Here is a 56,798-nt window from a genome sequence, read left to right on the forward strand (position 1 = left end):
TATATTGAAGTAGGCTTAGGCTTATTAAAAATAAGTCCACTTTTAGTCAATACCGATATTACCTATCGTGCAAATATCTATGGCGGACATAATGACTTAGATTTAGGGACAATCCATAGCTTAAACTTTGTTTGGACTTTTCTCTAAGGTTTATTGGCTATGAAGTCTTAACATTTTAGCATTATAGAAACTAGCAAAATTATAGAATCTTGCATGAATTATAGAATCTAAACAAATAGAATCTAGTCAATTAAAAATATCACTTAAAAAATATTGCACTTAAAATAGTAATGATGTATAATTGCGGATAAAAAGAGTATAAACAATGACTTATAAAAGAACAAAGACGAAACATATATTTTTAAGCATATTGGGTATTATAGCCTATCTATTTTACATTATGATGAGTGATATTTATCCTATTTTGCCGCCGCTTATGGGTATGCTATTTCTCATCTTTCATAAGCATTATAATGATGAGAAGTTTTATATCTCAACGATTGTCCTTGTGTGTTTGTTTTTCTATGAGTTTGATAAAACCCTGCTTGTGGGAGTTATCCCTTGCGTGTTTTTTATCGTTAGATTCTTTGTAGCAGAGCAGTTAGAATCTATTGTGCTTATAAATGCACCTTTTGTGCTTGTTTATGTGTGTTCTTTATATTTGCTTTATTTTGCGGGTTTATTATTATGTAATGTTTTGTTTAAAACACCTATGTTATCCTTTTCAACAATCTATATGTATTATCTTATAGTGGATTGTATAATCGCATTAATATATTACTACCTTGCTATTAAAGAGTGATGATGAAAAATATACCGCAAAGCTTTCGGATTCTATATGCTATTTTTGGCGTTGTCTTTGCCATTATTATTATAAAGCTTTATATACTTGCTGTTGCAAGGCATGAATACTATGATAAACTATCAGTGGCAAACACGATTAAAACAGAAATCCTTGTGCCAACAAGAGGGCAAATACTTGATAGGAATAACGAGCCTTTAGCGATAAATGAGCTAGGCTTTACTCTGTCCTTGCGTAATCGCTTGAGTAATGAAGAGCTAGAAAAAAGCATTGACTTTATCGCTTCTCATATCATTGATATAGATAAAGAAGAGTTGCTAGAAACTTATAAGAAATTTAATAGCATTTATCGCCGCACACCAGTTACGCTTATAGACTTTGTATCTTACGCACAAATGCAGATTATATATCCAGCCATGATACAAGAAAATAATATTATTATAACCCCAACCACTAAGCGATACTATCCAAATAACGCATCAGCCGCACATGTTATAGGCTATATCGGGGCGAGTGATGTGCGTGATAGAGAAAATGATCGTGTTTCACGATACACAAAGATTATTGGTAAGCAAGGCATTGAAAAGCAATATAATGAATTTTTACAAGGGCAGCTTGGCGAAAAAGTCATACAGGTAAATAGCCTTAATCAGCAATTACGACTCATCGATGAAAAGCCCGCTACAAGCAATAATGATATGAAAATAAGCCTTGATATGCGTTTGCAAGAGCGGCTTGATTCTGTATTTAGTGAACATAATGGTGCGGGTATTATCATGGACGCACATAATGGCGAGATACTTGCCGCAGGAAGTTATCCGGAATATAATATCAATGACTTTGTTGGTGGAATCTCACATAAAAAATATAAGGACTTACTAGAAAATCCCTATAAACCACTTATTAATAAGCTTATTAGCGGTCAGTATCCACCGGGATCTGTTATCAAAATGGGTATGGCATTAGCATTTTTGGAATTTACCGATACCACAGAAAAGACAATCATTTCTACACCCCCATATATTGAAGTCAATAAACATAAATTTCGCGATTGGAAAGCAGGCGGACATGGCAGCTCTGATGTGTATAAGGCGATTAGAGAAAGTGTTGATGTGTATTTCTACAAACTCGCACAAATCGCAGGGATAAATAATCTAGCCATTGTGATGAATAAAATGGGATTTGGGCAAAAAACAGGAGTTGATTTGCCTTATGAAAACTCTGGAATCTTCCCCACACCAGAATGGAAAATGAGAAACTATGCACAGCAATGGTATGTAGGCGATACGATTGTTACTTCCATAGGGCAAGGCTCATTTCTATCTACACCTATGCAAGTGGCACGATATACCGCCCTTATTGCAAGTGGTAAGCTTGTAACACCGCATTTTGCTAAAGAATTAGGCGGTAAGCCAACAAATATGCCTATAAAAGATGTATTAACAAAGTTTGAGCACTCAAAGCTACCCGCCTTAAGACTTGGCATGTATCAAGTCTGTTCTGATCCATCTGGCACGGCATATCGTGTAACACAAGGCACACAAGTAAAACTTGCATGTAAAACAGGGACAGCGCAAGTCGTAGGTATCGCACAAGATGCAATAAAAAGAAAAAGGGAAGCTGATATGGAATATTGGCATAGATCGCAAAGCTGGATTACTGCCTTTTTACCTTATGAGAATCCAAAATATGTGATTACTATCTTAATAGAGCATGGTGGAAGTGGTGGTCGTGGCGGTCCATTACTTGTGCAGCTTGCAAACGCCCTGCGTGAATTTGGGTATGTGTGATTCTGTGCTGTGTTACCTAAGATCTAGTAAGCACATGGAACTCGTATCGACTCGATTCTAAGTTTTTTTCATTAAGTCGATTTTATTTTCTTGTTCTGCGTATAAAACGAGAGAATCTTTTAGGTAATTTTGATGAATCTCGTATTGCTTGTATAACCCTTCCATGCTTCACGCAATAGCTAAAAAAACCAGATGAGATTTGCGTATTTTCTGCAATAGCACTTTGAAATTCTCTGTATGCTTTGAGTAAAAAGCCATCACCGCGTCTTTTTGCTTGAATAGCCCCTTGTGAAACAATGCGATTTAAAAATGCAGCAATCTTTGTTGCATAAAATTCATGCGGATTAAAGTCATTAAGAAATATAGGCTCTCTTAACATAGATTCAAAAGCATAAGAATCATTATCAATTCTTTTTATTTCGTCTATTAAATCCTGAAAAGTTGGAAAATTGTGTGCGTTAATAAAGGCTTTTGGGTTGATTTCATAATCAATGAGTGAGTGAGAAATATTGGGGATTCTCATATCAAAGGCATCATTACTCCCCCCCCCCTGATTATTTATATTTTCACTATTTTTAGAATCTGCACATGTATTTTTATGGATTTTAAGGCTTGTATCTCCCCAATAGATTGGCACACAACCAGCTAAAAACGCATCAAATAGCTTTTCTGTGAGATAGCCCGGATAGCTTGAGTTCTCAAAGCAAAGATTAAATTTATAGGACTTTAACCACTCAATTTTATCATCGACATTTCCGCCCATATTGTTTTTCCATCTACCACCAGAATCTACTCTTTTATATTTACTTAATGCCTCAAAAAACATATCTCTCTTATCTGTTAAGGCATTATTGCTTACCATAAAACCACAAAATTTTTCCTTTTTATCTAGTAGGCTTATCCTATTATCCATCTCTTTTTGTCGCATTTCATCACAAAAAACCCAAAACATATGGGGTAGTCTTAAATGCCTATCCTCAAATTCAATATAATCAAAATCCATACTATAATCTGCTATATTATAATCTGGGCGGATATTTTCTCCAGTATGAAAAATACGCACACAATCATATTTTAAATGTTCATATCCAAAAGGTCCATAAAGAATGAAATCAGGCTTATCGCTATATACTACATCATATTTCTTTTGTAATATCTGAATGAAAAAATTATTGTAAAAATTTTCTTCGCAATCTTTATTCCACCAGTCAAGAACACGCATTTTTACTTGCTGTTTTTGCATGTATTTCCTTAAAATCTTAATGTATCAACGAAACTTTGGATTCTATCATATTTTACTAAAATGTTGCATACCAACTGATTTACCCATAGAGATTTGAGAATCTAGCTGCCATATTTTATCATCTTTAATGAGCGCACTAACTGCAGGATTTGCGATGAGAATCTCAAAATCAGCCACAAGTTTCTCTCCATTATCATAAAGTTTCTGCGTGATAATGCCCTGCAAACATGTCGCAAGATTTGCGCGTATATTGCAATCACTTTGCTTCATACCTATCATTCGCGTTATAGCGTCCATGCAGTTATTCGCATGAAAGCTTGCAAGCACTAAATGCCCGCTTAAAGCATGTGTGATAGCAAGAGTTAAGACTTCTGGGCTTAGAATCTCGCCTATTAGAATCACATCAGGATCTTCTCTTAGACTTGCAATAAGGCTAGATTCAAAGCTTTTAGAATGCAAACCTATCTCTCTTTGATTGACTAGAGATTTATTGCTTTTATGGATATATTCTATTGGGTCTTCTAATGTTAGGATATGCTTTTTTGTGGTTGTGTTGATATGATTTATCATAGCTGCAAGGGTCGTGCTTTTACCAGCCCCAGTTGTGCCGCATACAAGGATTAAGCCGCTTGTGTTTTCACAAAGCTTTGCTAGGGCTAGGGGTGCTTGTATAGAATCTAGTGTTGGCATTTGATTATTATATATACGGATAGCATAACTCGCACCATTTATAGTTGTAAATTTACTGATACGGCATCGCACTTCCCCAATATATATACTAACACTTTGCTCGTTTTCTAAGTCTTTGCAAAGGTTTTCTAATGAAGTTATGAAAGGCATGATACTAGAGGCTATGTTATAAAGCAATACCTGCTTTTTCACACGAAAATAGATTCCATTATGTGTTAGGTGAATATCACTTGCATTATGTTTTATTGCATCATTTATCACCTGTTCCAAAATATTCACAAACATCATATTCATACACTTCCTTCCTTTACTCTAAAATATAGCGTTTCGCATATCGCAATGGGTGTGTGCTTAATAGCGTTTGTGAGTATATCACAATATCTAGCACTTGCACTTTTTTATCAGTTTGAGATTTACCCTCTTTTATAGTTGCGTTGTGAAAAATGTATTCCCCATAAAAATGCGGGTCAAACTGGATAGAATCTTTTTTACAATCCTTGCCATCATATTGCCTGTAGCATTGCAGGGCTATATCATGCAAGGTCTTTGCGTATAGAAGCGATTGCTTTTGAAAATATAGCATAAGTGTTATATCCTGCTTTATAGTAAGTGTCCGCAAAGTATGCAAGGCGCTAAGGCTTATAGCAAATGTGATAAGCAGGGCATAAAGACTTATGAAGCTTTTCTTTGTATTAAGCATGATTATATGTTTATAGGCATTTTTGCCTTACTTTTTCAAGGATTATAGAATCTGCTATACATATATTGGTAGAGCAGATTCTATATGAGAGAATGTCATGTGAGTTTATCTCTTCTCTAACAAACTGCATACTTTTGACATTATGCAATAAAATGGCGTTGTTAAAATACAGATTATTATTTTGTAAGGTTAAATTAGCCTTTGTGGTATTTAAAGAAAAATCCATATATTCGCCTTTATCTGTATCAATAAAAAGCTTGTCATATTGCTCCCATGATATGTTATTTGGTGCTATTATAATGCTTTCTGGCTTTATACTGCTTAAATGTCTATTGATAAAAAGCTGTGTTTCAAAAAGACTTGCATTTGCTACAAGAAAATGTTGTATTTTGTAGTTTTGTGCTTTTAAGGCACTTATGCTTTTCATAAGGCTTACCCCTAAGATTCCAAGAACAAATATCGCAAGTAGCACTTCTAGTATGCTAAAGCCATATTTTGTATTCATGCTATATTTTATGCGTTGCAAGTGAAATCCATATTGTGTTAATTTTATGTGGTATTGTAGCAGATTTGATTTGAAAGTAGATTACTGCCCTTTATTATTCTTCAAAGTATCATAAATCTTTTGTGAGAGTTCATTGAAAAGCAATTCTATTTGTCCGCTTAGAGCAGGATTTGTTTGCTGGATAATCTCTTGCATTTTTTGCTGCTTTATAGCTTCTACTATGTCTTTATTTGTTGGGGCTTGTTTTGTTGTTTTAGAATCTTGTGTGTTGAGATTCTTTGTTTGAGGTGCTTTGTTGTATTTTAATTCATTTTGCTGCAATGTATGTATATCTTTTTGAAATATTTGGGCTTGTTTTGCATTGACATGGCTATAAAATTCATGAAGTTGAGAAAACATCTCATACACACTGCAAGGGATACGCAAATCACTGCCAATCACACAAATGGGAATATGTGCGAATTTTTCCTTTGCAAGAGTAAAATCTGTGATGATGAAATCTGCCTTATCAATCGCACTCAAATGCCCCTTTAAATAGAATCCAAGCGATAGAGATAAAAAGACATTTTTACATGCTAAGTGGATTTTGACATCATCTTCTGCGATATTTTGCTGTAATTGTTGCATAATCTTACCTTAAAATTAATATATAATGCGGTGCAGATATAACCCACAAGCTGGGGCTAACTCTCGCACACATAGGCTTTTTTCTAGCGTTATATCATTTTGTATTTGACGCACTAGATTTTGAAGTGTAATTCTACCCAAACTAAACTCAAAACAAGCTTTAAGCATGATTCTTACCTGCGAACGCAAAAAGCCATTTGCCCCAATATGTGCTACAAAACACGAAATATTATGAATCTTTGCGGGGAAAATATGTGCTTTTACAATCGTGCGTATAAAATCCTTTGTTTCACTGCCATTTTTTTTAAAAAGTGAAAAATCATGTGTGCCGATAAACTCATTAAGGGCAGTTTGTAAGAGTGAAATATCGCCATGTCTTACTTTTGCAATATAGTTGCTATAAAAGGGCAGCAATTCAGCTTGTGTGAAAACATAGCGATAAATCCGCAATCTAGCACTAAATCTCGCATGAAAGTTAGAATCTGCGATAAAGATTCTCTTAATTAAAACAAATGGATATAATCTATCATTGAGTAATTTTTTCATTTTCTCTAAAGGCATGTATAGCTTTGCGTGAAAATTTATCACTTGATTTGTCGCATGCACATCTTTATCTGTGCGACCACTGCCAATAATTTTTGCTTTTATGCCAATCTTTTGCAAAGTAAGCTCAAAAAAATTAGCCACACTTAACACACCTTTTGTATGCTTTTGATGACTGAAGCCACAAAACTTTGAGCCATCATAAGCGATAATGCAAACAATATTACAACTCATTAATAAAATCTTTTAATATATTTTTTATACAAATAATACCCCGCAAGAAGCCATACAAGTGGTAGCAATAGGCTTAAAGCAGGGAAATTCATAGATAATACATACATTGCTAAAAGATAAAAGCTCCCGCTGCCTAAGACATAAAAATACGCATAGTTTTTATGGAATCTAGGATTTTTAATCCCAAAAAAGAGTATCAAAAATATGCTTACGAGTGGAAATAAAGAAGTGCAAAATGATTGTGAGAATCTTTTTAGCTGCTTATAATCACCCTGAAACGCACTCGCCCAATATGTAAAGACATTATAATCGCTATCTTGCGTGCCATCAAGGAAATTTCTCACAATCATTTCTTTAAACTCTATTTTTTGTAAGAAATCCTTATCATTAAAATACGCATCACCATCATATAGCACAAGCTCTAATATGCCTTGCCTATTCTCAATTTTACCTGTTTTTGCGATGATAAAATTATCTTTTATCTGTTCTGTCGTGTTTGCATATAGCACAAGCCCATGGAAAACATTCTTATCTTTAGAATCAATATATACAAGCCAATCGCCAATCTTTTGTCCGAAATCACCGGGCTTTAAATCGATATTAATCTCATTTTTTTTAAGGCTTATGAAATCTTTATATGCCTGTTTAGAATTAGGTGTCATCACAAATGAAAACATACAAAGCACAAAGCTAACCAACACACACAAGGGCAGTAAAATGCGTATAATATCCTTAGGACTTACACCAAGTGAGAAGAAGACTAGCATTTCAGATTCATAAGAAAGCTTACTTAACCCCAAAATACACGCACTATAAAAAGTAAGGGCGATAACAAAAAAAGTATTTGCAGGAATACCATAAAGATAGAGTTGCATTAAGTCAATCATGCTTAATTTTACCCCATTTGTAAGCATGGCAATGTTTAATAAAAGAATGATAGAAGCGATGAAAAATAACACAAAAAAGAATGGAAAGAACATCTCGCCAATCGAGCGTAATACATATTTTTTAAGCAACATGATAAGCACTCACACATAAAAAGCTAAGTGAAAGAAAGGGGATAAATGGGATTTGTTTTATTGCTAAATTATTGGATTTAGATTCTGTGTTATTTTCTGTTTGATTATGTGCTGATGTGTTTTGTGTGAAATTTTTGGAATCTAGATTTTCAATCGCTTGAATAGCAGCAGGATTATTGGATTCTAGAATCTTGTCGTTTTGAGCCTTTGAAAAAGGCGAAATATCTTTTTTCAAATCTTTTATAGAATCTAAGCCCTGCCTAGATTCTATGCGAGATACTTCGTTTTGCTCAGTATGACAATTTTTAGATTCTAGATTCTCTACCAAATCTGGGTGGGTGCAGGGTTTAGGGTGCATTTTTTTAGATTCTAGGTTCTCAACCGCTTGAATGTATGCGGGGTTTTGAGATGGTTTTTGTGTAGAATCTAGATTCTTATCCAAATGGGCGGGTGCAGGGTGCAAGGGTGCAAACTTTATAGAATCTAGATTCTGTTTTGTGTTGTCTATATGGTTTTTAGAATCTAGAATCTTGTCATTTTTGCAAGTGTGGGCAAAATCCTTGCGGATTGTGCGAGCCGAAGGCGAAAAATCCCTTATGTTATTTAGTTTAGATATTTCATCACACTCAATAGAATCTACATTATCACATTTAACATTATAGCCACTAGACCGCACTCTCTTTAATCTCCATACATTAAAATAAGAATATACAATACCCATTAAAGAAGCCACACATAACATTTCAAAAATAAAGCTTATTTGATAGGCAAAAAAAGATTCTAAAATAATAGCAAGACTAGCGATAATCCACACATCACCTTCACCTAAATATTGCCGACTACCCACTAAATGCAACATAAAATACACCCCATACACAATACCTAAAACACCAAAAGCATACAAATCATACATTTCATGTGTTACATAATAAAGAATATTAGCACAAATAAAGAGAATAGCAAGCAATATATTTGGCACTTTTTGCGTATAAAAATCAAGCACACTTAATATATGTAAAAGCACAAAGCCCATAAGACAACAAAGGGCTACAAATATAGAATCTTGTGTATATAGCATATCTATATAGATAGCCCCATTTATACAATATAAACCCATAATATACGCAAACACTACATAAATACAAATTAGCATATAATGCAACATAGCATATCTCACTATCTTATAAGACACACCAAGCCCTGCTAAAAAAAATCCAAGCATAACACGCCACAACACAAAGCAAAGCAATATGCCTACACAAAGATATAAAATATTAGTAAGCATGCTTTTCCTTTATGTTTTTAGAGTAATAGCGTTTATGCACCTTACGCCCTACATTTGCTTAAATCAATAGTTTCATGTCTATTTATGGAATCTAAGCAAATCACACTCAATCTAAGATAGCCTAGCAAGTTCTTGCAATAACTCTTCTTTAGTAAGCCATTGTGTATTTGTGTTACTTGCATAAGTGAAATGTGGTGGGACGGGTTTGCCTTTTTCATTTAAAAGTGTAGTTGTATAATCAATTGGTGTTTGGAACATAATGCTAGGTGATATAATAAAAAAGTCATCAAACTCATAAGAGAGATGAGAATCATCTTCCCCTATCATTACTTCATGTAGCTTTTCCCCCGCTCTTTTGCCGATAATCTTAAAACTCGCATTTGGTGCGATAGCATGTGCTAGGTCCGTGATTTTAATGCTCTTAATCTTTGGGATAAAGATCTCACCACCTTGCATTCTAGCTAGATTCTTAATCACAAACTGCACGCCCATATCAAGCGAGATAAAAAACCTTGTCATATCTAAATCAGTGATTGGTAGCTCAGCTGCCCCCTCACTCACAAGTTTGCGGAAAAATGGTACGACACTGCCGCGACTACCGATAACATTACCATAACGCACAACGCTAAATTTCGCTGGATTATCGCCCTTAATATTATTCGCACTGATAAAGAGTTTATCACTACAAAGTTTTGTAGCACCATAGAGATTGATTGGGTTTGCGGCTTTATCTGTTGAGAGAGCGATGATATGCTTCACACCTGTTTTTAGACATGCTTCAATGACATTACTTGCACCATGAATGTTTGTTTTGATACATTCCATAGGATTGTATTCAGCGATTGGGACATGCTTTAGGGCGGCTGCGTGTATGCAGATATCCACATCTTTTAATGCAGATTCCAATCGTTGTAAATCCCGCACATCACCTAGAAAATATCGCATACATTTATCATTATAGATTTGAGCCATTTCATATTGCTTTAACTCATCGCGGCTATATACAATAAGCCTTTTTGGCTTGTATAGTTTCAATGCGATTTCTACAAACTTCTTGCCAAAACTACCTGTGCCACCTGTGATCAGTATGCTTTTATCATTTAACATTTATATCCCCTTACATTTGATTTTTACAGAATCTTGCTACATCATTACGACTTTGAAATAACGCTTTTTTATTCCATTCTAGTGTAAAAAGGATTTGTTGTTCCTTCTCATCTAGATTCTTAAAATCTTTACAAAACTTTTGCATGTTGTTGCTTAACGCATGATATTCATCAGTTGTGATTGTAAAAATGTCGTCTTTTTGCATGTCTTTCGTTTCTTTTATGTGTGTGTTTGTGCTTTCTTGTGCTTGTTTTCTTATTTGTTGTTGCATAAGTTTAAAGTTGTGATTTTGTATTTTTTCAAGTATTGTGAGTGCTTTATACAAGCTTTTCGCACAATCACACAGCGTAGCGTTTGTCTCATTGCATGGAATCTTTACATAAGACTCAATATCTTTTGCAAAGATTGTATAAGAAAATGTGCTACATAAAAGAAGTATGAAAAATCGTATATACATCAAATCTCTTTAGGATTATAAAAACTCATTATACGCATCACATGCTTCGGAATTCCCTAAATCACATGACTTGCTATATAATTCTTTTGCTTTTTTTAGATTAAGTTCTGCCCCAACGCCTGTGCGATAATATCCTGCAAGTTGATAGCAAGCCTGTGCGTTTTTGAAATCACATGAGCGAGTAAGTAGCCCAAATCCTTGCTTTGGATTTTTCTTAATGCCTTTACCACTTTCATAGAGATTCCATGCTTCAAAACATGCGGTAGCATTATCGCCATTACATGCGATTTGCCTTGCATTTAGGGCTTTTTGTCGTTGATTATGCAAAAGATAGATTTGTGCGTAAGCCCTGCAAACTTCGGTGCTATTGAGATTGCATTGCTTTGAGTTTTTATCCGCAAATGCTAGGGCTTGAGCACACATTGCTTTGTTGTTATTTACGCATTGTGTTAGCATTTCTCTAAATTTATCATCGATTTTATAGGTTTGCTGACGACTTTTGGAGGTAACTAACTGCTCATTTCTTGGTGGCGTATCTTGCACGCCCGTTAGCTCATCTACGCGAAGTTCATCTAGGGTATCAAAACTTTTTTCTTTTTTAGAATCTGTGGTCTTCATACCACCACTTGGCGTATCTGGTCCTATGCGTATGACTTCAACCGGGGGCAAGTTTTCTGTGTCTTGTGTATTTGCAATACAAAATCCAAAGCAACATAGAAACATACTACATAATAAAGTTTTCATACACACCTCACATCGCAAAATAGCAGGAATTATAACATAAAATAAAGGATATATAAAAATACCTTGTGGAATCTATTTTTTGTATGAAATATGGGTGGGCTATGGGTTAGGTGCAATCTCGGATATTTCCTACTATTCAATAAACAATTCATTGTGATAGGCTTTAAAATCTCAACTTTTCATATCTAAGGTATTAGAATCTTAGTCTTATCTCAATAGTTACTTTGTAAAATACAAGCCTTAATGTTGTAGTAAAAAGGATGGATTATGTTGTTAAAAAGTATGCTGTTGGGTTTCTTCTCATTTTATACTTTAGGCACAAATGTGCAGAAAGAATGCGAAAGTGAAAGAGATAAAATAAGTGGTTGTATAGAAAAAATATATACAAATGGTATTCTTACGGTAGAAATACCATATAAAAATGGTAGGGAGGGAACAAGTAAGGTATATTATGAGAATGGAAATCTTTGGCATACAATACCATATAAAAATAATGAAGCAGTGGGTATTGTCAAGTTGTATTATAAAAATGGGAACTTGCAAGCAGAAATACCAATGTTAAACGATGTCTTACATGGGGACTTAAAATTCTACACAGAAGATAAGAAGCCGCTTGCCCTACTTAAAACAATGGGTTATGGGATTATAAGTGGTAAATGCCATAATGGCAAAGCCCTAACAGAAAAAGACCTGATGAATATCAATAGAAGACACACGCTTAATATGGCTACTTTTTTGAATGAAATATGTTCGCTTAATCCTTAGTTCAATCTTTAACTTTTGTTTTTAGAAGCTGCTCTTACAATAAGACTATCTGGCAAACCTAAAGATTCTATAATAGTTTGTTCTAGTATCCGTTGTTCGCCATTATCACATTCATGATCAAAGCCCAATAAATGCAAAAATGCGTGGATAAAAAGTAATGAAAACTCTGCATAGGGATTATGCTTATATAATGTGGCTTTATCGCACACTTTATAAATATTTATGATAATGCTGCCTAAACATTGGGGCATATCGCTAGATTCTATATCCTGTATCTCTAAAGGAAAACTTAGCACATCTGTAGGATAATCTTTTGCCATGTATTGCTTGTTTAACTCTTGCATAGATTCACTATCTACAAAGATTAATTCTGTATAGAGATTTTGTTTATCTAAAGATTCTATATATTTATAGATACTCTCTTGTATCTTTAAGTCTTTTTTTATAGAATCTAATCGTATTGTGTGTATGATAAAATCAGCTAAAAACTCTATATAGCCATTTATCTCTATGCTAGAATCTTGTGTTAAATCTGTGTTTAAATCATTTTTAGAATCTTGCTTTAAATCTTGCCATGCTTTTAGAATCTCTGTGTAGGGGGGCTTATCCATTGCATTTTGATTAGAATCTAGATTCCATAGGTTATGCCCTAAGTCTTGTGCTTCACCCAGATTTGACATAGAATCTAGACTTTTAGATGTTTGCTTACGCTTAACATGACAACCTTTAGTATCTAAAACCCCCGCACAATTAAACTCACACATTTTCTCTTGCATATATGGGAAAATATGCGTTGTCTTAAAGTGATTCCATAGATTTTTACAAGGCTTTAGTATAAAAAAGCTCTCATCAACTTCTACTCGCATATTTGCACCTCACATTCAAGCCTTATGCTACTTATCTCATAGACTTTTTGTCTAGCTAGTTCTATAACTTCTATCGCGTCTTTAAACTCTGCTTTGCCCAGATTTACTAAAAAATTTGCATGTTTATCGCTAAAGCCTACATTATTGATATAAAAGCCCTTCATACCGGCAAGTTCTAGCAGTCTGCCTGCATAGTCATTTGGTGGATTTTTAAAGCAGCTCCCACAGCTTGGGTCATGCGGATGAGTGCTTCTCATTTGCGTAAAAAGCGGCAATAAATCATATCGAAAGCCCGGTATTTTATGGAATCTTGCCGCAAATATCACGCCATCACTCTCCCTTGTCCTATATAAAAGCCCTGCTTTTTCTACATCGATCCACTCGCCATTGATATTTAAACTTTGCAAAGTCTGTGCTACCTCATATTGCTTCATACCCGCATTCATATTACATAATGCACCGATATTTCCGGGCAGATTCTTAAGAAATTCAAGCCCACTTAAATCATGCTTTTTAAAGAATAAAAACGCTTGCAGACTTGATACACTAGCCCCCATCTCAACGCAGTCTTCATTCAATGCGATATACTTAAAGCTATCGCCTAATATTGCAAGATTCTTTGCATTTGGGGATACAAGCAGATTATTTGCCTTGCCAATGATATGCCATTGTTTAGAATCTAGCTCTAAAAATGTGCGTTTTGTATGAGTGAGAGGCGTGCTAAATTGCAGTGTTGTATTGTTAAGAAAAGTGATTTTTTTACTTGTTATTTTAGAATCTTTATTGCTAAAATACGCCCCAAAATCAGCTATATCAAAGACTTTTACAGGTAGCTTTGTGCCAATCCTTAGGCTTGAGTATTTTTGAAAGTCAATAAATATTTCTTGCATATTTAGGAGATAATAGTAGGTATCATATTAATCACCATTTTAGTGAAATCCATAAGCATATTTAGCATCCACGGCATAGTGAAAATAATCATAGCAACAACGGCTAGAATCTTTGGGACAAACGCAAGTGTCATTTCATTAATCTGCGTTGTAGCTTGAAAAATGCTAATCAAAAGACCCATGATGAGTGCGACAAGCAAGACAGGCAGGGATAAAAATAGCGTGATTTTATAGGTTTGTATGGCAAGCGACATGAGTTGTTGTTCCATTGATAGCCTTGTGTTGATATGAGAATGAGATTCTAGCATGTTTAAGAAAATATGGGAATGTTTGGTGGGTTGTTTTGGTTTATAACATGATATGAAATAAAGCAAAACAATGTAAAAGTGGCTTTTAGCCTTGACTTTGTTTTTTTGTAAATTACGCATAGGCTTTTGAATGCTTTGTATGTGATTTTAGGATATTGCATATTGGGATTTTATGTAGATTCTAAGGTTTAGGGCGGTAAAAAGCAAATATTTTACAAAAGGTTGCAGTATGAAAAAAGGTTTAATAGCGTTGGTGCTTAGTGCGTTTATCTCAAATGTATATGCTGTGAAAGTAGATAAGGAGGATGTGACAGAGCGGTATATACCACATTACAATAGTGCAGGCAAATGGATTGAAGAATACTATTATTGTTATAAGGATATTATGCCAGCGATTAGTGGTGATTGGAACGACGGATATTATCGCATAGTGCCAAGTGATGATAGTTTGCGTAAATTTTCTTTGCGTGATAGATTAAAAGAAGTAGAGAAGTTTGAGTATATGAAAAAGTCAGAGGCTTTAGCTAGTGCGATAAAAAAAGATTTTAAAGCATTATCAGAAAAGCTTTATGTTTTTCGGGCTAAACTTATAGAAGATGGTTGTGTAGTAGAAGAGGAGTGCAGCTATAATGCAAAAACATGTGAAATCAAAAAGCCACTTGATGAGATTCTAAATAACCTTGATAAATATTATACAAATATTAAATAGGTTATATTTAGCTTCTTTTGCGTAAAATTAAAGATAGATTCTAAAGATTGCTTTCTATCTTAAAGGCTATATAGGCATTCTATTTTAAAATAGATTTGTAGATTTAGTCATAAAAATTTATTAAAGCGATATGTATTTTACATAATTTATACAAAAATAAGAAAAAATGTAAAAATATATTGACTTTACAGAAAAAAAAAGATATGATTATGTCTTTATTTTTAGTCAGCTTTAAAAAGACCCGTTAGCTCAGCTGGTAGAGCAATTCCCTTTTAAGGAATGGGCCGTTGGTTCGAATCCAACACGGGTCACCATTTAGTCTAAGCTGTGGCCCCTTCATCTAACGGTTAGGATACCACCCTTTCACGGTGGCTACAGGGGTTCGAATCCCCTAGGGGTCACCAAGCTTTACGATATTTTCTACACTACATAATAATTTCTTTAGGTCGCTTAGCTCAGTTGGTAGAGCGCCACCCTTACAAGGTGGATGTCACAAGTTCGAGTCTTGTAGCGACCACCATCTTGGAGCGGTAGTTCAGTTGGTTAGAATACCTGCCTGTCACGCAGGGGGTCGCGGGTTCGAGCCCCGTCCGTTCCGCCACTTTTTCTACGCATGATATTTTCTTGTTATCTTTACATTAATGAGCTACTTTGAAGAACAGAATCTAACTTGTTTCCCACTTTTTAATACCAATAAAGAACACTTTGAAATATCTAATCCTTTTTGCCTTTTGTCTTGTTTTATTGCGCGTTGTTTTTGCAGCATATAGAGAGTTGGGCTACTTATACAAACAATACTCTGTGTCGATTTTAATCCAGCTTGTGTCTTTTTCCCCATTATTTTAGCATTTATGTCTATACAATCATTAATAGGGTGTTTTTTAATAAAATCTAAGATTGCTTTAGTGGATTAATCTGCGTAAAAAGCACAGGGTTGTCTTTAAAGTCTTTTATCGCTTCTTCATATACTTTTTCAATCTTTTCTATGCTTAAATCTAGGGCGTATTGCTTTGCGGATTCTTTGTATTTATCACGCATAGCTAGGCGTTCATCTTTATGTTCAATCCAGTATTCAATCTTAGCACACAAGTCATCAATATTATTTGTTTGAAATAGGCTTCTTTCATCAAGGGCAAATTGATTTGTAGCAGAGATTTTAGAATCAGCTATCACAGGCACAATCCCAAATGAAATTGCCTCAAGACAAGAGATCGCTTCACTCTCAACTTGAGCTGGGTGTATGTATAAATCCATTTTAGCGATATTTTCCATTAATAAACTATTTTCAATATATCCAAATTCATAAGGGGTTTTTAGTAGTTTCTCACAAAGCCCTTTAAGATAAGATTCTCTAGGTCCTAATCCATGCAAGTGCAATTTTATAGAATCTTTATACTTGCTTTTTGCAATCGCTTTAATGAGTATATCTTGCCGCTTTTCTTTTGATAGCCTACCAACAGATGCGATATGAAAATAAGAATCATTAAATTTTTCTTCTATTGCCGATGTTTGCTTAAATTTAAAGCCATTGCTGATTACATACTTTTTACCACCATAACCGACACGATTAAGCTCAGATTCCATAAGCTTACTTGGGCAATGAATGTGGTGTGAATAGCGATAAAATGCACGATAAAAACGCTTGTAGAGATAGTGATTAAACCATTCAAAATCCATATTCATATTATAACTTATATGCTGTGGTTGCACATGAAATGCGGTGATATATGGGATACGCATTTTTCTACAAAGATGCAATGATACAATCTCAAGGCGAAAAGGCATATATAAATGCACGATATCTGCACCGCTAAACGCTTCTTCTAATACCGCTGTATTTGCTACTCCAAATATCATGTGCTGTCGTTTAGACACTTCTGTAACAAGCGGGATATACCGCTCTTTTACCCCATATAGTCTCTCACCCTCTTCTCCTATTGCTCCCCTTGCCATCTCCCCTTTATCATCAGTGATATTGGTAGCTACTATGCGGACTTCATGTCCTTTTTTGATAAGCTCTCTTGCAAAGCGAAAGGCTGTCATAGAAGTGCCATTACTTCTATTTTTATAACTATCAACAACAAAGACGATAACCATCAATCAAACTTTAGCTTAAAGATTTTTTTATCAAACACGGCGATATAGAACATGCCATAAAAGATTTTAATATCAAGCAAAAAGCCCTCAACCTTTACTTCACATTTTTTTGTATCATCTTGCAGGGCTTCTGCTTTAAAGATAATTTCATGTCCCAATTCTATTGGTGCTAGAAATTTAATATCCGCACCGATAACAAGGCTATTTTTCTTATTTAAAGCAGTTAAAGCACAATGTGAAGCTGCACTGAAAATAAAGCCACTATGAATAAGCCTAGAATCTACACACATATCTTCAGTCGGTGCAAATCGCACTTGTGAGATATTATGCCCCAATCCCATAAGCTCACCAGACAATCTAAAGTTAATATCTTGGGCTATACTTCTGTCTTCTAAATGATTGCTTAAAGTGGTATGCACTTCTTTTTCTTTTGTCATACTTTCTCCTTTACAAGTTTTGGCTAAATATTTGCAACTGCAAATATTCTAAAAAATAGCTCAACATAAAATTATCGGCTTTAATACGCCTATATAAAATCCTAAAATAAAATAACGATCTATTTTGTTTTAATAGGCACTTCTCTATCCAGCAATGTTTGGTAATCATCGCATGATTTTTGATCCCCCTCCCTACATTGTTTGGCTAACATATCAAGCTTTTTTGCAGAATCTTCATCATGGCTTTTAGCAACATTTCGTATAGTAAAATACTGACTTGCAAAAATAAAAGCTATCGCTAAGACAAACACTATAAAACTTTTTGGTCGCAACTTGAATTTTAAGAATCTCATACAACCCCACTCATTCTGTAATAACAGCAAAGAAAGTATTTTAGCATATTTTTATTAAGAAGAAAGATTTTGCATGATGAATAAAGAATTTTAGAAACTGATTTGTAACTTTTGTTATGTTTAAGAGAATTGTGGAACTGAATAGACCCGATCAACAGCATGCTCTAAGATGTAGGAGAGTGAAATCTGGTTATATTTGCCTATATTGTCGCGATAAGAAAGATCTAGAATGTTTTTAGCATAGGGAATGTATTCAAAATCGTAGCCACACTAATGTGTTATTAATAGGTAAGAGTAAGGGGATATACTGCGTTATTTACGCTCCAAATATCCCTCTTGTGCTAATAGGTCGGCGATTTTTGCAAAAACTGGGGCGGCGGTTTGCCCTGCATAGTAGTCTTCATTTGCTTGTGAGCCATAAGTAACTACGCCGATGGTATATGTTTTTTTGCCATCGCTTGCATAGCCAAAAAATGAGCCATTATAGATGGTTTCACCATCTTTTCTTTCTCTTGCTGTCCCTGTTTTACCACCTACAATAAGCCCTGCGACATCAGCCCTTTTGCCTGTGCCTTCTTTAACTACGCGATGTAAAATCTTTTGCATGTATGCGGCACTCTCAGCACTAATGATTTGCCTAGGAGATTCTATACTTGGATAGAAAATCTTTGAATCTGGGGCTATGAAATGCTTTGTTACATGCGGTGTTACAAGAAAGCCGCCATTATTAAAAGGTGCATAACTACGCAATAGCTGGATAAAAGTCATACGCAATCCATAGCCATAACTTGCCGTTCCTTTTTCTACCTCTCTATTTAGAATGCTTGGCTTAGGCAATAGCCCTGTGGCTTCGTTTGCTATATCAATGCCTGTGCTTTCACCGATACCAAAGGCTTGAAACATATCTTGCATTTGCTTCCCACTTAGATTGCGTGTGAGTTTTGTCATACCGATATTGCTTGATTTGATGAGAATCTGCTCTGCTGTTGCACTTTTTAGCGGGGTAGAATCTCGTATGGTATAGGTGCGTAATTGATAGATTCCATCATGCAGGTCAAAGTTCTCTTGAAAGTTAATCCACTTTTTATTTGCTAGATAGGCAAATACAAGCGGCTTAATGGTGCTACCGGGTTCAAATGAGCGTTCGGCTGCTGCTACACGCATTTTGCTTGCTATGTCTTTGTCGCGTTTGCCTATATTTGGGTTAAAAGATGATGAAGAGGCAAGCGCTAGAATCTCGCCTGTAGTTGGGTCCATGATGCCTGCTACAATTTGTTCTGCTTTGTATTTTTTATGTGCGTCATTGAGTATATCTTGTATTTTTGACTGCAAAGTTAGTGGTATGGTAAGCTGCACTTGGAATCCATCTGTCCTTTCATGCGTCTTTGCATGACGATTTAATATGATATTTCCGCCTTTATCTGCCATACCCAAAATCTTGCCATCGCGTTTTGGCGATAAGATTCCATCTCGATATTTTTCAACGCCAGATTGGGCTACAAGCTTCATTTTATCATCATACATTTTGTCGTTTATTATCTTTTTGCCATAGTTTGTAAAGCCTAGTAATGGTTGCATAAGATTCTTAAAAGGATATGTCCTTTCTATCTTTTCAACAGCAATGTCAAGCCCCCTATCAATCCTTGTGCTTGCATTATTTTTCACATCAGAATTGTAGGTAAAAATAGGCGTATAACATTCTTTTGATAGGTCTATATCTTTATTTTTGTATTCTACCAATAGCACATTTAATTTTTCAAGGGTATTTTCTTCTGTTATGTCGCCATTTTCAAAGGATTGCATCGTTTGTAAGACTTCTATATCAAGTGGGGTTTGACTGCCTTTTTCATGTGTAACTTGAGCGCGTGCATAAAGTGTTTTGATCTCTCCATCTTGCAAACTTGTTTTATTGATATAGGTAAAAGTGCATTTCTTATACACGCCCAAACGCGCTAACTTTTGATTTAAAATGCGTAAATTTGCCGCATCAATGGAATTTACATTTGTAGCAATTAGGGCATTACCACCTTTTTCTATTGAATCCCGCAAAGATTTTATGTCAAAATCCGCATAAAGATGCAAGAGCTGAAATAGTAATTCCCTTTTTTCTTCGTATATGGAAGGGACATAAATGCTTACCCTGTATAGTTTTTTGCTTGTCGCAAGGATATAATTATCTAGACTTGATATTTGTCCTCGCATAGCAATATCCACATCTGCCTTCACAGACCAAGGATAGTCTCTTGACTTTTTATTGTAGGGATCCATATTTGGTGGTTTTGCAATGATTTTTGCATATACCGCGAGTATAAATACAACAAAACAAAGGGCAAATGTCCCAAGCACTAGGAAAAGTCGCCATGCTTTTTGCGTTTTTGCCTCTTCGCTTATATTTTCTTCATTTTCATCGACTTGTTCTATTTTTTGGGCTTTTTGCGGTATGACTTCATCTTGTTGAATTTTGCGTTTTTCACGCTCATTGTTTGAAAGAGTTGTGATTTTAAAAGAATTTTCATTTGGTGTATCATATAGGCGGAAACGATTTTCCGCAATGCTATCAAGCATTATGGAATCAATATTTTCTTGATTTTTATCTAGTTGTGTTTGGCTGTTGCTGGAGTGTGAGTTTGTGGGGTTTTGCGGTATTTTAACGCGAACAGAATCTGCTGCAGCATAATCTCTGTCATTGCTTGAGCGAAGATTCTCATCAATATTGTTATTAGATGGGAAAAGATAGACATTTGCATTGCTATTTTGTGATTGCTGTGGGGTAGGGCGGTTGGATTTGCTTATTTGATTTTTGTTTAGTGAATGGTTATCCTCTAAGCTATCCTTTAAAGTAATTTTCTCATTACTTTTAGAATCTCCACCAAAGCTCCCACGCATCTAAAAGCAACAATCCACTAAATTCTTTTAAGCAAAATTAAATTTGAGTGCGTAAAATCTCTTTATACGCACTGATAGCCTTATTTCGCACTTCAAGCATAAGCTTCATGCTGGTTTCTGCTTTACCAATAGTGATGGCTGCTTGGTGTAAATCCTTAACCTGTCCGCTTGCCATGTCTGCCAACGCTCTGTCTGATACTTCTTGAGAAGCATTGAGTTCATCAAGAGACTGCTTCAATAGCGATGAAAAATCGCCTTGTCTTCCTCTAACCTCATTGCTTACATCTGTTAGAGAAATATCAGCAAGACCGGGTGCTGCAATATGTGTAACTTGTGCCATTATTTCTCCTTAATATTAAATTTACGCTTGAAACATAGTGATAGCATTGCTTACCATGTTTTTCGCACTTTGAAATGCCGCCACATTCGCTTGATATGCTCTAGCGGCTTCTACTAAATCGGCCATTTCGACAACAGGATTAACATTAGGGTATGCAACATAGCCTTGTGCATTTGCATCAGGGTGCGTTGGATCATACTTCATCAACGGCTTATTATCGTCCCTTACAATCTTATCAATATACACACTTGTAATCGGTGGCACAGGCTTTTTGCCATACGCACCTTCTTCAAGTGGATCTTTATATTCCACAAGATTATTGTCCTTTGCCAACCTTTTATTTAATTGCTTATTAAAATCAAAGGCACGAAATACAACCTCTTGTCGCCTATATGGTCCGCCCTCATCAGTTCGCGTAGTGTTTGCATTTGCAATGTTTGCAGAAATGACATTTACGCGCACCCTCTGTGCCGACAAACCATAACCACTAATATCAAAAGTACTCATAAACATGACCAATCCTTTATTCTAACCTAACACAATACTGCCACTATAAATTCTTACTAGATTCTAAAGCATAAGCAAAAATCCCTTTATGTTTTTTCAACGCTGAAGTAAGCGCTTGATACATAACAGAGTTTTTACCCATTTCGCTTGTTTCTACATCCAAATCCACGCTATTTCCATCATTCCTTGCAAGGTGTCCATCCCGAAAGAATAAAGAGCCAGTCAAAGGATCTGCAAGTCCGCTAGGTAAATGCTGTGGCAACGCCTGAGTTGGTTTTAAGGTTTCAGCTCGAGACTTGTTGTCAAAAATCTGACTCGCTTTCTCGGCAAGCATATCCTCGAAATGAACATCTCTAGGACGATAAAAAGGCGTATCTACATTTGCCATATTGCTTGCAATAAGGTCTTGTCGCAAAGAACGATAATCCAGTGCACTATACACTAGATTATACGCCTTTGATGTTTCAAACGAAGTCCCTAATGCTTTTGATAGACTTTCCATAGTATTCTCCCTAATATCCATAGTAAAAATTCAAAATCAAGACATGCTAAGCAAATCCAATTCCAAAAATACACTTAACCGAAAAACTCCAACATTATACCCTTTTTTTGTAAATAAAACAATTAAATTAATGAACTTGCGGTCAAAGTTGGCATGAGTTGTTGTTTCAGTGTGTTTGTGTCTTTTTTTTGGTATGTGTTTTTAGCGTCTTAATGTCTAAGTGGCTGTCCAGCAAATGATGTTCCAAAAACTATTCAAATTACAAACCTGCTAAAAAATATAAGATTATACAATGGAATATGACTTTATCGTGGGCATAGCGAAGTGTCAAATTGTCCAAATTATTAAGCTTGTATTGTCCGACAATTATGACATATATCAACCGAAAAATGATTCATTATTGCTCCAAGCATTATATTTAATAGAAAATTTCCTTATACTAAGGAATAAAAAATAAAAAAATACAGCATTTTATGCGGTATGTATTGACTTAACGCGCTTTTTTTATTAGAATTTTGTCTTTGTTTTTACGACACTGCGATATTTTACTTTGTAGATTTTAGCATGGCAATGCAAAACTAGGGTATGTATTTGGCAGTGCGAGTTCTTAACTATAAAGGAAAAATATGCAAAAGATTAGGCTAAAGTTGAAGGCTTATGATCACAGAGTGCTTGATCGCTCGATAGCAGCCATTGTCAGTGCGGTAAAGAGGACGGGTTCTGAAATCATTGGACCAGTGCCCTTGCCAACTAGAAAAAGACGATATACGGTTTTGCGTTCCCCGCATATCAATAAAGATTCTAGAGAGCAATTTGAGATACGCATACACAGCAGAATCATCGACATTATGTCTGCGACAGGAGAGACCGTTGATAGTCTTATGAAGCTTGACTTAGCCCCAGAGGTTGATGTTGAAGTAATGTCAATGGATAAATAAGTTTATATTTATTGTATAAGGAAATAAGAATGGAATTTATAGTGCAAAAGGTAGGTATGAGTCGTATTATCGCTACGCCTAGCCAAGCTGTAACGCTACTAAAAGTATTAAATGCTAAAGTATGTAAGCTAGAAGAAAATGGTAAGGCTTTGGTTGCTTACTCTAAAGGAAAAACATGCAATAAAAGCATTGAGGGTCATCAAAAGAAGTATAATCTAAGCAAGGAATTTAACCGCTTTGCTACACTAAAGGTTGCGAATACTGAAGTTGGCGATTTAGATATGTCTAGCCTTAGCGATGGCAAGGTTGTAAAAGCAAGTTTTAAGACAAAAGGTCGTGGTTTTAGTGGTGCAATGAAACGTTGGAATTTTCAAGGTGGTCCAGCAGCACATGGTAGTAGATTCCATAGAAGACTTGGTTCTATTGGGAATAGAGAGTGGCCGGGTCGAGTTCAGCCGGGTAAAAAAATGGCAGGACATTATGGTGATGAGCTTGTGAGTGTGAGAAGTGAGATTATTTCTTTTGATACACAGAGCGGTATCCTTGTCTTAAAGGGTTCTGTGGCGGGGTATAATGGTGCTTATGGTAAAATCACTATTTTAGATAAAAAAGGTAGTAAATAATGAGTAAGGCAATTATGTTAGATGGCAAGTTTGCCAAAGGTGCTGAAGTAGCATTGCCAGAGCGTTATGCAGAGATTAAAGAACACAACTTGTATCTTTATGTAAAGTCGTATCTTGCTAGTCTTCGTGCAAACAACGCACAAGCAAAAACAAGAGGCAAAGTAAGCGGTGGCGGTAAAAAGCCATGGGCTCAAAAAGGTGGCGGTAGAGCGCGTGCTGGTAGCATTACTTCTCCTGTGTTTGTTGGCGGTGGTGTAAGTCATGGTCCAAGCAATAACAGAAACTATGATTTAAAGATTAATAAAAAGCAAAAAAGATTAGCTCTTGAATATGCTTTACAACAAAAAGCAAATGAGGGTAAGCTCTTTATTATAGAATCTATCAATGTAGAAAGTGGCAAAACAAAAGATGCGTTCGCACAATTTAAAGCACTAGGGCAAAGAAGCACATTATTTGTAACACAAGTGAGTAATGAAAAAACATTTCTTGCATTCCGCAATTTACAATCGTGTTATTTAGCTGATGCGAGTGAGTTAAACGCATATCTTGTAGCAGCATTTAGAAGCGTTGTGATTGAAAAAGCGGTGTTTGATGAACTTGTAAAAAGAGGTTAAGATGGCAGATATAACAGATATTAAAACGATTTTATATACAGAAAAATCTTTAGGATTGCAAGAAAGCGGTGTTATGGTTGTCCAAACTTCTACACGCATGACAAAAAACAGATTAAAGCAAATCTTTAAAGAATATTTTGGTTTTACACCTTTAAAAATAAACTCTTTGAGACAAGATGGTAAAACAAAGCGTTTTCGCGGTAAAGAAGGTCAAAGAGCTGATTTTAAAAAGTTTTATGTAAAGATTCCAGAAGGTGCGAATATCGATTCGCTTGCCGTATAGTTAAGGAGCAAACATGGCAGTAAAAACATATAAACCCTATACACCTAGTAGGAGATTTATGTCAGGTTTAAGCTCTGCTGATATTACAGCAAAGCCTAGCGTGAGAAAACTTCTTGTTAAACTTCCTGTAACAGCAGGTAGAAATAATAATGGTAGAATCACAAGCCGACATAAAGAAGGTGGTGCAAAGAAGCTTTATAGAATCATTGACTTCAAGCGTAATAAATTTAATGTTGAGGGTCGTGTAGCAGCGATTGAGTATGATCCATATAGAAATTGTCGCATTGCTCTCATTAACTATAAAGATGGTGATAAACGCTATATCATTCAGCCTAGTGGCTTAAAAGTTGGCGATTTGGTTATCGCGGCTGAAGGTGGGCTTGATGTAAAAGTAGGCTTTGCAATGAAGCTTAAAAATATTCCTATTGGGACAATCGTTCATAACATTGAGTTACACCCACAAGCAGGTGGTGCGATTGCAAGAAGTGCTGGTGCATCGGCACAGATTATGGGGCGTGAAGGTAAATATACAATCTTGCGTATGCCAAGCGGTGAAATGCGATACATTTTAGAAGAGTGTATGGCGACAATCGGCAATGTAGGGAATGAAGATTTTGCAAATATATCTATCGGTAAGGCAGGTAGGAATCGTCATAGAGGTATCCGCCCACAAACTCGTGGTAGTGCTATGAACCCAGTAGATCACCCACATGGTGGTGGTGAGGGTAAAACTGGCTCAAGCGGTCATCCTGTATCGCCTTGGGGAACGCCAGCTAAAGGCTATAAGACAAGACGCAAAAAAGCGAGTGATAGACTTATCATATCAAGACGAAAGAAGTAAGGAAATAATATGGCAAGATCAATTAAAAAAGGTCCTTTTATAGATACTCATCTTGAAAAGAAAGTAGTAAAGGCAAAAGCCGCAAAAGATAATAAGCCCATTAAAACATGGTCAAGAAGAAGCACTATCCTGCCAGAAATGATAGGATTAACTTTCAGTGTGCATAATGGTCGCACTTTTGTGCCTGTGTATGTTACAGAGAATCATGTGGGCTATAAGCTTGGTGAGTTTGCCCCAACGCGAACTTTTAAAGGGCATAAAGGCAGTGTCCAAAAGAAAATTGGTAAGTAATGAGGGATGACAATGGCTAAAAAACAGAATACAAAACAAACAAATGGCGGTGTAGCTATTTTGCGTTATGCGCGTCTATCTCCCACGAAAGCGCGTTTAATCGCAAGACAAGTGCAAGGTATGAATGCTGAAGTTGCATTAGCAAGTTTAGAATTTACTCCAAACAAGGCAGCAAAAGCTATTTATAAGACATTAGCATCAGCACTTGCAAATGGCGGGTTTGAATCTACTGGTGCTGAAGTTACTTCGTGTAGGGTTGATGCAGGTCCGGTATTGCGTCGTTTCATGCCAAGGGCGAGAGGTAGGGCAACTCCTATACGAAAGCCTATGGCACATATATATGTGGAAGTAAATGCAGTAAAAAAGGCAGCTAAACAAACAAGCAAAAAAAGTAAAGGTGAGGTTAAGTAAATGGGTCAAAAAGTCAATCCAATCGGACTAAGATTAGGCATTAATAGAAATTGGACTTCAAGATGGTTTCCAAACGCTCAAAACACACCAGAGAGAATTGGCGAGGATCACATTATTCGTAAATTCTTGAAAAAAGAACTTTATTATGCGAGTGTAAGTGAAATTATCATTGAACGCATGGCAACAAAGCTTCGCGTAACTGTTGTAGCAGCAAAGCCGGGATTAATCATCGGTAAAAAAGGTGCGGATATTGAAAAGGTAAAAGAAACTTTAAGAAAGCTTGTGAATAAAGATGTTGCTATAAACATTAAAGAAGTAAAGAGAGCACAAGCTAACGCACAACTTGCAGCAGAAAGTGTTGCAATGCAGCTTGAGCGTAGAGTTGCTTTTAGAAGAGCGATGAAAAAAGTTATGCAGCAAGCAATGAAGTCTGGTGCAAAAGGCATTAAGGTAAAAGTGTCTGGTCGTTTAGCAGGTGCTGAAATGGCGAGAACAGAGTGGTATATGGAAGGTAGAGTGCCTTTGCATACACTGCGTGCAAAAATTGATTATGGCTTTGCTGAAGCGGCAACGACTTATGGAATCATTGGTGTAAAAGTTTGGATCTTTAAAGGCGAAGTTTTACAAAAGGGTATCCAGACTGAAAGAGAAGAATCAAAAGATTCTCGCACGAAAGCTAAAAGGAGATAGATTATGTTAATGCCAAAAAGGACAAAATATAGAAAGCAGATGAAAGGCAGAAATCGCGGTAAATCTCATCGCGGTAATGCCCTTGCATTTGGCGATATTGGTATCAAAGCGCTTGAACATGGCAGGATAGATTCAAGACAGATAGAATCTGCAAGGATTGCTATGACTCGCCATGTAAAAAGGGCGGGTAAGGTATGGATACGAGTTTTCCCAGATAAGCCTTTAACCGCAAAGCCACTTGAAGTGAGAATGGGTAAAGGTAAAGGTAGTGTTGAAAAATGGGTTATGAATATTAAGCCCGGTCGTATTATCTACGAGATGATTGGTATTGATGAGGCAACAGCACGCGATGCACTTGCATTAGCACAAAGTAAATTACCATTTAAAACAAAAATTGTAACGAGCGAGAGTGAAAATGAAATATACTGATTTGAAAGATAAGGATTTGCCAGAATTAAGGCAATTATTGAAAGATAAGAAAACAGAGTTATTTACCTTGAGAATAAAGCTAAAAACAGCACAGCTAACTAAGCCTAGCGAAATTAGCGTTGTGCGTAAAGATATTGCGCGTATCGCGACAGCAATATCAGCTAAACTCAATTTAGAAGAAAATAATTAAGGGATTGTTTATGAGTGAAAAGCAAGCACACAAAAGAGTAATACAAGGCAAGGTCGTAAGTATTGCGGGTAATAAAAGTGCGGTTATTTTAGTAGAACGAAAAGTTGTGCATCCAAAATATCGCAAAATCGTAAAAAGATTCAAAAAATATATCATTCATGATGAAGAGCATAAAGCAAAGGTTGGTGATGTGGTAAGTGCGATTGAGTGCAAGCCTATCTCTAAGCATAAAGCCTTTACATTGAAAGATATTGTAGTAGTAGGAGTGTCAGAATGATACAGAGTTTTACAAGACTAAGCGTTGCTGACAATAGCGGTGCAAAAGAAGTTATGTGTATCAAAGTTTTAGGCGGTAGCCATAAGCGGTATGCAAGCGTAGGTGATGTTATTGTGGTGTCTGTTAAAAAGGCTATCCCAAATGGCAAGGTAAAAAAAGGGCAAGTGTTAAAAGCTGTTGTTGTCCGCACAAAAAAAGAGATTCACAGAGACAATGGCTCTCTTGTGCGTTTTGATGATAATGCGGCAGTATTGCTTGATGCAAAAAGAGAGCCAATCGGCACTCGTATTTTTGGTCCAGTTAGTAGAGAAGTGCGATATGCAAATTTTATGAAGATAGTATCGTTAGCTCCGGAGGTATTATAGTGAATAAGGTAAAGATTAAAAAAGGCGATATGGTAACAATTATCGCTGGTGATGATAAGGGTAAAAGCGGTGAAGTTCTTGCTGTATTCCCAAAGAAAAATACTTTGATTGTTAAAGATTGTAAAGTGGCAAAAAAGGCAGTAAAGCCAACAGATGATAATAAAAAAGGTGGTTTTGTTGCAAAAGAAATGCCTATACATATTTCTAATGTAAAAAAATCATAGGAGTGAAATATGTATGCTTTAAAAGAACGATATAAAAATGAGATTAGAGAAGAGCTTAAAAAAGCGTTAGATATTAAGAATCCTATGCTTTTACCAAAGTTAGAAAAGATTGTGATTAGCGTAGGTGCTGGTGAGTATGCTAAAGAGGCAAAGATCATGCAAAACATTGCTGATACTATCTCTTTGATTGCAGGGCAAAAGGCAATTATCACAAAGGCAAAAAAATCTGTTGCAGGTTTTAAAATGCGTGAAGGTATGCCAATGGGTGTAAAAGTTACTTTGCGTGGCAATATGATGTATAACTTTTTAGAAAAACTCATTGTTATTGCATTGCCAAGAGTGAAAGACTTTAGAGGGATACCTCGCAATGGCTTTGATGGTCGTGGTAATTATAGCTTTGGTTTAAACGAGCAGCTTATGTTTCCTGAAGTTGTTTATGATGACATTATGGTTACGCATGGTATGAATATTACGATTGTAACAAGCACAGATGATGATAAAGAAGCCTTTAAGCTTTTAGAATTACTTGGTATGCCGTTTGCAAAAGGGAGATAATTTATGGCAAAGAAATCTATGATAGCAAAAGCAAAGAGAAAAGCAAAATTTAGTGTTCGCAAATATACGCGTTGTCAAGTATGTGGCAGACCACATTCTGTGTATCGTGATTTTTCTTTGTGTCGCGTGTGTTTAAGAAAAATGGGCAATGAGGGATTAATCCCCGGTTTAAGAAAAGCAAGCTGGTAAGGAGATAAAGATGGTCAATGATATTATTGCAGATTCTCTTACGCGGATTAGAAATGCAGCAATGAGAAAGCTTGATAGCACTGAATTATATTATGCAAAAATTGTTGCAAGTATTATGGAAGTTTTTAAGCAAAGAGGCTTTATTAAAGATTATAAAATCAATGATAAAGATGGCAAACAAAGCATTTTCGTGCAACTTGCTTATGATGATTCTGGTGTTTCTGTGATTAATGAAATCACTCGTATCAGTAAGCCCGGAAGAAGAGTATATAAAACTTCTAAGGAATTAAAAAGATTCAAAAATGGTTATGGAATCATCGTTGTTAGCACAAGCAAAGGTGTAATCGCAAATGATGAAGCTTATAAAACAAATGTTGGAGGCGAGGCCCTCTGCAGTATTTGGTAGGAGTAGAAATGTCAAGAATTGGTAAGAAGCCTATCAGTATCCCAGATGGTATTGAAGTAAAGGTTGATAATAGTAAAATCATTTTCAAAGGCAAGAAAGAGAGCAAAGAGCTTGAGACACATGGTAGAGTTGGCATTAAGCTTGAGGATAAGCAATTATCTTTTTCACTATTAGACGATATGCCACAATCTCGTGCATTTTGGGGAACTTATCGTGCGTTAGCAAATAATATTGTTGTAGGTTTGCATGAAGGCTTTACAAAAACACTTGAGATTAATGGTGTAGGTTATAAGGCAAATGTAAGCGGTAAGACTCTAGAGTTAGCGCTTGGATTCTCTCACCCAATTAAGTATCCTATCCCTGAAAATGTTGAAATTGGTGTTGAAAAAAATACCATTACCATTAAAGGAAGTGATAAACAGCAAATTGGACAAATTGCCGCAGAGATTAGAGAGTTTAGACCACCAGAGCCATATAAAGGTAAGGGTGTGAAATACAGCGATGAAGTGATATTGCGTAAAGCAGGAAAAACTTCTAAAAAATAATAAGGTGAGAATATGACAGCTAAAGTTTTAGAGAAAAAAAAGATTCTAAGAGAAAAATGTAAAAAGCGTATCCGTTCTCAATGCAATGGAAGTGCGACAAAGCCACGAGTAAGCGTATTCCGTTCAAATAAACATTTTTACGCACAAGCTATTGATGATAGCAAAGGGCATACAATCGCAGCTATTGATAGCAGAGTATTAAAAGTTGGCAATACAAAAGAAGACACAAATAAAATGGGTGCTGAATTTGCAAAGCTTTTAAAAGCAAAAAATATTGATGCGGTTGTGTTTGATAGAAATGGATATTTATATCATGGCGTAGTTGCTGCATTTGCTGATGGCTTAAGAAATAATGGCATAGCTCTATAAGGAGAGACAAGTGGAAATCAATAGAGAAGAATTTAGTGAAGTTGTGGTAAATATAGGACGCGTAACAAAAGTTGTAAAAGGTGGTAGAAGATTCCGCTTTAATGCGCTTGTTGTTGTTGGTAATCGCAATGGCTTAGTAGGCTTTGGTTTAGGCAAAGCCAAAGAAGTCCCCGATGCGATTAAAAAAGCAGTTGATGATGCGTTTAAAAATATTGTGCAAGTCAATATTAAAGGCACAACAATCGCACATGATATTGAGCATAAATATAATGCAAGCAAGATTCTATTAAAGTCTGCAAGCGAGGGAACTGGTGTTATTGCTGGTGGAAGTGCTCGTCCTGTTATAGAGCTTGCTGGTATCAAAGATATTTTGACAAAATCGCTTGGCTCTAATAACCCATACAATGTAGTGCGTGCGACTATTGATGCGCTTGTTAGAATCAAGGCGTAAGGAGAAAGTATGTTAGAAAAAATTAAACCCGCTGAAAATAGCACAAAAGACATTAAAAGAGTAGGGCGAGGGCAGGGTTCTGGCATGGGTAAAACTTCTACTCGTGGTGGTAAAGGGCAAACTGCAAGAACAGGTTATAAAGCAAAAAGAGGTTTTGAGGGCGGACAGCAACCATTACAAAGAAGATTGCCAAAAGTTGGTTTTAACTCACATGTGGAAAAGCCTTTTGTTATTAATGTTGAAAAACAAAAAAAAGTTGCAACACTAGATTCTATAAACCTTGAGACTTTACGCTCGATTTACACAATCCCAAAATATGTTACAAAAGTAAAGCTTATTGGGGCAAGTGCAAAGAATCTAAAATCTAAAATCAGTGATGAAAGTGTTGTAGTAACTGGACAAGCTTAATGAATAAAAGTATTCTCAATAAAATTCTTATTACTCTCGCATTCTTATTTGCTTATAGAATGCTATCTTATGTTCCTGTTCCCGGCGTTGATGCTGAAGTGTTAAAACGCATTTTTGATAGCAATGCAAGCAATGCGCTTGGACTTTTTAATATGTTTAGCGGTAATGCGTTGGAACGCGTTAGTATTATCTCTCTTGGTATCATGCCTTATATCACTGCGTCAATTATTATGGAGCTTTTATCAGCGACTTTTGCAAATATCGGCAAGATGAAAAAAGAGAGAGATGGTATGCAGCAGTATATGCAGATTATCCGCTATCTTACGATATTTATTACAATCGTGCAGGCAATCAGTGTATCCTATGGTCTGCAAAGCATTGATGGTGGTAGTGCTATTATGTTGCATAATATGACTTTATTTGTGTCTATTGCGGTTATTTCTATGCTTGCTGGGACGATGCTTCTCATGTGGATAGGAGAGCAGATTACACAAAGAGGCGTGGGTAATGGTATAAGCCTTATCATTTTTGCTGGGATTGTATCTGGGATTCCGGGTGCGATTGGTGCGGAGTTTAGTGCGGTAAGTGAGAATGAAAAAAGCATATTCCAACTATTACTTGTATTGGCGGTTATCCTTATTACCGTGTTTGTTATTATTTATGTTGAGCTTGGTGAGAGAAGAGTGCCTATCTCTTATGCGCGTAAAGTCATCATGCAAAATCAGCATAAGCGGATTATGAACTACATTCCAATTAAGATAAATTTAAGCGGTGTTATTCCGCCTATTTTTGCTTCAGCCCTGCTTGTTTTTCCATCAACCATATTGCAGCAATTTGCAGGAAAACAGGTTGCAGAAAATCAAGCAAATAGTGACTCGTGGCTTGTTATAATTGCAGACTACATAAGCCCATCATCGTATTTTTATAATATCCTTATGTTTATCTTTATTATCTTTTTTGCGTATTTTTACTCTTCAATTGTATTTAACGCAAAAGATATAGCAGATAATCTTAAGCGACAAAATGGCTATATACCCGGTCTTAGACCCGGAGAGAATACCGCAAGTTATCTCAATAAGGTAGCAGGGCATTTAACATTTTGGGGTGCTTTATATCTTGCGATTATTTCTACTATTCCGTGGATTCTATTAAAAGGTATAGGGGTGCATTTTGTATTTGGTGGGACTTCTGTATTGATTGTAGTCCAAGTTGCTATTGATACAATGAGAAAGATTGAGGCACAGCTCTATACAAGCAAGTATCAAACATTAAGTGCGGTGGGAATCTAAGCTTACTATGAGTATTGCGACAAGAAATAAAAATGAGTTAGCATTACTAGCACAAGCAAATAAGCTAGTCGCCCTAACGCTTGATTATGCTAAAACGATAGTGAGTGAGGGGATTAGTCTTTTAGAGCTTGACAAGGCAATCGAAGATAAGATTCTGTCATTAGAATCATTGCCAAGCTTTAAAGGATTATATGGCTTTCCTAATGCGGCATGTATATCTGTGAATCAAGTGATTATACATGGCATTCCAACCGATTATCGTTTAAGACAGGGCGATATAGTTGGCATTGATATTGGCACGAAATATAAAAATTATTATGGCGATGGGGCAATTACTATTGGTGTAGGCAAGGTAAGCGATAAGGACACAAAGCTTATGGAGTGTTCCTTACGCACACTTTATAATACAATAGATTCTATAAAAGTTGGCATGCGATTTAAAGAGATTAGTGCTATTTTACAGGAAAATATCGAGGGCATGGGCTTTGTGCCTTTACTTGGATTCTGTGGGCATGGCATAGGCACAAAGCCACATGAAGAGCCGAGTATCCCAAACTATTTAGAAGATGGTGTCAAAATGGGCGGTCCTAAGGTAAAAAATGGCATGGTATTCTGCCTTGAGCCTATGGTATGTCAAAAAAATGGCGAACCAGTCATTTTAGATGATAAATGGTCTGTTGTAAGCAAAGATGGTTTAAACACTTCTCATCATGAGCACACAATTGCAATCATTGATGGAAAGGCAAGAATTTTAACGGAGTTATAAATGGCAAAAGATGATGTAATTAAAGTAGATGGTAAAGTAATCGAGGCGTTGCCTAGCACGACATTCAGAGTAGAGTTAGAGAATAAGCATATAGTGCTATGCCATATCTCTGGTAAAATGCGTATGCACAATATTAAGATTCTACCCGGCGATAATGTGCAGATAGAATTAACCCCATATAGTCTTGATAAAGGTCGCATTGTTTTGCGTTATCCGCGTGATTAGTTGCAGAATCATTGTGTCATAAGCTATGATGAAACATATTGTTATATATTAAAATTCAGTAGAGTTTGATTTTGGCACATGAATGTGTGAGTTGTTTGACATATGTAATCACTTTGTTTCTAATAAAATTGAGAAAATGTTGTTTTAAGTATTGACAAGATTAAAAAATTAAGGTATAGTTCAATCTTTATTTTTCATTTCCATTAGCGTTCAACTGAACGATCGATGTTTCTGTTATGTTTTGCTGGTTTAGCTCAGTTGGTAGAGCAGCTGCCTTGTAAGCAGCAGGCCGGGGGTTCGAGTCCCTTAACCAGCTCCATTTTTATCAAACTCTAATATTTTTAAGTTTAGTTATTTTGACTTTAAATAAAACATCAGTGTTTGACCAGTTTTTTAGCATTTGTGGTGAGTTACTCAAGTGGCCAACGAGGGCAGACTGTAAATCTGCTGACTATGTCTTCCGTGGTTCGAATCCACGACTCACCACCATTGTTTTGTTTGCGGGAATAGCTCAGTTGGCTAGAGCATCAGCCTTCCAAGCTGAGGGTCGCGGGTTCGAGCCCCGTTTCCCGCTCCATTTGTGTGAATAGATTATTTCGATTTATTAACGACTGGGAGCTGAAAACTTAGTTATTTTAGGATTTTTTCTAAACGCTTTTGTTTCCTGCTAGTTCTCGTTTTAAATCTATTATGTAATTATTTATAGTTTTTTATTTTTGCCCATATAGCTCAGTGGCAGAGCACTTCCTTGGTAAGGAAGAGGTCGGCGGTTCAATCCCGCTTATGGGCTCCAGTTTTTCGTTGGTTTTGAATTTTTATTCAATAGTCGTGTTTAATTTTATTTTAGGAGATAGCTATGGCTAAAGAGAAATTTAACAGAAGTAAGCCGCATGTGAATGTGGGAACTATTGGGCATGTCGATCATGGTAAAACAACTTTGAGTGCCGCAATCTCTGCTGTATTGGCAACTAAGGGTCTTGCAGAGCTTAAAGATTATGATAATATTGACAACGCACCAGAAGAGAAGGAAAGAGGTATTACAATCGCTACTTCTCATATTGAGTATGAGACAGAAAACAGACACTATGCGCATGTGGATTGCCCCGGACACGCGGACTATGTAAAAAACATGATTACAGGTGCTGCACAAATGGATGGTGCGATTTTGGTTGTATCTGCATCTGATGGTCCTATGCCACAGACAAGAGAGCATATTCTACTTTCAAGACAAGTAGGTGTTCCATATATTGTTGTATTTTTGAATAAGCAAGATATGCTTGATGACCCTGAATTGCTTGAGTTAGTAGAAATGGAAGTAAGGGATTTATTAAATGAGTATGAATTCCCGGGTGATGATACACCTATCGTTGGTGGGTCTGCACTAAAAGCACTTGAAGAGGCAAAAGCTGGAACGGTTGGTGAATGGGGACAAAAGATTCTAGATCTTATGGCTGCTGTTGATAGCTACATTCCTACACCAAAAAGAGATGTTGATAAAACTTTCCTTATGCCTGTTGAAGATGTGTTCTCTATCGCTGGTCGTGGAACGGTTGTTACAGGTAGAATTGAAAGAGGTGTTGTAAAAGTAGGTGATGAAGTTGAAATCGTGGGAATCCGTGATACACAGAAAACTACTGTTACAGGTGTTGAAATGTTCCGTAAAGAAATGGATCAAGGTGAGGCTGGCGATAATGTCGGTGTGCTTTTGCGTGGAACTAAGAAAGAGGAAGTAGAAAGAGGTATGGTGCTTTGTAAGCCCGGCTCAATCACTCCACATAAAAAGTTTGAAGCTGAAATCTATGTTCTTACAAAAGATGAAGGCGGAAGACATACACCATTCCATAACAACTATCGTCCGCAATTCTATGTGCGAACAACAGATGTTACAGGTGCGATTATTTTACCAGAAGGCACTGAACTTGTAATGCCGGGTGATAATGTTAAAATCACTGTTGAATTATTGAATCCTATTGCATTAGAGCTTGGGACAAGATTTGCTATCCGCGAGGGTGGTAGAACAGTTGGTGCTGGTGCTGTAACAAAAATCATTGAATAGGAAAAGTTATGGCAAAGGGTAATTTGGTTAAAGTTGGATTGAAGTGTTCTGAATGTGGTGATATTAATTATAGCACTACAAAGAATGCAAAAACAAATACAGAAAAACTGGAGCTTAAAAAGTTCTGCCCAAGATTAAATAAACATACAATACATAAAGAAGTAAAGCTTAAAACAAGCTGATTTCATTCTACAAAATTGTATGTTGTGTCTCACATTCTGTGAGGCATAGGGATCGCTTGAATTTCTAGTATTTGTTTGGGAAGGTCAGTAGCTCCAATGGTTAGAGCATCGGTCTCCAAAACCGAGTGTTGAGGGTTCGAGTCCTTCCTGGCCTGCCATTATAGATTTGGTATCAAGGTTTTTATAGTGAAGATAAAAAAATATTATAAAGAATCTAAAGATGAGTTGGGAAAAGTTATCTTTCCAACAAAAGAGCAAGTGCGGACTGCATTTGTTTCTGTGATTATTGTTGTTTCTGTAATTGCCTTGTTTCTGGCAGTTATCGATGTCTTTTTCCATTATACGATTTCGCGTATAGTATCTTAGGAATTGTTGGTAAATTAAGGAATAGCTAATGGAATTTCAATGGTATGCAATACAAACATATTCGGGAAGTGAGCAATCTGTAAAGAAAGCTATAGAGAATCTTATTGAGCAGAATAATGCTTCCCATCGTTTGAAAAACATAGTTGTTCCTACTGAAGATGTTTTTGAAATCAAAGATAAGAAGAAAAAGACGGTGCAAAGAAGTATCTATCCGGGATATGTGTTTGTATATATTAACTTGGATACGGAGCTTTGGCATATGATTCAGTCATTACCAAGAGTTGGTAGATTCATTGGAGAGAGCAAAAAGCCCACGCCTTTAAGTGAAGCAGATATTCAAAATATTTTAGATAAGATTGAGAATAGACCTGCGCCTCGCCCTAAAGTTTCATTTGCTACCGGCGAGTCTGTCTTAATCACAGATGGACCTTTTGCTAACTTCACTGGTGTCGTTGAGAGTTATGATATAAAAACTAAGAAATTAAAGCTTAATGTTTCTATTTTTGGTCGTAATACTCTCACAGAGATTAATGATGTGCAAGTTGAAAAAATTCTTTAACATTTTTTAAATAAGGATAGACAATGGCAAAAAAGATTGTTGGCGAATTAAAATTGCAGATTCCAGCTGGCAAAGCAAATCCATCTCCTCCAGTGGGTCCAGCTCTTGGACAAAGGGGCGTTAATATTATGGAATTTTGTAAAGCTTTTAATGAGAAAACAAAGGATATGGGTAATTTTAATATCCCCGTTATCATTACCGTGTATCAAGATAAAAGTTTTACATTTGTTACTAAAAAGCCGCCTGTAACAGATTTGATTAAAAATGTTGCTAAATTGACAAAGGGTTCTGATAATCCTTTGAAAAATAAAATTGGTAAGCTTACACAATCTCAACTTGAAGAGATTGCAAAAACAAAAATGGAAGATTTAAATACGACTGACATTGAAGAGGCAAAAAAGATAGTTGCGGGTAGTGCTAGAAGCATGGGCGTTGAAATAGTAGATTAATTTTTGGAGAATCATAATGAAGAAAAAAATGTCAAAAAGATTACAAGCTTTATCTCAAAAAATTGATTGTGATAAAACTTACGATATGGAATCTGCGATAAATGCGGTAAAATCCCTTGCTTCTGCAAAATTCGATGAAACTGTGGAGGTTGCATTGCGACTTGGTGTTGATCCGCGTCATGCCGATCAAATGATCCGCGGTGCAGTTGTATTGCCACATGGCACGGGCAAAAAGGTAAGAGTTGCGGTATTTGCAAAGGATTTAAAAGCTGATGAGGCACGAAAAGCTGGTGCTGATGTGGTTGGCGATGAAGATTTAGCAGAACAGATTGAGGGCGGAAATATAGATTTTGATATGGTGATTGCCACACCTGATATGATGCCACTTGTTGGTAAAGTTGGTAGAATATTGGGACCAAAAGGTATCATGCCAAATCCAAAGACAGGTACGGTTACTGCTGATGTAGCAAAAGCTGTTGCAAATGCAAAAAGCGGACAAGTAAATTTCCGTGTTGATAAAAAAGGAAACATTCATAGCCCTATTGGTAAGGCAAGTTTTGATAATAATAAATTGCTTGACAATCTAGTTGAGTTTGTAAAAACTATCAATAGGTTAAAGCCAAGCACTGCGAAAGGCAAATATATTAAGTCAAGTAACCTTTCTTTGACGATGAGTCCATCAGTTAAAGTGGATTCACAAGAACTTATGGATGTAAAATAGCAGGGAAGTAAAATAAAGATTCTAGAATCTTTTTATCTTTATCTTGGGCTAGAGACTACTGGGGCGTGAAGCTTAAAAATTACCCCGTATAAGTTTGAAGGCTGAAAGGAGGAAGCATGACAAGAGAAGAGAAAGCACAGCTTGTGGCAAATTTAAGCGAAAGCTTTAAAAATGCTAGTGCAATGATTATTTGTGATTATAAAGGATTGCAAGTAAAGCAATTAGAGTCTTTACGCAGAAGCTCTAAAGATTCTGATATTTGCGTGCAGGTTATTAAAAATAAGCTTGCAAATATTGCATTGAAACAAGCAGGTTATAAAGAAGCTGAACTCAAAGATACAAATATTTATATTTGGTCTAACGATCAGATTTCTTTATCAAAAGTTGTATGTAAATTTCAAGAAGCAAATAGCGAAAAATTTAGCGTTAAATTTGGCTATTTTGATGGCGAGATTGTAGATTCTAAGCATATCACTGCAGTATCTAAACTACCAAGCAAAGATGAATTGATTGGTATGTTGTTGTCTGTATGGACAGCACCTGCAAGGTATTTTGCGACAGGATTAGACAATTTAAGAAAACAAAAAGAAGAGCAAGGAGCTTAATATGGCAATTTCAAAAGAAGATGTATTAGAATATATCGGTAATTTATCGGTTTTAGAGTTATCAGAGTTAGTAAAAGCGTTTGAAGAAAAATTTGGTGTAAGTGCTGCTCCAACGGTTGTAGCTGGTGCAGTTGCTGGTGGTGGTGCTGGAGCTGCAGCTGAAGAGAAAACAGAATTTGATGTTGTGCTTGTTGATGCGGGTGCAAACAAAATCAATGTTATTAAGGCTGTTAGAGAAATCACTGGTCTTGGCTTAAAAGAAGCTAAAGAAGCAACAGAGAAAACACCAAATACACTTAAAGAAGGCGTAAGCAAAGAAGACGCTGAAAACTTTAAGAAAAAACTTGAAGAAGCAGGTGCAAAAGTAGAAGTAAAATAACTTTTACCTAACTATTGTAAGCTTTTTAAGCCTATCTTTGTGGCGGAGATTCTATCCGCCTTTGGATAGGCTTTTTTGCATTTTTATAATTTTATAAATATTCTCTCTATTGTATCATATTTCTATTATGGGGTATGGTAGGCTAGAGAGAGTATTTGGCTCTTAAAAAACTTTGAGATAAAGAGGGTTAATATGGGCAAACGACGACTAACAAACACGAGATTAAGAGTTGATTTTTCAAAAAGCCAAGAAGAGCTTGATGTTCCTAACTTATTAATGCTGCAAAAGGATAGCTATGATTCTTTTTTGTATTCAAATGATAGTAGAGAAAGTGGGATTGAGCGTGTATTAAAGTCTATTTTTCCTATTCAAGATAGTGCTGGTCGTGTTACTTTGGAATATGCTGGCTGTGAGTTTGGTAAGCAGAAATACACTATTGCTGAAACAATGGTAAGAGGCTTAACATATTCTATTCCATTGAAAATTAAGATTCGCCTTGTATTGTGGGATAAAGATGACAAGGGCGAGCAAGTAGGCGTTAAGGATATTAAAGAGCAAACCATCTATGTGCGTGAGATTCCATTAATGACTGATAGGGTGTCTTTCATTATTAATGGGGTTGAGCGAGTTGTGGTAAATCAGCTTCATAGAAGTCCGGGCGTTATCTTTAAGGAAGATGAGTCAAACACTTCAGCAAATAAGCTTATCTATACCGGACAAATTATTCCAAATATGGGCGCTTGGCTATATTTTGAATATGATGCAAAAGACATTATGTATGTAAGAATCAATAAGCGAAGAAAAATGCCTGTTACTATCCTTTTTAGAGCATTAGGTTATAGTAAGCAGCAGATTATTCAAATGCTTTATCCTGTGCTTGATGTGTCTGTGAAAAAGGATAAATTCTATATTCCATTTAATCCAAATGATATTGAGGGAAGCCTTGAGTATGATTTGATAAATGAAAAAGGGCAGGTTGTTTTATCTGCGGGAAAAAGATTCAATAAAAAGCGTATAAGAGATTTAAACGAGCAAAATATCAGCTATGATAAAGTAGAGTTTTCTACAACAAATCTTTTAAATACTTATCTTGCAGAACCAGTCATTGATAGCAAAAGCGGAGAAGTAATACTTGATACACTCTCACCTTTAAATGAAGCGAATACAAAGAAGTTAAATGACAATAAGATAACAAAATTTAAGATTATCCATGATACAGCACCGGGCTATGATAACTCTATCATTAACTCATTCCTTGCAGATATGGAAAGCTTGAAAAACATTCGCCAAACGGAAAAAATTGATGATGAATGCGATTTAGCAGCTATTAGAATCTATAAGGTTATGCGTCCAGCAGAACCTGTAACAAGAGAAGTGGCACATAAATTTATCGAGCAGTTATTCTTTGATCCTTCGCGTTATGATTTAACAGGCGTTGGTCGTATGAAAATGAATCATAAGTTAAATCTTAAAGTGCCAGATTATGTAAGTGTGCTAACCTATGAAGATATTATTGAAACGGTTAAATATCTTATGCAAGTTCGCAATGGTAAGGGCAGGATTGATGATAGGGATCACTTAGGGAATAGAAGAATTAGGGCTATTGGTGAGTTGCTTGCAAATGAGCTTCACTCAGGGCTTGTTAAAATGCAAAAATCAATCAAAGATAAACTTACACAACAAACTTCTTTTGAAAATGTAATGCCGCATGATTTGATTAGCTCTAAAATGATTACAAGCACGATTATGGAGTTTTTTGCAAGTGGGCAATTATCACAATTTATGGATCAGACAAATCCGCTATCAGAGATTACGCATAAAAGGCGACTTTCAGCATTAGGCGAGGGCGGTTTGGTAAAAGAGCGTGTAGGCTTTGAGGCAAGAGATGTGCATCCAACGCATTATGGTAGAATCTGTCCTATTGAGACACCAGAAGGGCAGAATATCGGGCTTATTAATACCCTATCAACTTTTACAAAAGTAAATGATTTAGGCTTTATTGAAGCCCCTTATAAAAAAGTAGTCGATGGAAAAACGACAAATGAAGTAGTATATCTTACTGCAACACAAGAAGATGGCAAGGTTATAGCCCCTGCAAGCACAAAGCTAGATTCTACAAATAAGATTGTAGAGGGCTTGATTGAAACTCGTTGCGGTGGTGAGATTTCATTGCGTAAAACAGAAGATGTTGAGCTTATAGATTTGAGTGCTAGAATGCTTGTTGGTGTTGCGGCTTCACTCATTCCGTTCTTAGAGCATGATGATGCTAACCGCGCACTTATGGGATCTAACATGCAGCGACAAGCTGTGCCGCTATTAAAGCCAGATGCACCTATTGTTGGGACAGGTATTGAAAGCGTTATTGCACGAGATTCTTGGGCGGCTATTAAGGCAAGACAAGGTGGTGTTGTAGAAAAAGTAGATGGTAAAAATATCTATATACTTGGCGAAAATGAAAATGGTGCTTATATTGATAGTTATTCAATGCAAAAAAATATGAGAACCAATCAAAATACAAGCTTTACACAACGACCGATTGTAAAAGTAGGCGATAAGATTAAAGCCGGACAGATTATCGCAGATGGTGCGAGTATGGATAGTGGGGAACTTGCATTGGGTAAAAATATCCGCGTTGCTTTCATGCCTTGGTATGGTTATAACTTTGAAGATGCGATTGTTGTAAGTGAGAATATCATTAAAGATGATGCCTTTACTTCAGTGCATATATATGAAAAAGAGATAGAGGCAAGAGAGCTTAAACATGGTATTGAAGAGATTACTGCGGATATTCCAAATGTGCGAGAAGATAGTATCGCCCACCTTGATGAAAGTGGTATTGTAAAGATTGGGACTTATGTAACAGGCGGTATGATTCTAGTTGGTAAGGTAACACCAAAAGGCGATGTAAAGCCAACACCAGAAGAGCGATTATTGCGTGCGATTTTTGGAGAAAAAGCCGGACATGTTGTCAATAAATCGCTTTATTGCCCACAAAGCATGGAGGGCTATGTTGTAGATGTAAAAATCTTTACAAAAAAAGGCTATGAAAAAGATGCCAGAGCAAGACAGGCTTATGAAGATGAAAAGTCTGATTTAGATATTGAGCATCATGAGCGTTTGACAATGCTGAATAAAGAAGAGATGCTTAGAATCTCTTATGTATTGTCAAAAGAGCCGCTAAGTGCGGAAGCAAAGATTAATGATAAAGTCTTTAAAAAAGGTGAGTGTATCCCTAAAAAAGAATTTGATGATATTAATCGCTTTGCATTAAATACACTTATTAAAAGCTATTCTAAAGAGATTCAGAATCAATACGAACAGATTAAAAATAACTTTTTAGAGCAAAAGCGAGTTTTAGGTGTCGAGCATGAAGAAAAACTTGCGATTTTAGAAAAAGATGATATTTTACCAAATGGCGTTGTAAAGCTTGTAAAAATCTATATTGCAACAAAAAGAAAGCTAAAAGTCGGCGATAAAATGGCAGGGCGACATGGGAATAAAGGTATTGTAAGTAATATTGTCCCAGCAGTTGATATGCCTTATACAAAAGATGGAGAGCCAATTGATATTATCCTTAATCCTTTGGGTGTGCCAAGTCGTATGAATATCGGGCAGATTCTAGAAGTGCATTTAGGATTAATCGGTAAGCGTTTTGGGGAGCAAATAGAAGATGAGTTGAAAAAATCTCAATATGAGTTTAGCACAGAGCTTAAAGCTAAAATGATTGAAATAGCAAAAGCTGTGAATGAAGATGATTCTGTTATTAAGATTCTAGAATCTGCGAGTAAAGATGATTTACTTGCTTATGCGAGAGATTGGAGCAATGGTGTAAAGTTTGCTATTCCAGTATTTGAGGGTATATCGCAAGAAAAGTTCAACAAGCTATTTGAAATGGCTAGAATAGATATGGACGGAAAAACTGAGCTTTATGATGGTAAAACCGGTGAGAAAATCAAAGAGAGAGTTAATGTCGGCTATATGTATATGTTGAAACTTCATCACCTTGTCGATGAAAAAGTGCATGCAAGAAGCACAGGACCTTACTCACTTGTAACGCAGCAGCCAGTTGGCGGTAAAGCGCTTTTTGGTGGGCAGCGATTTGGTGAAATGGAAGTATGGGCATTAGAAGCTTATGGTGCAGCACATACTTTGAAAGAAATGCTTACTATCAAATCTGATGATGTAAATGGTAGAAGAGAGGCGTATGAGGCGATTACAAAAGGCTATCCTATTGGAGATTCTGCAATCCCAGAAACTTTTTATGTTTTAACAAAAGAGTTGCAGTCTTTAGCCCTTGATGTTAATGTATATGGTGAGAATCAAGATGAGCCTTTAACAATCAGTGAAAAAGAGAAAGATAGACCAAAAGATTTTAGCTCTTTTCAAATAGTCTTAGCAAGTCCAGAGAAAATACGCTCATGGAGTAGAGGTGAAGTAAAAAAACCAGAGACAATTAATTATCGCACGCTAAAACCAGAGAGAGATGGGCTTTTCTGCACGAAAATCTTTGGACCAGTAAGAGATTATGAATGCCATTGCGGTAAGTATAGAAAAGGGCGTTATAAAGATGTGATATGTGAGAAATGTGGCGTAGAGGTTACAACCGCAAAAGTTCGCCGCTCAAGAATGGGGCATATCGAGCTTGTAACGCCAGTAGCACATATTTGGTATGTAAGCTCACTTCCTAGTCGTATCGGCACATTGCTTGGTGTGAAAATGAAAGATTTAGAAAGAGTGCTTTACTATGAAGCTTATATTGTTAAAAATGCAGGTGATGCATATTATGACAATGAGCTGACAAAAAAAGTTATGAAATATGATGTGCTGAATGAAGAGCAGTTTAAGAATCTGAATGGACGATTTGAACTTGCAGGATTTGAAGCACAAATGGGCGGTGAAGCGGTTAAGGAATTATTAGAAGAGCTAGATTTAGTGAATCTTTTAGAATCTTTAAAAGCAGATATTGCTGCTACTAACTCTGAAGCAAAAAAGAAAACCTATATTAAGCGTCTAAAGGTTGTAGAAAGCTTTTTACAATCAGGCAATAGACCAGAGTGGATGATGCTTAGCGTATTGCCGGTATTGCCACCAGATTTACGACCTTTAGTAGCCCTTGATGGTGGTAAGTTTGCGGTTAGCGATGTGAATGATTTGTATCGTCGCGTTATTAATCGTAACTTGCGATTAAAGAGATTAATGGAGCTTGATGCACCAGAAATTATCGTGCGTAATGAAAAAAGAATGTTGCAAGAAGCAGTAGATGCCTTATTTGATAATGGTAGAAACTCAAATGCAGTAAAAGGTGCAAATAAGCGACCGCTAAAATCTCTATCAGAAATTATTAAAGGAAAGCAAGGAAGATTCCGTCAGAATCTACTTGGAAAAAGAGTGGATTTCTCAGGCAGAAGCGTTATTGTTGTTGGACCAAATTTACGCATGGATCAATGCGGATTGCCTAAGAATATGGCTATTGAGCTATTTAAGCCGCATTTACTTGCAAAGCTTGAAGAAAAAGGACATGCAAAGACTATTAAAACCGCAAAACAGATGATTGACCAAAAAACAAATGAAGTTTGGGAGTGTTTGCAAGAGATTATTGAGGGCTATCCGGTTATGCTAAATCGTGCGCCGACATTGCATAAGCAATCAATTCAAGCATTCCACCCAAAACTTATTGATGGTAAAGCAATCCAGTTGCACCCGCTTGTGTGTTCTGCATTTAACGCAGACTTTGATGGGGATCAAATGGCGGTGCATGTTCCATTATCAAAAGAAGCCATTGCAGAATGTAAGATTCTCATGCTAAGTTCAGCAAATATTTTGCTACCAGCAAGCGGTAAGCCAGTCGCTGTGCCAAGTCAAGATATGGTTTTAGGGCTTTATTATCTAAGCCTTGAGAAGCCAGATTCTAAAGGTGAGCATAAGCTTTTCTCAAACTTTAATGAAATTGCAATGGCAATGGAGTTTGATGAGCTTGATATACATAGCACCATACGCGTAGTGCATGAGCGACATGTAATTACGACTACTGCGGGTAGAATGGTATTGCGTTCTATTTTACCAAGCTTTGTATCGCCACATTTATGGAATCGCGTTTTGAAAAAGAAAGATATATCAAATCTTATTGACTGCGTATATAAAGAAAGCGGTATCGGTGGCACAGCGGTATTCCTTGACAATCTAAAGGATTTAGGATTTAAATATGCGACAAAAGCAGGTATTTCTATTGCCGCAGCAGATATTATTATCCCAGATTCTAAAACTAAAATGATTACAGAATCTAAAGAGCGTGTGCGTGAGATTCAGTCTCAAGCAGAACAAGGTGCTTTGACTATACAAGAACGCTATAATAAAATCATCGATGTTTGGACAGAAACAAATGACAAAATGGCAAAAGAGATGATGGAGATTGTAGAGAAAGATAGGGGTGGATTTAACCCTATTTATATGATGGCAGATTCTGGTGCTAGAGGTAGTGCGACACAGATTAGACAGCTATCTGCGATGCGTGGTCTTATGGCAAAGCCTGATGGTAGCATTATTGAAACGCCTATTATCTCAAACTTTAAAGAGGGCTTGAATGTGCTTGAATACTTTACTTCAACACACGGAGCAAGAAAAGGTCTAGCAGATACAGCGCTTAAAACCGCAAATGCTGGTTACCTTACAAGAAAGCTTATTGATGTCAGTCAAAATGTGAAAATCACAATGGAAGATTGTGGCACACATGAGGGTGTAGAGCTTACTGATATTGCCGTTGGTAATGAGATGATTGAGACATTGCAAGAGCGTATTGTAGGTAGAGTAACCGCTGCTGAAGTGCATGATGGAATCTCAAAAGAAGTGCTAGTGCAAGAGGGCAAACTCATCACAGAAGAGATTGCAGAACAGATTAAAAACGCAGGTGTGCGTGCAGTAAATATCCGCACCCCTATCACATGTAAAGCACCGCGTGGTATATGTGCGAAATGCTATGGACTAAATCTTGGTGAAGGTAAAATGAGTATCACTGGAGATTCTGTTGGCGTTATTGCTGCTCAATCTATTGGTGAGCCCGGAACGCAGCTTACATTACGAACATTCCATGTCGGTGGGACAGCAAGTAGAAGTCAAGAGGAAAATCAAATTGTTGCAAATAAAGAAGGCTTTATCCGCTACTATAATATTAAAACCCATAAAAATAGAGAGGGTAAAAATATTATCGCAAATAGAAGAAATGCTTCTGTATTGCTTGTTGAGCCAAAGATTAAAGCACCTTTTGATGGTGAATTGCAAGTTGAAACCGCACATGATAGAATCATCTTAGTCCTAAAAGGTGCAAAAGAGCAGAAGACTTATGAGTTAGGTAAGGCTGATATTGCAGCCCAAAGGGAATTAGCAGGTGTTATTGGCGAGATTGAGGGTAAAATCTATATCCCGCATGATACAGGCTATAAAGTAAAAGCCGGAGATAGTATCGCAGATGTTATTAAAGATGGTTGGAATGTAGGCAATCGTATCCCTTATGCGAGTGAATTGCATATACAAGATAATGAGCCGGTTTCACAAGATATATATGCAAATGCCGATGGTGTTGTGAAGTATTATCGCCTTGTATCTGATGAGTTAGAGCGATACCATGATGTAAGTGTTGGCATGGTTGTGAAAGAAAAAGGCATTTTTGCAGTGATTGCAGATTCTAATGATAGAGAAGCATGCAGACACTATATCGCAAGAGGCTCAAAGATTGAGACTAAAGATAATGCGGAAGTAACAAAAAAGACACGCATTGCAAATAAAAATAATGATAAAGATGCAGTTGTTGCGTCATGGGATGCTTACAATACACTTGTGATTGCAGAACAAGCCGGAACAATACGCTTTAATGATGTAGTAGCAGGCACAACCGTGATTGAAAAAGAAGATGAAAAAACGCATATTAAATCACTCACAGTGCAAGAGTATATCCCGCAAGGCTATAAACCTGCGATTGTAGTGCTAGATTCTAAAGGCAAAGAGACTACTTATAATCTTGAGCCAAAAAGCGTATTGCTTGTAAATGATGGAGAAAAAGTTGAAGTTGCTGATGTGTTAGCGAAAGTGCCAAAAGCAACAGCGAAATCAAAAGATATTACAGGTGGTTTGCCTCGTGTTTCTGAATTGTTTGAAGCAAGAAAGCCAAAAGATATTGCAGTACTAGCAGAGATTGATGGACATGTAAGCTTTGGTAGGGCAATACGCGGTAAAGAAAGAGTTGTCATCACAGCAGATGATGGCAGACAGACTGAATATCTCATTGATAAGTCAAAGCAGATTCTAGTGCGTGAGGGTGAATTTGTGCATGCAGGTGAAATGCTTAGCGATGGAACGATAAGCAGCCATGATATCTTAAGAATCAATGGTGAAAAAGAATTGCATAAATATGTTGTAGGTGAAGTGCAGCAAGTTTATCGCCGACAAGGTGTTAGCATTGCTGATAAGCATATCGAGGTTATTTTATCTCAAATGCTTCGCTATTTCAAAGTGCTTGATAGCGGAGATACGAAATTCATTGAGGGAGATCTTGTTAGCCGTAGGCATTTCAAAGAAGAGAATGAAAGAATGCTAAAAATGGGCGGTAATCCTGCTATTGCAGAGCCTGTATTGCTTGGTATTACTCGTGCTGCAATCAGTAGCGATTCTATCATTTCAGCAGCTTCTTTCCAAGAAACTACGAAAGTGCTTACAGAGGCAAGTATCTCTGCGAAAAAGGATTTCTTAGAAGACTTGAAAGAAAATGTTGTTTTGGGTCGTATGATTCCAGTAGGAACAGGCTTATATAAGAATAAAAAAGTGATGATTAGACACAATAAGGATAATTCCTAAGTTTAATCTAAACATTTTTTAAGTATAATAGCCAAAAATTTTGTAAATTTTATTATAAGGATGGATGTGTGCCAACGATTAATCAGTTGATTCGCAAGGAAAGAAAAAAGGTTGTCAAAAAGACAAAGTCGCCAGCGTTAGTAGAGTGTCCTCAAAGAAGAGGTGTTTGCACAAGAGTTTATACTACTACACCAAAGAAGCCAAACTCAGCGATTAGAAAAGTAGCTAAAGTGCGACTTACAAGTAAGTTTGAAGTGATTAGTTATATACCGGGTATTGGTCATAACTTACAAGAGCACTCTATCGTGTTAGTGCGTGGTGGCAGGGTAAGAGACTTACCGGGTGTTAAATATCATATTATCCGTGGTGCGCTTGATACTGCAGGTGTTGCAAAGCGATCTGTTTCACGCAGTAAGTATGGTGCTAAAAAAGCAAAAGATGCTAAAAAATAATTTGAAATAAGGAGCAGTGATTCAATGAGAAGAAGAAAAGCCCCCGTTAGAGAAGTTTTGGGCGATCCAATATATGGCAATAAGGTTGTAACAAAGTTTATCAATAAAATGATGTATGATGGTAAAAGAAGCGTAGCAGAAAAGATTATTTATGCAGCTTTTAATAGAATCGAAGAAAAAAGCGGTGAAAAAGGCATTGAAGTCTTTGAAAAAGCATTAGCAAATATCCGTCCGCTTGTGGAAGTAAGAAGCAGAAGAGTGGGTGGGGCAACCTATCAAGTGCCAGTAGAAGTGCGACCAGAAAGACAACAAAGCCTTTCTATCCGTTGGCTTTTAGAAGCTACAAGAAAACGCAATGAACGCACAATGATAGAGCGTTTAGCAAATGAACTTATGGACGCAGCAAGTGATAAAGGTGCGGCATTTAAGAAAAAAGAAGATGTGCATAAAATGGCAGAAGCAAACAAAGCGTTTGCACATTATCGCTGGTAGTTTAAGGATAATAAATGGCTAGAAAAACCCCTTTAAATAAAATACGCAATATCGGTATTGCCGCACATATTGATGCTGGAAAAACGACAACTTCAGAGAGAATCTTATTCTACACAGGTGTAAGCCATAAGATTGGCGAAGTGCATGATGGTGCTGCGACAATGGACTGGATGGAGCAAGAAAAAGAGAGAGGTATCACTATTACTTCTGCGGCGACTACTTGCTTTTGGAAAGATCATCAAATTAATCTCATCGACACTCCCGGACATGTCGATTTTACAATTGAAGTAGAGAGGTCTATGCGTGTGCTTGATGGTGCTGTGGCTGTGTTTTGTTCTGTCGGTGGTGTGCAGCCCCAAAGCGAAACCGTGTGGCGACAAGCAAATAAATATGGTGTGCCGCGTATGGTATTTGTGAATAAAATGGATAGAATCGGTGCGAATTTCTATAATGTAGAATCACAAATCAAAGAGCGACTAAAGGCTAATCCTGTGCCAATCTGCATTCCTATCGGTGCGGAAGATTCTTTCAAAGGTGTAGTTGATTTAGTATTAATGAAAGCTATCGTGTGGAATGATGAATCTATGGGTGCAAAATACGATGTAGAAGAGATTCCAGCAGATTTAATGGATAAAGCAAATGAATATAGAGAAAAGCTTGTAGAATCTGCAGCCGAGCAAGATGAAGCTTTAATGGAAAAATATCTAGGTGGCGAAGAGCTAAGTGAAGCAGAGATTAAAAAAGGCATTAAAATGGGTTGCCATAATATGAGCCTTATCCCTATGCTTTGTGGTTCAAGCTTTAAAAACAAAGGTGTGCAAACATTGCTTGATGCAGTCGTTGATTATCTTCCAGCACCAACTGAAGTTGCAGAAATTAAAGGCATTGAGCCAAAAACAGAAGAAGAAGTGCTTGTAGAATCTAGCGATGATGGCGAATTTGCAGGACTTGCATTTAAGATTATGACAGACCCTTTTGTTGGACAGCTTACATTCGTGCGTGTATATCGCGGTAAGTTAGAATCTGGTAGCTATGTGTATAACTCTACAAAAGGCAAAAAGGAAAGGGTAGGGCGACTTTTAAAAATGCACTCTAATAAGAGAGAAGATATTAAAGAAGTCTATGCCGGTGAGATTTGTGCCTTTGTTGGTTTAAAAGAGACGCTAACTGGAGATACACTTTGTGATGATAAAAAGCCCGTGATTCTAGAGCGTATGGAGTTCCCAGAACCTGTTATTCACATTGCAGTTGAGCCAAAGACAAAAGCTGATCAAGAGAAAATGGCAGTAGCACTTGGTAAGCTTGCAGAAGAAGACCCAAGCTTTAGGGTAAGCACACAAGAAGAAACAGGGCAAACGCTGATCGGTGGTATGGGCGAGTTACACCTTGAAATCATTGTGGATAGACTAAAGCGAGAATTCCGCGTTGAAGCAGAAGTTGGACAGCCACAAGTTGCCTTTAGGGAGACTATTCGCAGCAGTGTTACACAAGAATGTAAATACGCCAAGCAGTCAGGTGGTCGTGGGCAATACGGACATGTGCATATTAAGCTAGAGCCAAAAGAAGCAGGCAGTGGTTATGAATTTGTAAATGAGATTAGCGGTGGTGTGATTCCAAAAGAATATATCCCAGCCGTTGATAAGGGTATCCAAGAAGCAATGCAAAATGGTGTGTTAGCAGGCTATCCAGTGGTAGATTGTAAAGTAACGCTTTATGATGGAAGCTACCACGAAGTAGATTCAAGCGAAATGGCATTTAAGATTGCTGGATCTATGGCGTTTAAAGATGCTTGTCGCAAGGCAAATGCGGTATTATTAGAGCCTATGATGAAAGTGGAAGTTGAAGTGCCAGAAGAGTATATGGGCGATGTTATCGGCGATTTAAACCGCAGAAGAGGGCAGATTAACTCCATGGACGATAGAATGGGGTTAAAAATCGTTAATGCGTTCGTGCCACTTGCCGAAATGTTTGGGTATTCTACCGATTTGCGTTCAGCAACACAAGGTAGAGGCACTTATACGATGGAATTTGATCACTATGGCGAAGTGCCTAGCAATATCGCTAAAGAAATCATGGATAAACGCAGCAGCTAATCCCGCTTTGCTATCCATTTAGCTTATCATAATTACACTTATAGAATCTAAACTCATAAGTTTAGATTCAATCTCAAAACTTCAAAATTACTATATTATTTTGACTTTCCCATAATTGTTTTTTTTTTTTGTTGCGTATAATGTGCAATTTAACGGTGAAAATTTAGCTACAATTAAACCTTATTGCATAAGCGATAATCTACAATTAAAGGTTTTCAAGTTGAAAATTTATCAATAGAATCACATAAAAACCCTTGACAAATCGTTTTTTTTGTATTATACGCACATAGCATTATATGCTAAATTTTTATGAAAGGATTTGTTATGAGTGATAAAAAAATAAGCCCTCAAGATAATTCTGCAAATCAGCAGAATGCAAACAAGGGAACACCGGGTGTAAATAAGCAATTTGCACAAGCTCAAGGCAATAGAGGGAAGCAAATGAATCCCAACCAAAATCAGACTAAGAAATAGTCTAAAATAAATTCATGTTGCTAAATTGCAGTATTAGGTTAGCATTATTGCTAAATGCCTGTATTGCAAACAATATGGATTTTCCGTGTTTCTTACCTTATTCTTTTTGAATAATATTTTTGCTTATATATTTAGGGATATTGTCAAATTAAGGTATAAAGGCGGTTTTGATATTTTCCAAATGACACTTATATTTATCGTTATGCTATGGAATCTTTAGATACACTTCAAAATCATTCAGTTAGTTTCTTTCATGATTTATTATACAGACAATCATTTTAATCTTATTTTTTAGTTTTTCAAAAGCTTAATATCCTATAAATTTAAAGATTTTTCATATATTATTATGAAAATCTACTTCAGGAATTGAATATACGCTGATAATTGTTAAATAAATCTTAATTATAAAATAAAGTAGATTCTAAAGAATGGCGACCCTTGAAGGATTTGAACCTTCGTTACCGCCGTGAAAGGGCGGTATCCTTGGCCTCTAGATGAAAGGGTCATAAAAAGTAAAAAGAATCGATATTGTAGCAAAATCTAATTAATACAAAAAGATAAAGTCTTATGAAATAAATATTGTGAAAGATTTTATTAACGAAGTTTCGGAGTTAAGAATCTGCAACAAAAGTTGCAGATACAAAACAAGAAAAGACATAAAGTCTTGCCCTTGTGCAAACAAAAAGTATTCCAAAAACAATATAGAGTTGAAATTTGGCATAAAGATCATCTATCAAAATTTTAGCACTTAAACAAGCATTCAAAACATAGGTAAGAGCAGAATAAATAAAAAGCAGGGTTGTTGGATAGAATAACTATGCGAGAACTAGATTCTAATATGAAAGATTATCGCGTTGGCTCTTTAAAAAAAGGTGAAACATCTCTTTTAGATTCTGCATGAAATGTTTTACTACACCCAATACAACAAGTTATTTCAGATTCCATTGCTTTTTTGCTACTACTTATCAACGAAAAAAGTCCTTGTGAATAAAGTGTTTTTAACTTTATTAAATGCGTGTTTTCTGTGTAGTTGTTAGAATCTAGGTGTTCTGCCACTTGAGTGTATGCAGGGCTTTGGGGTGCAAATTTTATAGATTCTAGATTCTTGTTATATTGAGTGCGTAAGCACGAAATATCTTTTTTAGTTTCTATGCTAGATTTTTCGCTACGCTCAAAATGACAATTTGTTGTAGAATCTAGATTCTTCGTAGTTCCTGCAAAAAGTTGTGCGAGTAAATGCGTATAGCTTAAGTGCATGATACTGCCCTCAAGCAAAATGATACTTTTACGCATGGCTTTATTATCAATGCTTTTTTGAAGTAGGTTAAAAATATCTTGTGTAAGGTTAAAAATATCTTGTATTGTGTGTGTATCTTGTGTGAGAATATCCTCCAAAGCGTTACTAAAAGCGGTGAGTGAATCTAGCATTTCTTTTGTATTTAGCATGAGTTTATAGGGGGTAAAATTCTCTTTAAAATGCTTCAGTTCTCTTTCTTTATCAATAGGCTTTAGTGTAAAATCATCTTCATTTAGGGCTATTGTGTGCTGAAAACGCATACCATATCCTAGATTAATCACGCTATTTGGCTTGTATAGCTTTATTGCCTCTTCGATATTTTTCGCACTCAAATAGAATAAGTCATTGCTAAATACACGCAAATTTTTATTGCTCTCCACTTGAAAGCAATCTTTTGGAATCTCTGTATTTTCATCGCCATAAAAGCTATGTTTGGCGTGTTTGCTATACCCATCTATATAACCACAATCTATACCGCACAATATCACATCACTCCCAAGCAAACTTGCGATACTAACCCCTGCATTACCAACAAAAGGTGCGCTAAACTCTAGCGGAATATATGTAGAATCTAAATACGCACTACTGCTACCACCGCGTAAAAATCCATATTTTTCTTTTGCTAAATTACATGCTTTTGTGTCCGTAGTCTGTGCGAATATTAGCGGAATATCTCCTAAATTTGCTTCCTGTAAAACTTCTGCTAGATAAGGCACTCGCTCAATCTCTAGCTGAAAATCAGGTCGTATGCCATGATGTCGCAAAACCTTTAAAGCTGTCCCACAACTAAGCAAAATCATAGAATCTTTATAAGCTTTCAAAAAATCAATACATAAATCAAGACTAGCCCCATTGCCTATAACACAAATTGGGGCATTTACTCGCTTTGGTCGCATGCTTAAAAGCCTAGAATCCGCTAGATTCAAACACGCATTTTTTAAGCCTATAAGCTCATCTTCAAAGCTACCCCAACCACGCATAATAGCCTTTTTCTCTTTATAAATGAAGTCTTTAAGCAGGGCTACATTATCAGTTGTATAATGCGTTAAACTCAAACTTAAAAAATTATTTGTTAGCTTTTTTGCATGTAAAAACGCACTCACAAGTTCAAATGATATATCCTTTATAATGATAAAGCAAGAGTTCTTTCCAACATGCTGAAATAGCCTATCATAATCGATAAAATAGAGTGAAATGCGGAATAAATCAATATGTTCTTCATAAATCATTAAGGAATAAAAGTGATAGTCTTTCTCTAGCAATTCTTGTAAAAACATGCCGCCCATAAGCCCATAGATATTTGTTTGTGGCAGGAATTTAGAATTACAAAAAGATTCTATTAGATTTTCATAGAGTGTGAGATTGCTTTGTGTTTGTATCGAATCTTGTTGTGTGGTTTTAGAATCTTTTGCGAGATTTAGATTCTGTGTATTGTCATTTTTGCAAGTATGGGTAAAATCTTCACTCGTGCGAGTGTGTAAGCATGAAATATCTTTATTGGATTTCATGTTAGATACTTCGCCTAAAGGCTTAGTATGACAAGTGGTTGTTTTAGATTCTAGATTCTCCACCAAATCTTGGTGGGTGCAGGGTTTAGGGTGCATTTTTATAGAATCTAGATTCTGTTTTAATGTTTTGTTGGATATTTCGCTTCGCTCGATATGGCAAATTTTAGATTTTAATATAGAATCTTGCTTTTCATTACAATATGACTGAAAATTCGCATTAGATTCAAGTGGCGTAGATTCTAAACTTTGAGATGTTTTGCTACACTCAACATGACAAGCCATAGATTCCACTCCCATTTTTACACTCTCTCTTAATAAATCATTGCAAAGCTTACCTGTGATATTTAGCTTCTCTTCATTTATAAAATGTGCGTTTGGAGTTAATACATGATTACTAAAGAGTTCCCATTGTGGATTTTTCATAGGATTTTTAGCAAGTTCTTTATGTGTGTCTTGCATACTTGTTTTATGCGTAGGGGCGTTTTTATCATTTGTGCTTTTTATAAGCGGATATTGCATAGTTTGCGTTGGGATATGGATTACATTATATCCATACGAGTCAATATGTAGGTTGTAAAGCGTTGGGGCTTTGCTTAGGGCGTGAAAAAACTTTGGATTGAGACTTTTAAAAAACTCCATGTTTTTATAGTAGTTTATTTGTAGCTGCTTTTCATTGAGATTATCTTGTGTTTGCACGAGTATCCTTACTCATTTTCTGGCTTGAAGAATCTATAGAATCCATTTGCATAATTTATTTGTTTAGCCCTAGATAGAGAGAGGCTGCCCTCTTCTATATCTTTAGTTATCGTGCTACCCGCTCCAATTAGCACATTATCTGCGATATTTATCGGGGCTACAAACTGACAATCACTACCTACAAAGACATTTTTGCCAATATGTGTTTTATGCTTTTTCTTGCCATCATAATTGCAAGTAATCACACCCGCTCCAATATTACTCCCATCTCCTATCACACAATCGCCAAGATAGCTTAAATGCCCCGCTTTCACTCCATCTAAACTCGCATTTTTACATTCCACAAAGTTGCCGATATGAGAATCTTTTATATGTGAGTTTGGTCGTATGTGTGCGTGCGGTCCTATATCACTTTCTATAATCTCGCTTTCTTCTACTACGCTATGGGCTTTTATATGGCTATCTTTTATGTGGCTTTTGCCCGTTATTCTCACGCCATTTTCAAGCACACATTCCCCCTCAAAGCATACGCTAGATTCTATATAAATGCTCTCTGGTATCTGCATGATAACGCCTTGTTCCATTGCCCTTTCTCTTAGCCTTGTTAAGAGTATCTGCTCTGCTTGTGAAAGGTGAAGTTTTGTATTTATCCCAAGCATATTTTTTTCACAACATATAAAGGCAAAAATGTCTTTAGAATCTTTATTTGCGAGTTCTATAACCTGTGTGAGATAGTATTCATTTTGTGCGTTATTAGAATCTAGCTTTGATACATACTCTTGTAAAATCTCTTTAGTAAAGCAGTAAATCCCTGCATTTACGATATTAATCTCTTTTTGTTCTGTATTGCAATCTTTCTCTTCGATAATGCCCTTTATGGCAAATGCTTGTTTTAAATCCTTGTCTTTTTTGATAATCCTGCCATAACCATAAGGATTTTTTGTCTCAAACGCACAAAGATTGATAGAGCCAGCCCCATTTACTAGCATTTCTAAATCACTGCTTGAGATTAGAGGCGTATCACCGCTAAGGATTAGCACCTTTTCACCTTTTATATCGATTAATTGCTTATTTTCTTTCATCAAAGCCCCGCCAGTGCCCGGATACTTATCATGCAACTGCGTGTGAAAAGTAATCTTATCAGCGATATGCCATGCGTATTTTTCCTGTAAAAACGCTTGTATTCTCTCTTTTTGATTGTATAGCACGACATGCACATCAGAGCTTATCTCTAATGCGGTATCAATCACATATTCAATCATGCTTTTACCGCATAGCTTATGCAAAACCTTTGGTGTATTTGACTTCATTCGTGTGCCAAACCCAGCCGCTAAAATCACCACTGATACCATATTTTTCCTTTTATAGCTTAGATTCTATTTGATACATACAAGGCTAAAATTATACATTATTTAGAGCATATTTCTTTTAAATAGTTAATTGATTCTTCAATGCTTTTGGGTCTACTAAGATCGTCTATTTCTTTGTCTGTTAAGACTTTATCATCAAAGCATTTGCCACTTATAATCTCGCCATTCTCACCTTTAAATAAGGCTAGTAGTTTTCCATCTTCTGTGTAGAATCTCGTATCCCCATGAAACAAGTTGTTTAAATATGGTATTTCTGCCATAAGCTTCCCATTCTCATAATACCACTTTTCTATGCCTTCTGCTTTATCATTTTTATATGGTGCTTCTCTCTCTAGATTCCCATTCTCATAATACCACTTTGCTATGCCTTCTGCTTTATCATTTTTATATGGTATTTCAGCCCGAAGCTTCCCATTCTCATCATACACTTTTGCTATGCCTTCTGCTTTGTCATTTTTATATGGTGTTTC

At 36.3% G+C, this 56,798-nt stretch carries 64 protein-coding genes and 10 tRNA genes; 49 read left to right on the forward strand and 25 right to left on the reverse strand.

Annotation, left to right across the window (positions count from 1 at the left end):
* The first annotated feature begins 325 nt into the window (after positions 1–325).
* Both T368_RS0103090 and mrdA read left to right on the forward strand, forming a co-directional pair.
* Positions 326–802 (forward strand): hypothetical protein, encoded by a 477-nt coding sequence (locus tag T368_RS0103090; protein ID WP_004086380.1) that lies wholly within the window; start codon positions 326–328, stop codon positions 800–802.
* Between the two features lie 2 nt (positions 803–804).
* Positions 805–2,592: a penicillin-binding protein 2 gene (gene mrdA, locus T368_RS0103095; RefSeq protein ID WP_004086381.1), complete on the forward strand. Its 1,788-nt coding sequence runs from the start codon at positions 805–807 to the stop codon at positions 2,590–2,592.
* Positions 2,593–2,674: 82 nt separating this feature from the next.
* Here mrdA and T368_RS14445 read toward each other — a convergent pair whose 3' ends face one another.
* The 11 genes from T368_RS14445 to T368_RS14450 form a co-directional block, all read right to left on the reverse strand.
* On the reverse strand, positions 2,675–3,835 hold the full coding sequence (locus tag T368_RS14445) for a glycosyltransferase family 10 domain-containing protein (protein WP_004086382.1): 1,161 nt from the start codon (positions 3,833–3,835) through the stop codon (positions 2,675–2,677).
* A 45-nt stretch (positions 3,836–3,880) separates the two neighbouring features.
* Positions 3,881–4,819, reverse strand: a complete 939-nt coding sequence (locus T368_RS0103105) for a type IV pilus twitching motility protein PilT (RefSeq protein WP_004086383.1) — start codon at positions 4,817–4,819, stop codon at positions 3,881–3,883.
* 13 nt (positions 4,820–4,832) lie between these two features.
* Positions 4,833–5,225, reverse strand: coding sequence for a hypothetical protein (locus tag T368_RS0103110; RefSeq protein ID WP_027338291.1), 393 nt, complete (start codon positions 5,223–5,225; stop codon positions 4,833–4,835).
* A 10-nt stretch (positions 5,226–5,235) separates the two neighbouring features.
* The gene (locus tag T368_RS0103115) at positions 5,236–5,751 is read right to left on the reverse strand and encodes a type II secretion system protein (RefSeq protein WP_004086385.1); all 516 of its coding nucleotides are present in this window, start codon (positions 5,749–5,751) and stop codon (positions 5,236–5,238) included.
* A gap of 60 nt (positions 5,752–5,811) precedes the next feature.
* Positions 5,812–6,357 (reverse strand): hypothetical protein, encoded by a 546-nt coding sequence (locus T368_RS0103120; RefSeq protein ID WP_004086386.1) that lies wholly within the window; start codon positions 6,355–6,357, stop codon positions 5,812–5,814.
* 15 nt (positions 6,358–6,372) lie between these two features.
* Positions 6,373–7,134, reverse strand: coding sequence for a tRNA pseudouridine(38-40) synthase TruA (truA, locus tag T368_RS0103125; RefSeq protein ID WP_004086388.1), 762 nt, complete (start codon positions 7,132–7,134; stop codon positions 6,373–6,375).
* Positions 7,134–8,153, reverse strand: coding sequence for an LptF/LptG family permease (locus T368_RS0103130; RefSeq protein ID WP_004086390.1), 1,020 nt, complete (start codon positions 8,151–8,153; stop codon positions 7,134–7,136). Before T368_RS0103130 ends, truA begins: the two co-directional genes overlap by 1 nt.
* The gene (locus T368_RS0103135; RefSeq protein WP_004086392.1) at positions 8,143–9,438 is read right to left on the reverse strand and encodes a prepilin peptidase; all 1,296 of its coding nucleotides are present in this window, start codon (positions 9,436–9,438) and stop codon (positions 8,143–8,145) included. The genes T368_RS0103130 and T368_RS0103135 overlap by 11 nt, the downstream gene beginning before the upstream one ends.
* A 111-nt stretch (positions 9,439–9,549) precedes the next feature.
* Positions 9,550–10,545, reverse strand: a complete 996-nt coding sequence (gene pseB / locus T368_RS0103140) for a UDP-N-acetylglucosamine 4,6-dehydratase (inverting) (protein WP_004086394.1) — start codon at positions 10,543–10,545, stop codon at positions 9,550–9,552.
* Between the two features lie 10 nt (positions 10,546–10,555).
* Positions 10,556–11,002, reverse strand: coding sequence for a hypothetical protein (locus tag T368_RS0103145; RefSeq protein ID WP_004086397.1), 447 nt, complete (start codon positions 11,000–11,002; stop codon positions 10,556–10,558).
* A 15-nt stretch (positions 11,003–11,017) separates the two neighbouring features.
* Positions 11,018–11,746, reverse strand: coding sequence for a tetratricopeptide repeat protein (locus tag T368_RS14450; RefSeq protein WP_004086399.1), 729 nt, complete (start codon positions 11,744–11,746; stop codon positions 11,018–11,020).
* A gap of 267 nt (positions 11,747–12,013) precedes the next feature.
* On the opposite strand from T368_RS14450, the gene T368_RS0103155 reads away from it, so the two are divergent.
* Positions 12,014–12,511, forward strand: coding sequence for a toxin-antitoxin system YwqK family antitoxin (locus tag T368_RS0103155; protein WP_004086401.1), 498 nt, complete (start codon positions 12,014–12,016; stop codon positions 12,509–12,511).
* Between the two features lie 8 nt (positions 12,512–12,519).
* Here T368_RS0103155 and ybeY read toward each other — a convergent pair whose 3' ends face one another.
* The 3 genes from ybeY to fliQ all read right to left on the reverse strand — a co-directional run bounded on the left by ybeY (position 12,520) and on the right by fliQ (position 14,536).
* Entirely contained in the window at positions 12,520–12,957 is a 438-nt protein-coding gene (gene ybeY, locus T368_RS17370; protein ID WP_027338293.1) for an rRNA maturation RNase YbeY, read from the reverse strand.
* A gap of 410 nt (positions 12,958–13,367) precedes the next feature.
* On the reverse strand, positions 13,368–14,267 hold the full coding sequence (locus tag T368_RS0103165) for a UDP-N-acetylmuramate dehydrogenase (RefSeq protein WP_004086405.1): 900 nt from the start codon (positions 14,265–14,267) through the stop codon (positions 13,368–13,370).
* A 2-nt stretch (positions 14,268–14,269) separates the two neighbouring features.
* A complete protein-coding gene (fliQ, locus tag T368_RS0103170) occupies positions 14,270–14,536 on the reverse strand; it encodes a flagellar biosynthesis protein FliQ (protein ID WP_004086408.1) in 267 nt (88 codons plus the stop codon).
* A gap of 268 nt (positions 14,537–14,804) precedes the next feature.
* Between fliQ and T368_RS0103175 the strand changes: the two genes are divergently transcribed.
* From T368_RS0103175 to T368_RS0103195, 5 genes are all read left to right on the forward strand, one after another.
* The gene (locus T368_RS0103175) at positions 14,805–15,284 is read left to right on the forward strand and encodes a hypothetical protein (protein WP_004086410.1); all 480 of its coding nucleotides are present in this window, start codon (positions 14,805–14,807) and stop codon (positions 15,282–15,284) included.
* A gap of 238 nt (positions 15,285–15,522) precedes the next feature.
* Positions 15,523–15,598 (forward strand) — tRNA-Lys (locus T368_RS0103180).
* Positions 15,599–15,613: 15 nt separating this feature from the next.
* Positions 15,614–15,688 (forward strand) — tRNA-Glu (locus T368_RS0103185).
* Positions 15,689–15,728: 40 nt separating this feature from the next.
* Positions 15,729–15,804 (forward strand) — tRNA-Val (locus T368_RS0103190).
* A 4-nt stretch (positions 15,805–15,808) separates the two neighbouring features.
* Positions 15,809–15,885, forward strand: a tRNA-Asp gene (locus T368_RS0103195).
* A gap of 290 nt (positions 15,886–16,175) precedes the next feature.
* On the opposite strand, the gene T368_RS0103205 is transcribed toward T368_RS0103195, so the two are convergent.
* From T368_RS0103205 to flgB, 7 genes are all read right to left on the reverse strand, one after another.
* Entirely contained in the window at positions 16,176–17,381 is a 1,206-nt protein-coding gene (locus tag T368_RS0103205; RefSeq protein ID WP_004086412.1) for a glycosyltransferase, read from the reverse strand.
* Positions 17,381–17,818 carry a hypothetical protein gene (locus T368_RS0103210; RefSeq protein ID WP_004086414.1) on the reverse strand — a complete coding sequence of 146 codons (438 nt, stop codon included), beginning with the start codon at positions 17,816–17,818 and terminating at the stop codon, positions 17,381–17,383. Before T368_RS0103210 ends, T368_RS0103205 begins: the two co-directional genes overlap by 1 nt.
* Before the next feature lie 119 nt (positions 17,819–17,937).
* On the reverse strand, positions 17,938–18,171 hold the full coding sequence (locus T368_RS0103215; protein WP_004086416.1) for a hypothetical protein: 234 nt from the start codon (positions 18,169–18,171) through the stop codon (positions 17,938–17,940).
* 312 nt (positions 18,172–18,483) lie between these two features.
* Positions 18,484–21,057, reverse strand: coding sequence for a peptidoglycan D,D-transpeptidase FtsI family protein (locus T368_RS14460; protein WP_004086419.1), 2,574 nt, complete (start codon positions 21,055–21,057; stop codon positions 18,484–18,486).
* 37 nt (positions 21,058–21,094) lie between these two features.
* A complete protein-coding gene (fliE, locus tag T368_RS0103225; RefSeq protein WP_004086421.1) occupies positions 21,095–21,397 on the reverse strand; it encodes a flagellar hook-basal body complex protein FliE in 303 nt (100 codons plus the stop codon).
* Positions 21,398–21,418: 21 nt separating this feature from the next.
* A complete protein-coding gene (gene flgC, locus T368_RS0103230; RefSeq protein WP_027338295.1) occupies positions 21,419–21,910 on the reverse strand; it encodes a flagellar basal body rod protein FlgC in 492 nt (163 codons plus the stop codon).
* A 37-nt stretch (positions 21,911–21,947) separates the two neighbouring features.
* Positions 21,948–22,406 (reverse strand): flagellar basal body rod protein FlgB, encoded by a 459-nt coding sequence (flgB, locus tag T368_RS0103235; RefSeq protein WP_004086426.1) that lies wholly within the window; start codon positions 22,404–22,406, stop codon positions 21,948–21,950.
* A gap of 626 nt (positions 22,407–23,032) precedes the next feature.
* On the opposite strand from flgB, the gene rpsJ reads away from it, so the two are divergent.
* From rpsJ to T368_RS15855, 41 genes are all read left to right on the forward strand, one after another.
* Positions 23,033–23,344: a 30S ribosomal protein S10 gene (gene rpsJ, locus T368_RS0103240; protein ID WP_004086428.1), complete on the forward strand. Its 312-nt coding sequence runs from the start codon at positions 23,033–23,035 to the stop codon at positions 23,342–23,344.
* A 29-nt stretch (positions 23,345–23,373) separates the two neighbouring features.
* Positions 23,374–23,967, forward strand: coding sequence for a 50S ribosomal protein L3 (gene rplC / locus T368_RS0103245; protein WP_004086429.1), 594 nt, complete (start codon positions 23,374–23,376; stop codon positions 23,965–23,967).
* A complete protein-coding gene (gene rplD / locus T368_RS0103250) occupies positions 23,967–24,581 on the forward strand; it encodes a 50S ribosomal protein L4 (protein ID WP_004086431.1) in 615 nt (204 codons plus the stop codon). The genes rplC and rplD overlap by 1 nt, the downstream gene beginning before the upstream one ends.
* A gap of 1 nt (position 24,582) precedes the next feature.
* Positions 24,583–24,864 (forward strand): 50S ribosomal protein L23, encoded by a 282-nt coding sequence (locus T368_RS0103255; RefSeq protein ID WP_004086433.1) that lies wholly within the window; start codon positions 24,583–24,585, stop codon positions 24,862–24,864.
* A gap of 13 nt (positions 24,865–24,877) precedes the next feature.
* Positions 24,878–25,705: a 50S ribosomal protein L2 gene (gene rplB / locus T368_RS0103260; RefSeq protein ID WP_004086435.1), complete on the forward strand. Its 828-nt coding sequence runs from the start codon at positions 24,878–24,880 to the stop codon at positions 25,703–25,705.
* A 9-nt stretch (positions 25,706–25,714) separates the two neighbouring features.
* Positions 25,715–25,996: a 30S ribosomal protein S19 gene (rpsS, locus tag T368_RS0103265; protein ID WP_004086437.1), complete on the forward strand. Its 282-nt coding sequence runs from the start codon at positions 25,715–25,717 to the stop codon at positions 25,994–25,996.
* Positions 25,997–26,008: 12 nt separating this feature from the next.
* Positions 26,009–26,407: a 50S ribosomal protein L22 gene (rplV, locus tag T368_RS0103270; protein WP_004086438.1), complete on the forward strand. Its 399-nt coding sequence runs from the start codon at positions 26,009–26,011 to the stop codon at positions 26,405–26,407.
* Positions 26,408–27,097 carry a 30S ribosomal protein S3 gene (gene rpsC / locus T368_RS0103275; protein ID WP_004086440.1) on the forward strand — a complete coding sequence of 230 codons (690 nt, stop codon included), beginning with the start codon at positions 26,408–26,410 and terminating at the stop codon, positions 27,095–27,097.
* A gap of 3 nt (positions 27,098–27,100) precedes the next feature.
* On the forward strand, positions 27,101–27,526 hold the full coding sequence (gene rplP, locus T368_RS0103280; RefSeq protein WP_004086442.1) for a 50S ribosomal protein L16: 426 nt from the start codon (positions 27,101–27,103) through the stop codon (positions 27,524–27,526).
* On the forward strand, positions 27,513–27,716 hold the full coding sequence (gene rpmC, locus T368_RS0103285; protein ID WP_004086444.1) for a 50S ribosomal protein L29: 204 nt from the start codon (positions 27,513–27,515) through the stop codon (positions 27,714–27,716). Before rplP ends, rpmC begins: the two co-directional genes overlap by 14 nt.
* A 10-nt stretch (positions 27,717–27,726) precedes the next feature.
* Entirely contained in the window at positions 27,727–27,993 is a 267-nt protein-coding gene (gene rpsQ, locus T368_RS0103290; protein WP_004086446.1) for a 30S ribosomal protein S17, read from the forward strand.
* Positions 27,990–28,358 (forward strand): 50S ribosomal protein L14, encoded by a 369-nt coding sequence (rplN, locus tag T368_RS0103295; protein WP_004086448.1) that lies wholly within the window; start codon positions 27,990–27,992, stop codon positions 28,356–28,358. The genes rpsQ and rplN overlap by 4 nt, the downstream gene beginning before the upstream one ends.
* Entirely contained in the window at positions 28,358–28,582 is a 225-nt protein-coding gene (gene rplX, locus T368_RS0103300) for a 50S ribosomal protein L24 (protein WP_004086449.1), read from the forward strand. Before rplN ends, rplX begins: the two co-directional genes overlap by 1 nt.
* Positions 28,583–28,591: 9 nt before the next feature.
* Positions 28,592–29,137 carry a 50S ribosomal protein L5 gene (gene rplE, locus T368_RS0103305; protein ID WP_004086452.1) on the forward strand — a complete coding sequence of 182 codons (546 nt, stop codon included), beginning with the start codon at positions 28,592–28,594 and terminating at the stop codon, positions 29,135–29,137.
* A 3-nt stretch (positions 29,138–29,140) separates the two neighbouring features.
* Entirely contained in the window at positions 29,141–29,326 is a 186-nt protein-coding gene (locus T368_RS0103310) for a type Z 30S ribosomal protein S14 (protein WP_004086455.1), read from the forward strand.
* 10 nt (positions 29,327–29,336) lie between these two features.
* Entirely contained in the window at positions 29,337–29,732 is a 396-nt protein-coding gene (rpsH, locus tag T368_RS0103315) for a 30S ribosomal protein S8 (RefSeq protein ID WP_004086457.1), read from the forward strand.
* A gap of 8 nt (positions 29,733–29,740) precedes the next feature.
* The gene (gene rplF, locus T368_RS0103320; protein ID WP_004086460.1) at positions 29,741–30,277 is read left to right on the forward strand and encodes a 50S ribosomal protein L6; all 537 of its coding nucleotides are present in this window, start codon (positions 29,741–29,743) and stop codon (positions 30,275–30,277) included.
* A gap of 12 nt (positions 30,278–30,289) precedes the next feature.
* The gene (gene rplR, locus T368_RS0103325; protein ID WP_004086465.1) at positions 30,290–30,646 is read left to right on the forward strand and encodes a 50S ribosomal protein L18; all 357 of its coding nucleotides are present in this window, start codon (positions 30,290–30,292) and stop codon (positions 30,644–30,646) included.
* Positions 30,647–30,656: 10 nt separating this feature from the next.
* Positions 30,657–31,097, forward strand: coding sequence for a 30S ribosomal protein S5 (rpsE, locus tag T368_RS0103330; RefSeq protein WP_004086467.1), 441 nt, complete (start codon positions 30,657–30,659; stop codon positions 31,095–31,097).
* 9 nt (positions 31,098–31,106) lie between these two features.
* Positions 31,107–31,505, forward strand: coding sequence for a 50S ribosomal protein L15 (rplO, locus tag T368_RS0103335; RefSeq protein WP_004086469.1), 399 nt, complete (start codon positions 31,107–31,109; stop codon positions 31,503–31,505).
* The gene (gene secY, locus T368_RS0103340; protein ID WP_004086471.1) at positions 31,505–32,794 is read left to right on the forward strand and encodes a preprotein translocase subunit SecY; all 1,290 of its coding nucleotides are present in this window, start codon (positions 31,505–31,507) and stop codon (positions 32,792–32,794) included. Before rplO ends, secY begins: the two co-directional genes overlap by 1 nt.
* Before the next feature lie 7 nt (positions 32,795–32,801).
* Positions 32,802–33,560: a type I methionyl aminopeptidase gene (gene map, locus T368_RS0103345; RefSeq protein WP_004086473.1), complete on the forward strand. Its 759-nt coding sequence runs from the start codon at positions 32,802–32,804 to the stop codon at positions 33,558–33,560.
* Entirely contained in the window at positions 33,561–33,785 is a 225-nt protein-coding gene (gene infA / locus T368_RS0103350; protein ID WP_004086475.1) for a translation initiation factor IF-1, read from the forward strand.
* A gap of 243 nt (positions 33,786–34,028) precedes the next feature.
* Positions 34,029–34,104: transfer RNA gene (locus T368_RS0103355), tRNA-Thr, on the forward strand.
* 85 nt (positions 34,105–34,189) lie between these two features.
* Positions 34,190–34,274 (forward strand) — tRNA-Tyr (locus T368_RS0103360).
* Positions 34,275–34,285: 11 nt separating this feature from the next.
* Positions 34,286–34,362 (forward strand) — tRNA-Gly (locus tag T368_RS0103365).
* Between the two features lie 141 nt (positions 34,363–34,503).
* A tRNA-Thr gene (locus T368_RS0103370) sits at positions 34,504–34,578 on the forward strand.
* A gap of 63 nt (positions 34,579–34,641) precedes the next feature.
* Complete coding sequence (gene tuf, locus T368_RS0103375; protein ID WP_004086477.1) at positions 34,642–35,841, forward strand: elongation factor Tu; 1,200 nt, start codon at positions 34,642–34,644, stop codon at positions 35,839–35,841.
* Between the two features lie 8 nt (positions 35,842–35,849).
* Positions 35,850–36,023 (forward strand): 50S ribosomal protein L33, encoded by a 174-nt coding sequence (gene rpmG / locus T368_RS0103380; protein ID WP_004086479.1) that lies wholly within the window; start codon positions 35,850–35,852, stop codon positions 36,021–36,023.
* Between the two features lie 81 nt (positions 36,024–36,104).
* Positions 36,105–36,181, forward strand: a tRNA-Trp gene (locus tag T368_RS0103385).
* A 25-nt stretch (positions 36,182–36,206) separates the two neighbouring features.
* Complete coding sequence (secE, locus tag T368_RS0103390) at positions 36,207–36,389, forward strand: preprotein translocase subunit SecE (RefSeq protein ID WP_027338298.1); 183 nt, start codon at positions 36,207–36,209, stop codon at positions 36,387–36,389.
* A 28-nt stretch (positions 36,390–36,417) separates the two neighbouring features.
* Positions 36,418–36,948, forward strand: a complete 531-nt coding sequence (gene nusG / locus T368_RS0103395; protein WP_004086480.1) for a transcription termination/antitermination protein NusG — start codon at positions 36,418–36,420, stop codon at positions 36,946–36,948.
* Between the two features lie 23 nt (positions 36,949–36,971).
* Positions 36,972–37,397: a 50S ribosomal protein L11 gene (rplK, locus tag T368_RS0103400; protein WP_004086482.1), complete on the forward strand. Its 426-nt coding sequence runs from the start codon at positions 36,972–36,974 to the stop codon at positions 37,395–37,397.
* Between the two features lie 16 nt (positions 37,398–37,413).
* Positions 37,414–38,118, forward strand: a complete 705-nt coding sequence (gene rplA, locus T368_RS0103405) for a 50S ribosomal protein L1 (RefSeq protein WP_004086484.1) — start codon at positions 37,414–37,416, stop codon at positions 38,116–38,118.
* A gap of 116 nt (positions 38,119–38,234) precedes the next feature.
* A complete protein-coding gene (gene rplJ / locus T368_RS0103410; protein WP_004086485.1) occupies positions 38,235–38,723 on the forward strand; it encodes a 50S ribosomal protein L10 in 489 nt (162 codons plus the stop codon).
* 1 nt (position 38,724) lies between these two features.
* A complete protein-coding gene (rplL, locus tag T368_RS0103415; protein ID WP_004086486.1) occupies positions 38,725–39,102 on the forward strand; it encodes a 50S ribosomal protein L7/L12 in 378 nt (125 codons plus the stop codon).
* Positions 39,103–39,294: 192 nt separating this feature from the next.
* On the forward strand, positions 39,295–47,946 hold the full coding sequence (locus T368_RS0103420; RefSeq protein WP_027338299.1) for a DNA-directed RNA polymerase subunit beta/beta': 8,652 nt from the start codon (positions 39,295–39,297) through the stop codon (positions 47,944–47,946).
* A gap of 68 nt (positions 47,947–48,014) precedes the next feature.
* Positions 48,015–48,398, forward strand: coding sequence for a 30S ribosomal protein S12 (rpsL, locus tag T368_RS0103425; RefSeq protein WP_004086488.1), 384 nt, complete (start codon positions 48,015–48,017; stop codon positions 48,396–48,398).
* Between the two features lie 24 nt (positions 48,399–48,422).
* A complete protein-coding gene (gene rpsG / locus T368_RS0103430) occupies positions 48,423–48,890 on the forward strand; it encodes a 30S ribosomal protein S7 (protein WP_004086489.1) in 468 nt (155 codons plus the stop codon).
* A gap of 14 nt (positions 48,891–48,904) precedes the next feature.
* On the forward strand, positions 48,905–50,983 hold the full coding sequence (gene fusA / locus T368_RS0103435) for an elongation factor G (protein ID WP_004086491.1): 2,079 nt from the start codon (positions 48,905–48,907) through the stop codon (positions 50,981–50,983).
* A gap of 324 nt (positions 50,984–51,307) precedes the next feature.
* Positions 51,308–51,457 (forward strand): hypothetical protein, encoded by a 150-nt coding sequence (locus T368_RS15855; protein ID WP_004086493.1) that lies wholly within the window; start codon positions 51,308–51,310, stop codon positions 51,455–51,457.
* Between the two features lie 429 nt (positions 51,458–51,886).
* Here T368_RS15855 and T368_RS0103445 read toward each other — a convergent pair.
* The 4 genes from T368_RS0103445 to T368_RS0103460 all read right to left on the reverse strand — a co-directional run.
* Positions 51,887–51,962, reverse strand: a tRNA-Glu gene (locus T368_RS0103445).
* Positions 51,963–52,303: 341 nt separating this feature from the next.
* On the reverse strand, positions 52,304–54,958 hold the full coding sequence (locus T368_RS0103450) for a motility associated factor glycosyltransferase family protein (RefSeq protein WP_004086495.1): 2,655 nt from the start codon (positions 54,956–54,958) through the stop codon (positions 52,304–52,306).
* Between the two features lie 8 nt (positions 54,959–54,966).
* Positions 54,967–56,310: a bifunctional UDP-N-acetylglucosamine diphosphorylase/glucosamine-1-phosphate N-acetyltransferase GlmU gene (gene glmU, locus T368_RS0103455; protein ID WP_004086497.1), complete on the reverse strand. Its 1,344-nt coding sequence runs from the start codon at positions 56,308–56,310 to the stop codon at positions 54,967–54,969.
* A 56-nt stretch (positions 56,311–56,366) separates the two neighbouring features.
* On the reverse strand, positions 56,367–56,798 hold a 432-nt coding region (locus tag T368_RS0103460; RefSeq protein WP_027338300.1), incomplete at its 5' end, for a toxin-antitoxin system YwqK family antitoxin.

The sequence above is a fragment of the Helicobacter bilis ATCC 51630 genome (assembly GCF_000686565.1).
Classification (GTDB): domain Bacteria; phylum Campylobacterota; class Campylobacteria; order Campylobacterales; family Helicobacteraceae; genus Helicobacter_A; species Helicobacter_A bilis.

What these genes read in the sequence shown, in the direction of transcription:
- tuf (WP_004086477.1), top strand. Translation starts at nt 34,642, where the DNA reads ATGGCTAAAGAGAAATTTAACAGAAGTAAGCCGCATGTGAATGTGGGA.
- rplF (WP_004086460.1), top strand. Translation starts at nt 29,741, where the DNA reads ATGTCAAGAATTGGTAAGAAGCCTATCAGTATCCCAGATGGTATTGAA.
- rpsS (WP_004086437.1), top strand. Translation starts at nt 25,715, where the DNA reads ATGGCAAGATCAATTAAAAAAGGTCCTTTTATAGATACTCATCTTGAA.
- T368_RS0103205 (WP_004086412.1), bottom strand. Translation starts at nt 17,381, where the DNA reads ATGGTTATCGTCTTTGTTGTTGATAGTTATAAAAATAGAAGTAATGGC.
- infA (WP_004086475.1), top strand. Translation starts at nt 33,561, where the DNA reads ATGGCAAAAGATGATGTAATTAAAGTAGATGGTAAAGTAATCGAGGCG.
- T368_RS0103255 (WP_004086433.1), top strand. Translation starts at nt 24,583, where the DNA reads ATGGCAGATATAACAGATATTAAAACGATTTTATATACAGAAAAATCT.
- rplA (WP_004086484.1), top strand. Translation starts at nt 37,414, where the DNA reads ATGAAGAAAAAAATGTCAAAAAGATTACAAGCTTTATCTCAAAAAATT.
- rplL (WP_004086486.1), top strand. Translation starts at nt 38,725, where the DNA reads ATGGCAATTTCAAAAGAAGATGTATTAGAATATATCGGTAATTTATCG.
- rpsC (WP_004086440.1), top strand. Translation starts at nt 26,408, where the DNA reads ATGGGTCAAAAAGTCAATCCAATCGGACTAAGATTAGGCATTAATAGA.
- T368_RS0103120 (WP_004086386.1), bottom strand. Translation starts at nt 6,357, where the DNA reads ATGCAACAATTACAGCAAAATATCGCAGAAGATGATGTCAAAATCCAC.
- T368_RS0103105 (WP_004086383.1), bottom strand. Translation starts at nt 4,819, where the DNA reads ATGAATATGATGTTTGTGAATATTTTGGAACAGGTGATAAATGATGCA.
- rplP (WP_004086442.1), top strand. Translation starts at nt 27,101, where the DNA reads ATGTTAATGCCAAAAAGGACAAAATATAGAAAGCAGATGAAAGGCAGA.
- T368_RS0103215 (WP_004086416.1), bottom strand. Translation starts at nt 18,171, where the DNA reads ATGAGATTCTTAAAATTCAAGTTGCGACCAAAAAGTTTTATAGTGTTT.
- T368_RS0103165 (WP_004086405.1), bottom strand. Translation starts at nt 14,267, where the DNA reads ATGCAAGAAATATTTATTGACTTTCAAAAATACTCAAGCCTAAGGATT.
- fliE (WP_004086421.1), bottom strand. Translation starts at nt 21,397, where the DNA reads ATGGCACAAGTTACACATATTGCAGCACCCGGTCTTGCTGATATTTCT.
- T368_RS0103130 (WP_004086390.1), bottom strand. Translation starts at nt 8,153, where the DNA reads ATGTTGCTTAAAAAATATGTATTACGCTCGATTGGCGAGATGTTCTTT.
- nusG (WP_004086480.1), top strand. Translation starts at nt 36,418, where the DNA reads ATGGAATTTCAATGGTATGCAATACAAACATATTCGGGAAGTGAGCAA.
- rpmG (WP_004086479.1), top strand. Translation starts at nt 35,850, where the DNA reads ATGGCAAAGGGTAATTTGGTTAAAGTTGGATTGAAGTGTTCTGAATGT.
- rpsG (WP_004086489.1), top strand. Translation starts at nt 48,423, where the DNA reads ATGAGAAGAAGAAAAGCCCCCGTTAGAGAAGTTTTGGGCGATCCAATA.
- rplV (WP_004086438.1), top strand. Translation starts at nt 26,009, where the DNA reads ATGGCTAAAAAACAGAATACAAAACAAACAAATGGCGGTGTAGCTATT.
- rplD (WP_004086431.1), top strand. Translation starts at nt 23,967, where the DNA reads ATGAGTAAGGCAATTATGTTAGATGGCAAGTTTGCCAAAGGTGCTGAA.
- T368_RS0103135 (WP_004086392.1), bottom strand. Translation starts at nt 9,438, where the DNA reads ATGCTTACTAATATTTTATATCTTTGTGTAGGCATATTGCTTTGCTTT.
- rplB (WP_004086435.1), top strand. Translation starts at nt 24,878, where the DNA reads ATGGCAGTAAAAACATATAAACCCTATACACCTAGTAGGAGATTTATG.
- rpsQ (WP_004086446.1), top strand. Translation starts at nt 27,727, where the DNA reads ATGAGTGAAAAGCAAGCACACAAAAGAGTAATACAAGGCAAGGTCGTA.
- map (WP_004086473.1), top strand. Translation starts at nt 32,802, where the DNA reads ATGAGTATTGCGACAAGAAATAAAAATGAGTTAGCATTACTAGCACAA.
- truA (WP_004086388.1), bottom strand. Translation starts at nt 7,134, where the DNA reads ATGAGTTGTAATATTGTTTGCATTATCGCTTATGATGGCTCAAAGTTT.
- T368_RS0103090 (WP_004086380.1), top strand. Translation starts at nt 326, where the DNA reads ATGACTTATAAAAGAACAAAGACGAAACATATATTTTTAAGCATATTG.
- rplO (WP_004086469.1), top strand. Translation starts at nt 31,107, where the DNA reads ATGTTAGAAAAAATTAAACCCGCTGAAAATAGCACAAAAGACATTAAA.
- rpmC (WP_004086444.1), top strand. Translation starts at nt 27,513, where the DNA reads ATGAAATATACTGATTTGAAAGATAAGGATTTGCCAGAATTAAGGCAA.
- rpsJ (WP_004086428.1), top strand. Translation starts at nt 23,033, where the DNA reads ATGCAAAAGATTAGGCTAAAGTTGAAGGCTTATGATCACAGAGTGCTT.
- rplR (WP_004086465.1), top strand. Translation starts at nt 30,290, where the DNA reads ATGACAGCTAAAGTTTTAGAGAAAAAAAAGATTCTAAGAGAAAAATGT.
- flgB (WP_004086426.1), bottom strand. Translation starts at nt 22,406, where the DNA reads ATGGAAAGTCTATCAAAAGCATTAGGGACTTCGTTTGAAACATCAAAG.
- T368_RS0103210 (WP_004086414.1), bottom strand. Translation starts at nt 17,818, where the DNA reads ATGACAAAAGAAAAAGAAGTGCATACCACTTTAAGCAATCATTTAGAA.
- rplN (WP_004086448.1), top strand. Translation starts at nt 27,990, where the DNA reads ATGATACAGAGTTTTACAAGACTAAGCGTTGCTGACAATAGCGGTGCA.
- flgC (WP_027338295.1), bottom strand. Translation starts at nt 21,910, where the DNA reads ATGTTTATGAGTACTTTTGATATTAGTGGTTATGGTTTGTCGGCACAG.
- T368_RS0103155 (WP_004086401.1), top strand. Translation starts at nt 12,014, where the DNA reads ATGTTGTTAAAAAGTATGCTGTTGGGTTTCTTCTCATTTTATACTTTA.
- glmU (WP_004086497.1), bottom strand. Translation starts at nt 56,310, where the DNA reads ATGGTATCAGTGGTGATTTTAGCGGCTGGGTTTGGCACACGAATGAAG.
- rplC (WP_004086429.1), top strand. Translation starts at nt 23,374, where the DNA reads ATGGAATTTATAGTGCAAAAGGTAGGTATGAGTCGTATTATCGCTACG.
- T368_RS0103175 (WP_004086410.1), top strand. Translation starts at nt 14,805, where the DNA reads ATGAAAAAAGGTTTAATAGCGTTGGTGCTTAGTGCGTTTATCTCAAAT.
- T368_RS0103310 (WP_004086455.1), top strand. Translation starts at nt 29,141, where the DNA reads ATGGCAAAGAAATCTATGATAGCAAAAGCAAAGAGAAAAGCAAAATTT.
- rplJ (WP_004086485.1), top strand. Translation starts at nt 38,235, where the DNA reads ATGACAAGAGAAGAGAAAGCACAGCTTGTGGCAAATTTAAGCGAAAGC.
- T368_RS14445 (WP_004086382.1), bottom strand. Translation starts at nt 3,835, where the DNA reads ATGCAAAAACAGCAAGTAAAAATGCGTGTTCTTGACTGGTGGAATAAA.
- T368_RS14460 (WP_004086419.1), bottom strand. Translation starts at nt 21,057, where the DNA reads ATGCGTGGGAGCTTTGGTGGAGATTCTAAAAGTAATGAGAAAATTACT.
- T368_RS14450 (WP_004086399.1), bottom strand. Translation starts at nt 11,746, where the DNA reads ATGAAAACTTTATTATGTAGTATGTTTCTATGTTGCTTTGGATTTTGT.
- rplK (WP_004086482.1), top strand. Translation starts at nt 36,972, where the DNA reads ATGGCAAAAAAGATTGTTGGCGAATTAAAATTGCAGATTCCAGCTGGC.
- mrdA (WP_004086381.1), top strand. Translation starts at nt 805, where the DNA reads ATGAAAAATATACCGCAAAGCTTTCGGATTCTATATGCTATTTTTGGC.
- T368_RS15855 (WP_004086493.1), top strand. Translation starts at nt 51,308, where the DNA reads ATGAGTGATAAAAAAATAAGCCCTCAAGATAATTCTGCAAATCAGCAG.
- fusA (WP_004086491.1), top strand. Translation starts at nt 48,905, where the DNA reads ATGGCTAGAAAAACCCCTTTAAATAAAATACGCAATATCGGTATTGCC.
- T368_RS0103420 (WP_027338299.1), top strand. Translation starts at nt 39,295, where the DNA reads ATGGGCAAACGACGACTAACAAACACGAGATTAAGAGTTGATTTTTCA.
- secY (WP_004086471.1), top strand. Translation starts at nt 31,505, where the DNA reads ATGAATAAAAGTATTCTCAATAAAATTCTTATTACTCTCGCATTCTTA.
- pseB (WP_004086394.1), bottom strand. Translation starts at nt 10,545, where the DNA reads ATGTTAAATGATAAAAGCATACTGATCACAGGTGGCACAGGTAGTTTT.
- fliQ (WP_004086408.1), bottom strand. Translation starts at nt 14,536, where the DNA reads ATGGAACAACAACTCATGTCGCTTGCCATACAAACCTATAAAATCACG.
- T368_RS0103145 (WP_004086397.1), bottom strand. Translation starts at nt 11,002, where the DNA reads ATGTATATACGATTTTTCATACTTCTTTTATGTAGCACATTTTCTTAT.
- T368_RS0103110 (WP_027338291.1), bottom strand. Translation starts at nt 5,225, where the DNA reads ATGCTTAATACAAAGAAAAGCTTCATAAGTCTTTATGCCCTGCTTATC.
- rpsH (WP_004086457.1), top strand. Translation starts at nt 29,337, where the DNA reads ATGGTCAATGATATTATTGCAGATTCTCTTACGCGGATTAGAAATGCA.
- rplE (WP_004086452.1), top strand. Translation starts at nt 28,592, where the DNA reads ATGTATGCTTTAAAAGAACGATATAAAAATGAGATTAGAGAAGAGCTT.